This window comes from Pantoea sp. CFCC18179, assembly GCF_059412405.1.
The window spans coordinates 862053-918218 of record NZ_JBNBPM010000001.1; the positions used below are offsets into that span (position 1 = coordinate 862053).

Annotated in this window: 57 protein-coding genes and 8 tRNA genes (2 of these 65 running past the window's edge); 29 read left to right on the top strand and 36 right to left on the bottom strand. The window is 53.0% G+C overall.

What is annotated here, in order from left to right; translation table 11 throughout:
- From fadJ to ACPUC7_RS04015, 3 genes are all read right to left on the bottom strand, one after another.
- Positions 1–1668, bottom strand: partial view of a fatty acid oxidation complex subunit alpha FadJ gene (gene fadJ / locus ACPUC7_RS04005; protein WP_494921947.1) — the 5' portion only. It extends 462 nt beyond the left edge of the window; 1668 of the gene's 2130 nt are visible here — the first part of the coding sequence; it begins with the start codon at positions 1666–1668; its stop codon lies off the left edge, out of view.
- Positions 1668–2978: an acetyl-CoA C-acyltransferase FadI gene (fadI, locus tag ACPUC7_RS04010; protein ID WP_494921844.1), complete on the bottom strand. Its 1311-nt coding sequence runs from the start codon at positions 2976–2978 to the stop codon at positions 1668–1670. Before fadI ends, fadJ begins: the two co-directional genes overlap by 1 nt.
- A gap of 169 nt (positions 2979–3147) precedes the next feature.
- Positions 3148–3444 (bottom strand): YfcZ/YiiS family protein, encoded by a 297-nt coding sequence (locus tag ACPUC7_RS04015; RefSeq protein WP_494921845.1) that lies wholly within the window; start codon positions 3442–3444, stop codon positions 3148–3150.
- Positions 3445–3801: 357 nt separating this feature from the next.
- Here ACPUC7_RS04015 and fadL point away from each other — a divergent pair, with 357 nt between their 5' ends.
- The gene (fadL, locus tag ACPUC7_RS04020; RefSeq protein ID WP_494921846.1) at positions 3802–5085 is read left to right on the top strand and encodes a long-chain fatty acid transporter FadL; all 1284 of its coding nucleotides are present in this window, start codon (positions 3802–3804) and stop codon (positions 5083–5085) included.
- A 57-nt stretch (positions 5086–5142) separates the two neighbouring features.
- Here the strand turns inward: fadL and ACPUC7_RS04025 are convergent, their stop codons facing one another.
- The 12 genes from ACPUC7_RS04025 to ccmA form a co-directional block, all read right to left on the bottom strand.
- Positions 5143–6360 carry a mandelate racemase/muconate lactonizing enzyme family protein gene (locus tag ACPUC7_RS04025; protein WP_494921847.1) on the bottom strand — a complete coding sequence of 406 codons (1218 nt, stop codon included), beginning with the start codon at positions 6358–6360 and terminating at the stop codon, positions 5143–5145.
- 9 nt (positions 6361–6369) lie between these two features.
- Positions 6370–7671: an MFS transporter gene (locus tag ACPUC7_RS04030; protein WP_494921848.1), complete on the bottom strand. Its 1302-nt coding sequence runs from the start codon at positions 7669–7671 to the stop codon at positions 6370–6372.
- Positions 7672–8034: 363 nt separating this feature from the next.
- Positions 8035–8802: a phospholipid-binding lipoprotein MlaA gene (mlaA, locus tag ACPUC7_RS04035; protein WP_494921849.1), complete on the bottom strand. Its 768-nt coding sequence runs from the start codon at positions 8800–8802 to the stop codon at positions 8035–8037.
- 35 nt (positions 8803–8837) lie between these two features.
- Positions 8838–10049 (bottom strand): c-type cytochrome biogenesis protein CcmI, encoded by a 1212-nt coding sequence (gene ccmI, locus ACPUC7_RS04040; protein ID WP_494921850.1) that lies wholly within the window; start codon positions 10047–10049, stop codon positions 8838–8840.
- Positions 10049–10504: a cytochrome c-type biogenesis protein gene (locus ACPUC7_RS04045; protein ID WP_494921851.1), complete on the bottom strand. Its 456-nt coding sequence runs from the start codon at positions 10502–10504 to the stop codon at positions 10049–10051. Before ACPUC7_RS04045 ends, ccmI begins: the two co-directional genes overlap by 1 nt.
- Complete coding sequence (locus ACPUC7_RS04050; protein WP_494921852.1) at positions 10501–11058, bottom strand: DsbE family thiol:disulfide interchange protein; 558 nt, start codon at positions 11056–11058, stop codon at positions 10501–10503. Before ACPUC7_RS04050 ends, ACPUC7_RS04045 begins: the two co-directional genes overlap by 4 nt.
- A complete protein-coding gene (locus tag ACPUC7_RS04055; RefSeq protein WP_494921853.1) occupies positions 11055–13013 on the bottom strand; it encodes a heme lyase CcmF/NrfE family subunit in 1959 nt (652 codons plus the stop codon). The genes ACPUC7_RS04050 and ACPUC7_RS04055 overlap by 4 nt, the downstream gene beginning before the upstream one ends.
- Entirely contained in the window at positions 13010–13495 is a 486-nt protein-coding gene (gene ccmE, locus ACPUC7_RS04060) for a cytochrome c maturation protein CcmE (RefSeq protein ID WP_494921854.1), read from the bottom strand. The genes ACPUC7_RS04055 and ccmE overlap by 4 nt, the downstream gene beginning before the upstream one ends.
- Positions 13492–13725: a heme exporter protein CcmD gene (gene ccmD / locus ACPUC7_RS04065; RefSeq protein WP_494921855.1), complete on the bottom strand. Its 234-nt coding sequence runs from the start codon at positions 13723–13725 to the stop codon at positions 13492–13494. Before ccmD ends, ccmE begins: the two co-directional genes overlap by 4 nt.
- Complete coding sequence (locus ACPUC7_RS04070; RefSeq protein WP_494921856.1) at positions 13722–14462, bottom strand: heme ABC transporter permease; 741 nt, start codon at positions 14460–14462, stop codon at positions 13722–13724. Before ACPUC7_RS04070 ends, ccmD begins: the two co-directional genes overlap by 4 nt.
- A 57-nt stretch (positions 14463–14519) precedes the next feature.
- On the bottom strand, positions 14520–15179 hold the full coding sequence (gene ccmB, locus ACPUC7_RS04075; protein ID WP_343553335.1) for a heme exporter protein CcmB: 660 nt from the start codon (positions 15177–15179) through the stop codon (positions 14520–14522).
- Complete coding sequence (gene ccmA / locus ACPUC7_RS04080) at positions 15179–15793, bottom strand: cytochrome c biogenesis heme-transporting ATPase CcmA (protein WP_494921857.1); 615 nt, start codon at positions 15791–15793, stop codon at positions 15179–15181. Before ccmA ends, ccmB begins: the two co-directional genes overlap by 1 nt.
- A 243-nt stretch (positions 15794–16036) precedes the next feature.
- Here ccmA and ACPUC7_RS04085 point away from each other — a divergent pair, with 243 nt between their 5' ends.
- Both ACPUC7_RS04085 and ACPUC7_RS04090 read left to right on the top strand, forming a co-directional pair.
- Entirely contained in the window at positions 16037–16948 is a 912-nt protein-coding gene (locus ACPUC7_RS04085) for a formate/nitrite transporter family protein (protein WP_494921858.1), read from the top strand.
- A gap of 84 nt (positions 16949–17032) precedes the next feature.
- Positions 17033–17107: transfer RNA gene (locus ACPUC7_RS04090), tRNA-Arg, on the top strand.
- 16 nt (positions 17108–17123) lie between these two features.
- Here the strand turns inward: ACPUC7_RS04090 and ACPUC7_RS04095 are convergent.
- The 4 genes from ACPUC7_RS04095 to ACPUC7_RS04110 all read right to left on the bottom strand — a co-directional run bounded on the left by ACPUC7_RS04095 (position 17124) and on the right by ACPUC7_RS04110 (position 18962).
- Positions 17124–17417, bottom strand: coding sequence for a hypothetical protein (locus ACPUC7_RS04095; protein ID WP_494921859.1), 294 nt, complete (start codon positions 17415–17417; stop codon positions 17124–17126).
- 24 nt (positions 17418–17441) lie between these two features.
- Positions 17442–17672, bottom strand: a complete 231-nt coding sequence (locus tag ACPUC7_RS04100; protein ID WP_494921860.1) for a hypothetical protein — start codon at positions 17670–17672, stop codon at positions 17442–17444.
- 24 nt (positions 17673–17696) lie between these two features.
- A complete protein-coding gene (locus ACPUC7_RS04105; RefSeq protein ID WP_494921861.1) occupies positions 17697–17894 on the bottom strand; it encodes a hypothetical protein in 198 nt (65 codons plus the stop codon).
- A gap of 198 nt (positions 17895–18092) precedes the next feature.
- Positions 18093–18962: an AraC family transcriptional regulator gene (locus ACPUC7_RS04110; protein WP_494921862.1), complete on the bottom strand. Its 870-nt coding sequence runs from the start codon at positions 18960–18962 to the stop codon at positions 18093–18095.
- A 181-nt stretch (positions 18963–19143) separates the two neighbouring features.
- Here ACPUC7_RS04110 and ACPUC7_RS04115 point away from each other — a divergent pair, with 181 nt between their 5' ends.
- Positions 19144–20043, top strand: coding sequence for a DMT family transporter (locus ACPUC7_RS04115; RefSeq protein ID WP_494921863.1), 900 nt, complete (start codon positions 19144–19146; stop codon positions 20041–20043).
- A 38-nt stretch (positions 20044–20081) separates the two neighbouring features.
- Here the strand turns inward: ACPUC7_RS04115 and ACPUC7_RS04120 are convergent, their stop codons facing one another.
- A complete protein-coding gene (locus ACPUC7_RS04120) occupies positions 20082–20321 on the bottom strand; it encodes a hypothetical protein (protein WP_343553342.1) in 240 nt (79 codons plus the stop codon).
- Positions 20322–20589: 268 nt separating this feature from the next.
- Between ACPUC7_RS04120 and ACPUC7_RS04125 the strand changes: the two genes are divergently transcribed.
- Both ACPUC7_RS04125 and ACPUC7_RS04130 read left to right on the top strand, forming a co-directional pair.
- Complete coding sequence (locus tag ACPUC7_RS04125) at positions 20590–21807, top strand: L-lactate MFS transporter (RefSeq protein WP_494921864.1); 1218 nt, start codon at positions 20590–20592, stop codon at positions 21805–21807.
- Positions 21808–22091: 284 nt separating this feature from the next.
- Positions 22092–22247 (top strand): hypothetical protein, encoded by a 156-nt coding sequence (locus tag ACPUC7_RS04130; RefSeq protein WP_494921865.1) that lies wholly within the window; start codon positions 22092–22094, stop codon positions 22245–22247.
- Between the two features lie 78 nt (positions 22248–22325).
- Here ACPUC7_RS04130 and ACPUC7_RS04135 read toward each other — a convergent pair whose 3' ends face one another.
- The 4 genes from ACPUC7_RS04135 to ACPUC7_RS04150 all read right to left on the bottom strand — a co-directional run bounded on the left by ACPUC7_RS04135 (position 22326) and on the right by ACPUC7_RS04150 (position 24917).
- Positions 22326–22604 (bottom strand): membrane lipoprotein lipid attachment site-containing protein, encoded by a 279-nt coding sequence (locus tag ACPUC7_RS04135; RefSeq protein WP_494921866.1) that lies wholly within the window; start codon positions 22602–22604, stop codon positions 22326–22328.
- 254 nt (positions 22605–22858) lie between these two features.
- Positions 22859–23662: a hypothetical protein gene (locus ACPUC7_RS04140; RefSeq protein ID WP_494921867.1), complete on the bottom strand. Its 804-nt coding sequence runs from the start codon at positions 23660–23662 to the stop codon at positions 22859–22861.
- A 9-nt stretch (positions 23663–23671) separates the two neighbouring features.
- The gene (locus ACPUC7_RS04145; RefSeq protein ID WP_494921868.1) at positions 23672–24124 is read right to left on the bottom strand and encodes a universal stress protein; all 453 of its coding nucleotides are present in this window, start codon (positions 24122–24124) and stop codon (positions 23672–23674) included.
- Positions 24125–24131: 7 nt separating this feature from the next.
- A complete protein-coding gene (locus ACPUC7_RS04150) occupies positions 24132–24917 on the bottom strand; it encodes an IclR family transcriptional regulator (RefSeq protein ID WP_343553348.1) in 786 nt (261 codons plus the stop codon).
- Positions 24918–25067: 150 nt separating this feature from the next.
- On the opposite strand from ACPUC7_RS04150, the gene ACPUC7_RS04155 reads away from it, so the two are divergent.
- The 3 genes from ACPUC7_RS04155 to ypdK all read left to right on the top strand — a co-directional run bounded on the left by ACPUC7_RS04155 (position 25068) and on the right by ypdK (position 27978).
- Positions 25068–26669 (top strand): MFS transporter, encoded by a 1602-nt coding sequence (locus tag ACPUC7_RS04155; RefSeq protein ID WP_494921869.1) that lies wholly within the window; start codon positions 25068–25070, stop codon positions 26667–26669.
- A 5-nt stretch (positions 26670–26674) separates the two neighbouring features.
- Positions 26675–27703, top strand: coding sequence for an HlyD family secretion protein (locus tag ACPUC7_RS04160; protein WP_494921870.1), 1029 nt, complete (start codon positions 26675–26677; stop codon positions 27701–27703).
- A 203-nt stretch (positions 27704–27906) separates the two neighbouring features.
- Positions 27907–27978, top strand: coding sequence for a membrane protein YpdK (gene ypdK, locus ACPUC7_RS04165; protein WP_099686956.1), 72 nt, complete (start codon positions 27907–27909; stop codon positions 27976–27978).
- Between the two features lie 39 nt (positions 27979–28017).
- Here the strand turns inward: ypdK and alaC are convergent, their stop codons facing one another.
- Positions 28018–29256 (bottom strand): alanine transaminase, encoded by a 1239-nt coding sequence (gene alaC / locus ACPUC7_RS04170; protein ID WP_343553351.1) that lies wholly within the window; start codon positions 29254–29256, stop codon positions 28018–28020.
- Positions 29257–29374: 118 nt separating this feature from the next.
- Positions 29375–29899 (bottom strand): GNAT family N-acetyltransferase, encoded by a 525-nt coding sequence (locus ACPUC7_RS04175; protein ID WP_494921871.1) that lies wholly within the window; start codon positions 29897–29899, stop codon positions 29375–29377.
- Between the two features lie 381 nt (positions 29900–30280).
- Here ACPUC7_RS04175 and ACPUC7_RS04180 point away from each other — a divergent pair, with 381 nt between their 5' ends.
- Together ACPUC7_RS04180 and ACPUC7_RS04185 are read left to right on the top strand one after the other, a co-directional pair.
- The gene (locus tag ACPUC7_RS04180) at positions 30281–31972 is read left to right on the top strand and encodes a LytS/YhcK type 5TM receptor domain-containing protein (protein WP_494921948.1); all 1692 of its coding nucleotides are present in this window, start codon (positions 30281–30283) and stop codon (positions 31970–31972) included.
- Complete coding sequence (locus tag ACPUC7_RS04185) at positions 31969–32691, top strand: LytR/AlgR family response regulator transcription factor (RefSeq protein WP_494921872.1); 723 nt, start codon at positions 31969–31971, stop codon at positions 32689–32691. Before ACPUC7_RS04180 ends, ACPUC7_RS04185 begins: the two co-directional genes overlap by 4 nt.
- Before the next feature lie 32 nt (positions 32692–32723).
- Here ACPUC7_RS04185 and glk read toward each other — a convergent pair whose 3' ends face one another.
- Positions 32724–33689: a glucokinase gene (glk, locus tag ACPUC7_RS04190; RefSeq protein ID WP_343553354.1), complete on the bottom strand. Its 966-nt coding sequence runs from the start codon at positions 33687–33689 to the stop codon at positions 32724–32726.
- Between the two features lie 159 nt (positions 33690–33848).
- Positions 33849–35501, bottom strand: coding sequence for an alpha-keto acid decarboxylase family protein (locus ACPUC7_RS04195; protein WP_494921873.1), 1653 nt, complete (start codon positions 35499–35501; stop codon positions 33849–33851).
- A 214-nt stretch (positions 35502–35715) separates the two neighbouring features.
- Between ACPUC7_RS04195 and mgrA the strand changes: the two genes are divergently transcribed.
- Entirely contained in the window at positions 35716–36705 is a 990-nt protein-coding gene (mgrA, locus tag ACPUC7_RS04200; protein WP_494921874.1) for an L-glyceraldehyde 3-phosphate reductase, read from the top strand.
- A gap of 159 nt (positions 36706–36864) precedes the next feature.
- The gene (locus ACPUC7_RS04205; RefSeq protein ID WP_343553357.1) at positions 36865–37212 is read left to right on the top strand and encodes a DUF2502 domain-containing protein; all 348 of its coding nucleotides are present in this window, start codon (positions 36865–36867) and stop codon (positions 37210–37212) included.
- Positions 37213–37258: 46 nt separating this feature from the next.
- Here the strand turns inward: ACPUC7_RS04205 and ACPUC7_RS04210 are convergent, their stop codons facing one another.
- Positions 37259–38500 carry an Nramp family divalent metal transporter gene (locus ACPUC7_RS04210; RefSeq protein ID WP_343553358.1) on the bottom strand — a complete coding sequence of 414 codons (1242 nt, stop codon included), beginning with the start codon at positions 38498–38500 and terminating at the stop codon, positions 37259–37261.
- A gap of 369 nt (positions 38501–38869) precedes the next feature.
- On the opposite strand from ACPUC7_RS04210, the gene ACPUC7_RS04215 reads away from it, so the two are divergent.
- From ACPUC7_RS04215 to ACPUC7_RS04230, 4 genes are all read left to right on the top strand, one after another.
- Positions 38870–40060, top strand: coding sequence for a NupC/NupG family nucleoside CNT transporter (locus ACPUC7_RS04215; RefSeq protein WP_343553359.1), 1191 nt, complete (start codon positions 38870–38872; stop codon positions 40058–40060).
- A 192-nt stretch (positions 40061–40252) separates the two neighbouring features.
- Positions 40253–41341, top strand: a complete 1089-nt coding sequence (locus tag ACPUC7_RS04220) for an LLM class flavin-dependent oxidoreductase (RefSeq protein ID WP_494921875.1) — start codon at positions 40253–40255, stop codon at positions 41339–41341.
- Positions 41342–41345: 4 nt separating this feature from the next.
- Positions 41346–41936 carry a cysteine dioxygenase family protein gene (locus tag ACPUC7_RS04225; RefSeq protein ID WP_494921876.1) on the top strand — a complete coding sequence of 197 codons (591 nt, stop codon included), beginning with the start codon at positions 41346–41348 and terminating at the stop codon, positions 41934–41936.
- Complete coding sequence (locus tag ACPUC7_RS04230) at positions 41929–43539, top strand: rhodanese homology domain-containing protein (RefSeq protein WP_494921877.1); 1611 nt, start codon at positions 41929–41931, stop codon at positions 43537–43539. The genes ACPUC7_RS04225 and ACPUC7_RS04230 overlap by 8 nt, the downstream gene beginning before the upstream one ends.
- Positions 43540–43651: 112 nt before the next feature.
- Here the strand turns inward: ACPUC7_RS04230 and ACPUC7_RS04235 are convergent.
- Both ACPUC7_RS04235 and ACPUC7_RS04240 read right to left on the bottom strand, forming a co-directional pair.
- Positions 43652–43727 (bottom strand) — tRNA-Ala (locus ACPUC7_RS04235).
- 47 nt (positions 43728–43774) lie between these two features.
- Positions 43775–43850: transfer RNA gene (locus ACPUC7_RS04240), tRNA-Ala, on the bottom strand.
- A 352-nt stretch (positions 43851–44202) separates the two neighbouring features.
- Between ACPUC7_RS04240 and ACPUC7_RS04245 the strand changes: the two genes are divergently transcribed.
- On the top strand, positions 44203–44991 hold the full coding sequence (locus ACPUC7_RS04245) for a formate/nitrite transporter family protein (protein WP_494921878.1): 789 nt from the start codon (positions 44203–44205) through the stop codon (positions 44989–44991).
- 111 nt (positions 44992–45102) lie between these two features.
- Positions 45103–45456 (top strand): YfeC-like transcriptional regulator, encoded by a 354-nt coding sequence (locus ACPUC7_RS04250; RefSeq protein WP_494921879.1) that lies wholly within the window; start codon positions 45103–45105, stop codon positions 45454–45456.
- 54 nt (positions 45457–45510) lie between these two features.
- On the opposite strand, the gene gltX is transcribed toward ACPUC7_RS04250, so the two are convergent.
- A complete protein-coding gene (gltX, locus tag ACPUC7_RS04255; protein ID WP_494921880.1) occupies positions 45511–46932 on the bottom strand; it encodes a glutamate--tRNA ligase in 1422 nt (473 codons plus the stop codon).
- A gap of 273 nt (positions 46933–47205) precedes the next feature.
- Here gltX and ACPUC7_RS04260 point away from each other — a divergent pair.
- The 6 genes from ACPUC7_RS04260 (at position 47206) to ACPUC7_RS04285 (ending at position 48219) form a co-directional block, all read left to right on the top strand.
- Positions 47206–47281 (top strand) — tRNA-Val (locus tag ACPUC7_RS04260).
- Positions 47282–47330: 49 nt separating this feature from the next.
- Positions 47331–47406: transfer RNA gene (locus tag ACPUC7_RS04265), tRNA-Val, on the top strand.
- 49 nt (positions 47407–47455) lie between these two features.
- Positions 47456–47531: transfer RNA gene (locus tag ACPUC7_RS04270), tRNA-Val, on the top strand.
- Between the two features lie 41 nt (positions 47532–47572).
- A tRNA-Val gene (locus ACPUC7_RS04275) sits at positions 47573–47648 on the top strand.
- Positions 47649–47652: 4 nt separating this feature from the next.
- Positions 47653–47728 (top strand) — tRNA-Lys (locus ACPUC7_RS04280).
- 161 nt (positions 47729–47889) lie between these two features.
- Positions 47890–48219, top strand: coding sequence for a FlxA-like family protein (locus ACPUC7_RS04285; RefSeq protein WP_494921881.1), 330 nt, complete (start codon positions 47890–47892; stop codon positions 48217–48219).
- On the opposite strand, the gene ACPUC7_RS04290 is transcribed toward ACPUC7_RS04285, so the two are convergent.
- Positions 48216–49136 (bottom strand): LysR family transcriptional regulator, encoded by a 921-nt coding sequence (locus ACPUC7_RS04290; protein WP_494921882.1) that lies wholly within the window; start codon positions 49134–49136, stop codon positions 48216–48218. The genes ACPUC7_RS04285 and ACPUC7_RS04290 overlap by 4 nt on opposite strands.
- Before the next feature lie 100 nt (positions 49137–49236).
- Here ACPUC7_RS04290 and ACPUC7_RS04295 point away from each other — a divergent pair, with 100 nt between their 5' ends.
- Positions 49237–50238 carry a bile acid:sodium symporter family protein gene (locus tag ACPUC7_RS04295; protein ID WP_494921883.1) on the top strand — a complete coding sequence of 334 codons (1002 nt, stop codon included), beginning with the start codon at positions 49237–49239 and terminating at the stop codon, positions 50236–50238.
- 30 nt (positions 50239–50268) lie between these two features.
- Here the strand turns inward: ACPUC7_RS04295 and ACPUC7_RS04300 are convergent, their stop codons facing one another.
- From ACPUC7_RS04300 to zipA, 3 genes are all read right to left on the bottom strand, one after another.
- On the bottom strand, positions 50269–50487 hold the full coding sequence (locus tag ACPUC7_RS04300) for a DUF3820 family protein (protein WP_494921884.1): 219 nt from the start codon (positions 50485–50487) through the stop codon (positions 50269–50271).
- A gap of 1 nt (position 50488) precedes the next feature.
- A complete protein-coding gene (gene ligA, locus ACPUC7_RS04305; protein ID WP_494921885.1) occupies positions 50489–52507 on the bottom strand; it encodes an NAD-dependent DNA ligase LigA in 2019 nt (672 codons plus the stop codon).
- Between the two features lie 68 nt (positions 52508–52575).
- Positions 52576–53550 (bottom strand): cell division protein ZipA, encoded by a 975-nt coding sequence (gene zipA, locus ACPUC7_RS04310; RefSeq protein ID WP_494921886.1) that lies wholly within the window; start codon positions 53548–53550, stop codon positions 52576–52578.
- Between the two features lie 217 nt (positions 53551–53767).
- On the opposite strand from zipA, the gene cysZ reads away from it, so the two are divergent.
- The 3 genes from cysZ to ptsH all read left to right on the top strand — a co-directional run.
- A complete protein-coding gene (gene cysZ / locus ACPUC7_RS04315) occupies positions 53768–54526 on the top strand; it encodes a sulfate transporter CysZ (RefSeq protein ID WP_494921887.1) in 759 nt (252 codons plus the stop codon).
- Positions 54527–54666: 140 nt separating this feature from the next.
- Positions 54667–55638, top strand: coding sequence for a cysteine synthase A (cysK, locus tag ACPUC7_RS04320; RefSeq protein WP_345828818.1), 972 nt, complete (start codon positions 54667–54669; stop codon positions 55636–55638).
- Positions 55639–56025: 387 nt separating this feature from the next.
- A protein-coding gene (gene ptsH, locus ACPUC7_RS04325; protein WP_007889063.1) for a phosphocarrier protein Hpr crosses the window boundary here: on the top strand, positions 56026–56166 show its 5' portion. The gene runs 117 nt beyond the window's last position; 141 of the gene's 258 nt are visible here — the first part of the coding sequence; its start codon is at positions 56026–56028; the stop codon falls past the right edge of the window.

The following is a 56166-nucleotide window of genomic DNA, read 5'->3' on the forward strand; positions in this document are numbered from 1 at the left end:
CGTACCGTAGGCCTGTTCGAGAATCGGACTGATTTTGCTGCCCACATCAATACCGACTTCATCGAGCAGTTGCAGCGGCCCGACCGGGAAACCGAACTTTACTAGGGCGCGATCGATGTGTTCAATCGGCTCACCTTCCAGCAAGCAGTGCATCGCTTCATTTATATAGGGTGCAAGAATACGGTTGACGTAAAAGCCGGGACGATCGGCCACCACTACCGCGGTTTTTCCCTGCTTGCGCGCTAAATCAACTGTGGTTGCCAGCGTTTGTGCCGATGTGTTGGCATGCGGAATCACTTCCACCAGCGGCATTTTGTCTACCGGACTGAAGAAGTGCAGGCCAATAACATTTTCTGGCCGCTGCGCTTGCGCCGCGATATCGCCGATCGGCAATGACGAGGTGTTCGAGGCAAAAATGGTGTGCGGTTGGCAATGGCTTTCGATTTCGCTGACCATCTGTTGCTTCAGCGCCAGATCTTCAAACACCGCTTCAATCACCAAATCGCGCTGGCTAAAGCCCTGATAATCGATGCCGCCGCTGATACGTGCCATTTGTTGCTGGCGCTCTGCCGCCTTCAGCTGACGACGTTTAACCTTGTTACTCAGCAAATCCCAGCTGTACTGCAAGGCGTGATTCACACCAGCAAGATTGATGTCTTTGATGCGCACCGGCAAACCGGCTTTCAGCGCCGTGACGCTGGCAATGCCGCCGCCCATCAAACCGCCGCCGAGGATGCCAATCTGTTGCAAGGCGCGCGGTTCAGCTTCTGCCATGGCCTCTTTTTTCAATGCGGTTGAGGCAAAGAACAAACTGCGCAGCGCGGCCGATTCCGGCGTCATCGCCAATTGACCAAAGGCGCGTGCTTCCGCTTCATGTCCAGCGCTACTGCCCTGCTCCAGTCCAATGCGTACCACGTCAATAATGCGTTCGGCCGCGGGATAGTTGCCTTGGGTTTTACTGTGAGTTTGACGTTGCGCCATGGAGAACAAAATCTGCCGCGCAATCGGTCCTTGCAGCAATCGGTCGCGACGAGATAACTCGCGATGCGGGCGCTTTCCTTTATGTACGCGCGCAATTGCCGTCTCCAGCAAGATTGATTGCGGCACCGCATCATCAACAATGCCGAGTTTGAGCGCCTGTTTAGCGCGCAGTTGCTTGCCGGTGAGGATCAACGGTAGCGCCTGCTGCACGCCAATCAGACGTGGCAAACGCTGCGTGCCACCGGAACCTGGCAGCAAACCAAGTTGCACTTCCGGCAAGCCAAGGCGAGTTTTGTCATCCAGCGAGCAAATTCGTGCATCGCACGCCAGCGCCAATTCCAGACCGCCACCGAGGCAAGCACCATGAATCGCCGCCACCACCGGAAACGGCAGCGCGGCAATCATCGCCATAATCTCCTGACCTTGCTTTGCCAGCGCTTCGGCTTCATCTGCCGTTTTACAGTTGGCGATCATGCTGATATCGGCACCGGCGACAAAATTATCCGGCTTGCCAGAAATCAACACTAATCCCGCCAGCTGTGCATGACGGCGCGCTTCGTCCAGCACCGCTTTGATCTGCGGCACAAACTCCGCTTTCAGGGTGTTCATCTTCTCGCCTGGCACATCGATGGTGATCACACCGACATGATCAAGACGCATATGCAAATGAAAGGCGGATGCGTTCATCATTCAGCCTCCAAAACCATGGCCGTCCCCAAACCACCCGCCGCACAAGCGGTGACCAATCCTAATCCGCCGCCGCGCCGCCGTAATTCCTGCAAGGTTTGCGTGATCATGCGCGCGCCAGTGGCCGCAAACGGATGGCCGTAAGCAATCGATCCACCCAGCACATTAAAGCGTTCTTCATTAACCTCGCCCAACGCATGCGTGCGGTTCAACTTTTCGCGCGCAAAACGTTCGTCGCGGAACATGTTTAAATTCGCCAGCGTCTGCGCAGCAAAGGCTTCATGCATATCAATCAGCGTCAAATCGTTGAGCGTGATACCGGCACGTTCCAGTGCCAGCGGCGACGCGTAAGCTGGGCCCAGCAACATGTCCTGCCAGACATCGATGGCGGTGAAAGCATAGCTGCGCAGATAGCCCAGCGGTTGGATGCCCAATTCACGCGCGCGCCCTTCGCGCATCAGAATCACCGCCGCTGCGCCATCGGTGAGCGGCGTGCTGTTGGCGGCGGTCACCGAACCGTGGCGGCGATCAAATGCCGGGCGCAGTTTGGCGTAATCTGCCGCACTGGCATTGAAACGAATATTGTTGTCCTGCTCAATGGGTGCTTTCCACGGTGGCACAAAGGCGGGCATCACTTCCTGCGCCAATACGCCAGATTGCCAGGCGCGCGCCGCATGTTGATGCGATCGCAGTGCTAATGCATCCTGTTGTTCACGGGTAATGCCATGACTTTTCGCCATTTGTTCAGCGGTATCGCCCATGCGCAATCCGGTGGAATACTCCGCGACTGCTGGCGGCACCGGCAATAGATCGCGTGGACGTAAACGGCGCAAGATACTGAGCTTTTGGCTAAAGCTGCGCGCTTTGTTGAGATCAACCAGCGCCCGCGCCAGCGTTTTACTCACGCCGATCGGCAATACCGATGAAGAATCTGCGCCGCCAGCAATACCCGCATTGATGGTGCCGGCCATCAGGCTTTCTGCGACGTTGGCAACCGCCTGAAAACTGGTGGCGCACGCCCGGCTGACGCTATACGCATCGGTGTGCACGCTTAATCCGCTGCTCAAGACAATTTCACGCGCGATATTCGGCGCTTCCGGCATCTGCACTACTTGGCCAAACACCAGCTGATCGATCACTTCGACCGGCAACTCGCTTCGCGCCAGCAGTTCGCTGACCACCATGCGGCCTAATTCGAGTGCGGGAATGCCATGGAAATCTGTCGCCTGGCGAGCAAAAGGTGTGCGTAGTCCATGAGTAATGGCGATACGTTCGCCTTGACGCGTCAGCAGCGGCTGCGCTTTGTTCATTGCAATCACCTGTAATTTTCGACCGCAGCATCATTGCCAACAGGTCTGACCTGATCATCAGTGTTAACTAAGTGTTGCTAAGTCGCCAATAACCAGAGGAAAAAATTGCGAGGGAATACACGAAAATAGCCAAAGGCTGCCGAAGGGGGATTTCGGCAGCGGAGAGAGATTAGCGTAAGCCGAGCTGGAAAATCATGGTTTCGGCCTGGCAGGAAAAGGTGAAATCGATGTTCAAACGCACCGCATCACCTTCTGGCTTGATTTCACTGCGAATGTCGCACGGTTCGGACTCAACCTGACGCGCTCTTTCTGTAAGGTGCGCCAGCATCGCATCAGCCGCGTGACGATCAACCAGCACGCCAGACCAATTTGCGGTGCAATCGCTGTTATCGATCACGCTACCTACATCGACACAGCAGCAAGCTGCCGTTTCGTTCGCACTACATTTATTAATGGCATCAGTCATGGTTTTCTCCTGACGATAATTAAACACATTCGGATCATTTTCTGCCGCAAAGTGTACGCGTGGCGCGATTTCACATCTATCTTCTTGCTGCTAAGTGACGAATATCACAATAAAAATTGATCCAGAACAAAATTGACCGCTATGCTGATGTCGAACCGTCTGGTTTTTGTTAAGCAGATCTGATTTTATCGATCAAATCAGAAATATTTAAAAAACAATATTGCAACAAATACACAGGTCGGACCTATACTCGTCGCACTGGTCTGATATGTGGTTTTGCCGTCAGTCCCTACAATTCGCCGCTCTTTGTTACGCGACGTAACAAGTTAAATAATAAATCTAGATGAGGTTGTGGTCATGAACCATAAAAACCTGTTTGCAAAGTCAGCTGTGGCAGCTGCAGTAACGCTCGTCTGTTCCCACGTTTACGCCGCCGGCTTTCAACTTAATGAATTCTCAGCAATTGGTTTAGGTCGTGCTTATTCCGGGGAAGGCGCAATGGGCGATACCGCCGCTTCCGCCAGCCGTAACCCTGCAACCATGGCGTTGATGGATCGTCCTTCCTTCTCCATCGGCGCGGTTTATATTGATCCCGACGTGAATATCAGCGGCCAAAGTCAGTCTGGCCGCAGCCTCGATGCAAAAAACATTGCGCCAAACCAATGGATTCCGAATATCCATTACGTGCAGCCCATCAATGACCAATGGTGGGTTGGCGCTTCCGTCACCTCAAATTATGGTTTGGCGACTGAATTTAACAACGGCTACACCGCGGGCGGTTACGGCGGCAAAACCGACCTGATGACGGGTAATTTTAACATCAGCACTGCTTATCGACTGAACGAGAACTTCAGCTTCGGTATCGGTTTTGATGCGGTTTACGCCAAAGCAAAAATTGAGCGCTATGCCGGTGAATCTGGCGCAGCGCTGGGCATTCCAGCGGATACCCAAATCGCTCACCTAAAAGGTGATAAATGGGGCTACGGCTGGAACGCGGGCATCTTGTATGAAGTGGATAAAAATAACCGCTTCGGCTTCACCTATCGTTCTGAAGTGAAAGTCGACTTTGATGGCGATTACAAAAGCAATCTGCCTACTTACGTGAACTCGCTGCCGCAGGCGCAGATGATGGGCTTGCCTTACGGCACCAGCGGTTCGACCATTCCAGGCTCTCTGACGCTGAATCTGCCGGAGATGTGGGAACTGTCTGGTTACCACAAAGTCGCGCCACAATGGGCGGTGCACTACAGCCTGGCGTACACCAGCTGGAGCCAATTCCAGGAGTTGAAAGCTACTGGCAGCAACGGTCAAACGCTATTCTATAAAGACGAAGGCTATCACGACGCCTATCGTATCGCGTTGGGTACCTCTTACTTCTACGATGACAATTGGACCTTCCGTACCGGTATCGCCTTTGATGACAGCCCGGTTCCGGCTGACAAGCGCTCTATCTCCATCCCGGATCAGGATCGTCTGTGGTTGAGCGCCGGTGCTTCCTACGCGTTTAACGAAGATGCGTCGGTGGACTTAGGTGTTTCTTATATGCACGGCCAGAAAGTTACCGTGAAAGAAGGCCCGTATACCTTTAACTCTGAAGGTAAAGCCTGGCTGTACGGCGCGAACTTTAACTACAAGTTCTGATGGCTTGATAGCAATGAAAACGGCGACAGTGATGTCGCCGTTTTTTATTGCCTGCGATTAACCGCGCGCGGGAGCGAGGTCTTTCACATCCGCGGGCTGTTCGCCCATCTGCAAATGCAGGCGCTTTCCTTTATAAGGCGTATGACGTTCGACCACTTCCATATTCAATTCAACGCCCAATCCCGGCTCATTAGATGGAATGATGTAGCCATCTTCCCATTGAATCGGACGCTTAAGAATTTCGGCGTGGAAACCATCCCAACAGCCAATGCTCTCCTGAATCAGGAAGTTTGGCGTGCACGCCGCCAACTGAATGCTGGCCGCCGCGCCAATTGGCCCGTTATACAGATGCGGCGCGATTTGCGCGTAATGCACTTCCGCCAGCGCAGCGATTTTCCTGGATTCCAGCAAACCACCGACCCGCGCCACATTCATTTGCAGAATGCTGGCGGCTCCGGCTTGCAGCAATTGATGGAATTCGTATTTGGTGGTCAGACGTTCACCTGCCGCAATCGGAATCGACGTGCTGCGCGCCACCTGCCCCATCGCTTCCGGTTGGCCAGGCGGCACCGGTTCTTCAAACCAAAGCGGATCGTACTTCTCCAGCCGCTTCGCCAGGCGAATGGCGGATGACGGCACCATTTGTCCGTGGGTGCCAAACAACAGATCGGCTTTGCTGCCCACCGCTTCCCGGATGCGTTTGCAGAACAGCTCGCAGCGATCCAATACTTCAACAGAGAGTTGATGCCCGGAGTACGCAGTGTAAGGACCCGCGGGATCAAATTTCACCGCCGTGAAGCCTTTGCGCACGTTTTCTGCCGCACATTCCGCCGCCAGATCCGCATCGTCATAATCGTATTCACCACGGCGATTAACCGGATAAAGATAGGTATAAGAGCGCAGACGCGGCTGCACTAAACCGCCCAACAATTGATAAACCGGCTGATTCGCCGCTTTACCGACAATATCCCAACAGGCCATTTCTAACCCGCTCACCACGCCCATCATGGTGAGATCGGGGCGCTGAGTGAAGCCGCTGGAGTAGCACTGGCGGAACAGACGTTCGGTGTGATGCGGGTCCTGATTCAGTAAGTAGCGCTCAAACACATCGTTGATGATTGGCACCATCGCATCAGGATGAAAAGTGGCAGCGTAAATTTCGCCCACGCCTTCAATACCATCGTCGGTCTTCAATTTGACGAACAACCAGTACATGCCACCCAGATGCGGAGGCGGGACAGCAACGACATGCGTTTCCAGTGAGATAACTTTCATTGGGCTTCCTTATTTACGATTAAAACGAACATGCAAACGCCAGGCACCAAAGGCACCGCACAAAGTAATCATTACGATATAGCTGAAGAACAGCCGATAGCCGGTGGCGCCAGGGAAATGTTGGGTGAGATAGCCGCTGAGCAATGGCAAATAGATATCCGGCGAATAACCAATGACCGAAACCAAGCCAATCGCTAAACCGGTGCAATGCGGCGGGATGTCGCAGCGATCAAGCAGCGCCCAGTACAGGCCGCGCACCGCATAGGCGAACATCCCCACTAAAAGCACAAACGCAATCAAGGCGATGTGCGGAATGCCGTTGGGCAGTAGGATCAAGCCGCTGACACCCAGCGCGCCGCACACCAATACGCCGCACAGCACGCCAGCGCGGGAAAACTTATCCGCCAGCCAGCCGCCGCCGATGCCGCCAATTGGTCGCATCCACATTTTGCCGGCAGTAATAAACGCCGCCAGCGCTGCCGGTACACCGTATTCGGAGGTGCGTAAGTAAGCGGAGAAATTGTAGGTTGACCAGAAGAGTTGATATCCACAAAACACCACGCTGGCCAATAGCCACAGGTTGGGCTTACTGGCGAGGGTTTTCAAATCCAGCCATAAATTACTGTTACGCGCGGCCACACGATCCTGATTTTGTGCGCTGGCGGGATCGCGAATAAACGCCAGAATCACCGACAGGGTCACGCACAACGTGGCGTACATCAGGATGACGTGACGAAAACCTTTCAGTTCCAGATCCTGCGCGGCGTACCAACCAAACAAAGCCACCGCCACCGTTGCCAGCGACGCTTCCACCATGCCGCGGCCGCCATCCAGAATCCCGAAGAAGCGACCTCGTTCATTGGATTGCGCAATGCTGCCGACGCGTTTGATCACTGCCGACCAGAAGGTTAATCCGGTGGATAATCCCCAACAGCCAAATATCACCAACAGCCAATGAAACGCAGGCTGACTGGCATAGAAGAAGCCCAACAAACCGGTGGTGAACAGTGAAAAACAGATCAGAATGCGCGGTGCCACGCGGTCGGCTAGCCAGCCGCTTGGTAGATAACACAGCACAAACACCGTGCCGAGCGTTGAGTAAAGTTGACCCAGTTGCAGATCGTTGATGCCGAAATACGCCACCATGGTCGGTTGGTAATACTGGCGTAAATAGAGCAGCGGATAGATAGTGCCCGCCGCTAAAACTACTAGCGCCAACTGGTACCAACGTTGGCGCGTGCTGAGAGTACTAACCGGTGTTTCAACTGCAGATATGGCCGAATTTGGTGCGGATGAAGTGCTGTCTGTCATGGTTTTTCCTTGCTCACAGAAGAAGTAAACCGCTGTTTTATTTCTTCTAAACTTAACCAGATGACAAATGCACAGCTAGCGACAATGTTAATTTTGTTAAGGATTTGTGAGATTAAACAGTTCTAAGCCTAACAATGAGATTAGGGCCAAAAATTACCGTGAGGGGGTTCTAAATCTCGGATTGGAAATTTAACTTAAGTATTAAGGGAGGGGAAAACGAGGAAATGTCTGACAGCCGCAGATATTCGGTCACCATAAATCGCACGGCACGATTCTGTCGTAGGGTCGCCATTTATGGCGACCACGAATAATGGGCAAAAAAATGGCGGCCTTATGGGCCGCCATCTTGCTGATCAATATTGTTTACTGTGAATCGATATCTTTGAGATCGTCCTGAATCGCGCTGGCATTCGGGTTCTCTTCCGGCTTCAACTTACCGCCGCTGGCGATAAAGTCATGACGCTGGAAGTACGCATTGCGAATGAAGGCATAGGGATCTTGTTGCTGACGCAAAATGGCATCGGAATCCAGCAATTGCGCGCGGGTTTCCACACCTTCCAGCGTCCACTTACCGATCGACATTGGCCAGGTCAGCCAGCTTAACACCGGATAAAGCGTATCGACGAAGTCACCGCCATCTTCACGAATGGTGAAGCTGCCATAACCCGGTAATTCCAGATACGGGCCGTAACCCACGCCGTAACGTCCCAACGTGCTGCCAAAGTGGTGCGGCACTTCACGCGCCAATTCAGGATTGGCTTTACCGGCCACATCAATAAATCCACCCAGCCCTAACACTGTGTTTAGGAAGAAGCGCGTAAAGTGGACACCAGCACGACGAGGTTCACCCACCAAAATGGCGTTGACCATGCTGGCCGGCTCATCAAGGTTACTGAGGAAATTACTGGTTCCGCTGCGCACCGGCACTGGCACGTAATCGCGCCAGGCCACCGCTACCGGACGAACCACATAAGGATCCAGCACGTTGTAGTTGAAGTTAAACATCGTGCGGTTAAAGCCTTCCAACGGATCGCTACGCTGAGCAGGTTCCGTGGTATCAGCCGGTTTTGAGCTCGCGCAGCCCACCAGCAGTAAACTGGCTAAGGCTAAACCGGTTAGGCGGTTATTCATTATTCTCTCCCTGTGCGGATCAGTAATGTATCGCTTCAGGGCTGCTGTTGATTAATTTCCACAGCCAGTTGCGGATGACCATCCCAGGGAGTGATGACGCTCAAACCAAACCAGTCGCCAGACTGGGGATTGGCACTGCCATCGCGCGAAATGCGCACCCTGACTTGCACCTGATGCTGCGCCGAAAGCAGGCGATCGGGCATCATGGCATTGCTGTCATCCAGCGTAAGCGATAACGGGAAGTGACTGAGCGGTAAACGCTTCACAGCCACAGGCACCGGTGAAACACCGTCAGACACAGAAATATACATGACTCCGCCTTGCGGTAACATTTTTTCTGCCTGCGGAGCCAGGCTCACGGTCAGTGCCAGGTTGCTATTTTGCTGTCCCGCGTCGGTTTTCGCTTGTTCAATGCTGCGTTCGATCATAGTAATACGACGATCGCCCGCCGGTAACAATTTCAACATCACCTGCCAGGCACCAATCGCTTCATTATATTGCTGCTGCTCGAAGGCGTTAAACGCTAACAAACTCAGCGTACGCACATCGCTGTGATCGCGCTTCAACAACTCTTTCAACATCACATTGGCTTGGCGATTATCTTGCGGATCGCTGGAGCGCGTCAGCACTTCTGCATAATCCTGCTGCAATTCCAGATTATCCGGCGCCAGTTGCAGCGCATGTTCAAACGCCTGGCTGGCATCGGTGGCGTTGTTCAGCACCATACCGAGACGCCCTAACATCGCCCAATCATTGAGATTGGCTGAGTCATGCTGCAACGAACTGCGCAGGCCTAACTGCAAACGCGCCAGCTCTTCCATGGTCAGCGGCTGGGCTTTAGGATCCATTACGCGCGCGCGCAGAATAGGATACTCCTGCTGCACGCTAATAAAGGCAGTTTGCTGCGCCAGACCGCCAGTTTTCAGATACATGCCAAGCGAAACCACCAGCAGAATGATCACGCCCGGCAGCAACACCCAGCGGCTGCTGTGATGAATGCTGGCAGCGTCCTGCTTGGGGACGTCAGTTAACAGCGTTTGTTGCAGTTCGCGCACCATTTCTGGTCGTTCAGCAACCACGCCCTCTTCTTCATCACGCTCCAGTTCGCGTAAACGCTGCTGGTAAAAATCAGTGTTGAGACGATCGCGATCGCCGGTTGTCGCTTCACGTTGACGCCAGCCGGCGCGCAGAAACAGCGCAATCGCCGCCAGCAATAAAACAATTAAGGTAATCCAGAATCCAGTCATTACGGCTTCCCGTCACGCTTGAGTAACGCCGCAAGGCGCTGTTGTTCATCGTCGTCCAATCCGCTGCGGGTTTTGCCACGGCGATTACGCAGGATAATAATCAGCGCCCCCAGCACTACAAACAGCGCCGGACCAACCCACAGAATCAAGGTAGATGGCGTCACGGGCGGTTCATAAGTGACGAAGTTACCGTAACGCGCCACCATGTAGTCGATGATCTGCTGGCGATTTTCGCCCTGCTTCATTAGCTCATAGACTTTGAGGCGCATATCCGCGGCGATCATCGCGTTGGAATCCGCAATGCTGTTGTTTTGGCATTTCGGGCAGCGTAAGGAACCGGTGAGTTCACGGTATTGTTCTTCCTGCTGCACCGAGTCGAATTGATAAGTATCGATCGCCGCCCACAGGCTGGTACTAAGCAGAATGCCGGCTAACAGTAGAAGCAGCTGTTTCACGCGCCCGCCTCCTTGTTGTACTTATCCCACAGCGGTTTAACTTCTTCGAGCCAGACGCGGTCATTCATGTCGCCCGCGTGGCGATAGCGAATAATGCCTTTACCATCGATCAGGAAGGTTTCAGGTGCGCCGTAAACGCCCAGATCCAAACCGAGCATGCCGTCGCCGTCATACAGACTCAGCGCGTAAGGATTGCCAAGCGTGTTCAGCCAGGTCACCGCTTTGGTGCGATCGTCTTTGTAATTCAGCCCAACCACGCGAATGCCTTTTTCCGCCAGCGTGTTGAGATATTGATGCTCAGCGCGACAGGTCGGACACCAGGTAGCCCACACGTTCAGCAGGATCGGTTTGCCATCGGTCAAAACCTGCTGATCGTAGACTTTGCCCGGTTGATCCAGCGATTCGAGTTTAAACACCGGCACCGACTTGCCGATCAAGGCTGATTCAAGCCGCGTAGGATCATCACCATTAGCGTTACGCGACAGCTGCCACAACAGCGCCGCCGCCAGCAGCAGGAACAGAACTAACGGGATAAACAGGATTTTTTTGTTCATGCCAGCTCCTCGCGCTCAGCTTTTTTACGCGAGCGATAGCGCGGATCGAACAGGCAGAACAGGCCGCCCACCGCCATAAACACGCCGCCGTACCAGATCCAACGTACAAACGGTTTGTAGTAGATGCGCACAGCCCACGAACCGTCTTCCAACTCTTCGCCCAGCGCCGCATACAGATCACGCGTAAAGCCACCGCTGATCGCCGCTTCGGTCATCATGGTGCGCGCTGCTGAGTAGAAGCGTTTTTCCGCCTGCATCACCGCTTCCGGTTTGCCGTTGCGTGTTACTTCGATAATCGCTTCGCCACCGCTGTAGTTCGGGCCTTGCAGATTACGCACGCCGTGGAAGGTGAAGTGATAATTGTGGATGTCAACGGTATCGCCGGCTTTCATGCGCACATCACGTTCAACGCTATATTGGGTGCTAAACGCGATACCCACCACCGTAACCGCTACACCAAGATGACCTAAAACCATGCCCCAATGGCTACGCGACAAATGGCGCAAACCTTTCAAGAACGAGTGGCGATGGGTTGCACGTTCGTGCAGTTCCATCAGCGTCAACATGATCACCCAGATTGACATCAGTAGGCCGATCACCGTCATCGCTTCAATGCGATCCTGCAATAACCACGGCAAGGCAATCGACAGAATCAGTGTCACCAATAGAGCCACGCCCAAACGCTTCCACAGTTTCTGCGGCTCATCACGACGCCAGCGTACCAGCGGACCAATGCCGAGCATCAGGGCAAACGGCGCCATCAGCCAGGTGAACATAGTATTAAAGAACGGTTCGCCGACCGAGATACTGCCTAAGCCCAGCTGTTTGTGCACCAGCGGCAGCAAGGTACCGAGCAATACCACCAGCATTGCGGCAATCAACAACACGTTGTTGCCGAGCAGGAATGATTCGCGCGACCAGGCTTCGCTCTGCACGCGGCTGCGCACCTGGCCGCCTTTTAACGCATACAGCAGCAACGAACTACCAATCACGATCACCAGGAAGGCAAGGATGAACATGCCGCGCGCCGGATCGGAAGCGAATGAGTGCACCGAGACCAGCACGCCGGAGCGCACCAAAAATGTGCCCAGCAAGCTGAGCGAGAACGCAGTAATCGCCAGCAACACGGTCCACGACTTGAAGCTGCCGCGTTTTTCAGTGACCGCCAGCGAGTGCATTAACGCGGTGCCCGCCAGCCACGGCATAAAGGAGGCGTTCTCGACCGGATCCCAGAACCACCAGCCGCCCCAGCCGAGTTCGTAGTAGGCCCACGCTGAACCAAGCACGATGCCGATAGTCAGGAACACCCAGGCTGCGGTGGTCCACGGACGTGACCAGCGTGCCCACGCGGTATCGAGGCGACCCGCCATCAGCGAAGCAATAGCAAAGGCAAACGCCACCGAGAAACCCACATAACCCATGTACAACAACGGCGGATGGAAGATCAGCCCGATATCTTGCAGCATCGGATTAAGATCGCGACCATCAATCGGGAAGTTCGGCAAGGTGCGGGTAAACGGGTTCGAAGTGAGGATGATAAACAGCAGGAAGCCGAGGTTAATCATGCCCATCACCGCCAGCACGCGTGCTAACGCATCCTGCGGCATACCGCGACTGAAGATCGCTACCGCTAACGTCCAGGTGCTGAGCAACAGAACCCATAACAGTAGCGAACCTTCGTGCGCGCCCCACGTAGCCGCAACGCGATAGTACACTGGCAGCAGCGTATTGGAGTTGGTGGCGACGTAGCCGACGGTGAAATCGTTAACGACAAAGGCATACACTAAAATCAGGAAAGAGGCCGCGACGCAGAAGAACATGCCCCACGTCAACGGACGTGCCAGCGCCATCAAACGGGCATCCTGACGCGCCGCGCCCCACAGTGGATAAACACTCAACAGCAGCGCCAGTGCCAGCGCCAGACAAAGTAAGAAACTGCCAATTTCCGGCATCATGATTGCGCACCTGCCTGCTGATAGGCCGCCGCAGGTCCGGTGTGATTCTTCTTCATGGCATCTTCGATTTCAGGCGGCGTGTATTTCTCGTCATGCTTCGCCAGCACTTCTTTGGCATTCACCAGGTTGCCATCTTCCAGCACACCTTGCGCGACGACACCCTGCCCTTCACGGAACAGGTCCGGCAGAATGCCTTCATAGCTAACGCTGACCACGCCATTGGCGTCATACAGTTTGAAGGACACGGCGAGCGTTTTCGGATCGCGTTTCACGCTGCCCGGCATCACCATACCGCCAATACGCAAGCGTTGGCCCGGCTCCGGCTTCTGGTGATCTTCACCTTTGCCATACAGAATTTCACTTGGCGTATAAAACAGGTCGATGTTGGAACGCAGCGCGTACATCACCAGCGAGGTTGCCAGGCCAAGCCCAATCAACACCGCTACCGCGACATACAGGCGGTTACGACGACGGATATTCACACGGATTCTCCTGCTGCTTCATCGGCAGCTTTTTTCGATTTAGCCGCGCGAATGCGGCGCTCCCTGGATTGTCGCTGGCGAATCTCGGCCAGCAAACGGCGGCGGAACAGCACGGTGTGCAGCACCAGCCCGAATAACGGAATCATGGTGAGGATGACAGCCAGCCAAACGTAAAAGGCATAGCCGCCCATGGCGAAGAAGTCGCTCCACGAAGCAAAAGCGGGTGTCATGATTTGCGTCCTCCCTGCGCGACATCAATCGCCCACGGACGATGGCGCTCGCTAAACAGAATCAGGTTACGCAGGCGCATTAGGGTCAACGCACCAAACACCAGCAAATAACCAAGAATCGACCAACGCAGCGGCGTGCGCATGCTCGGATCGATGGCCTGTTGCAGAATGCCCGACGATCCCTGATGCAGCGTGTTCCACCACTGTACCGAGAAGTGAATGATTGGCAGATTGACTACGCCCACCAGAATCAGAATCCCAGCGGCACGGCCAGCGGTGCGACGATCTTCAAACGAGTGATACAGCGCGATGACGCCCATATAGAGAAACAGCAGCACCAGTTCAGAGGTTAAGCGCGCATCCCAAATCCACCAGGTTCCCCACATCGGTTTACCCCAGGCGGAACCAGTAACCAGCGCGATAAAGGTGAACACCGCGCCAATTGGTGCCATCGCCGCCGAGACCAGGTCGGCCATTTTCATCTGCCACACCAGGCCGATAAATGCCGCGATCGCCATTGAGGCATAAACGCCCATTGACCACATCGCCGCTGGCACGTGAATGTACATGATTCGGAAGCTGTTGCCCTGTTGGTAATCTGCCGGTGCAAAGCCGAAGCCCCACACCCAACCGAGTAACAACGTGCCAACACCTAACACCGCGAACCAGGGGATCAAGCGACCGCATAGCTGGTAAAGCCGCTCAGGCTTCGCCCACTGGTGTAACCATTTCCACATTTGCTTAGCTCACAATAAAAAAGAATTCAGGATTCGGTCGCTCTGAGGCGACACGAATTAATGCAGACTGATACGTAAAGCCGCTGCGGTGGCAAACGGCGACAGCGTGGCGCTGACAACCAACATCGCGCCGAGAATCGCCAGATAACCACCGATCGGCAATCCCATCCCCGCAGCATCAATCGCTGCGCTGGCAAAAATGAGCACCGGTATCGACAACGGCAATACCAGCAAACTTAATAACACGCCGCCGCGCCGCAATCCGACGGTTAAGCCGGTGCCAATCGCGCCGAGAAAACTCAAGGTTGGCGTGCCGAGTAATAAGGTCAGCGCCATGGCGCGCCAGCCAGCAAAATCCAGTGACAGTAATAACGCTGCCAGCGGAGAGAGCAAAATCAGCGGCAAACCGGTAATCAGCCAGTGAGCAATCACTTTGCCCAACACGGTGACAGGCAGCGGCGTTGGCAACAAAAGTAGTTGCTCAAGCGAACCATCCAGAAAATCGTCACGAAATAGTCGTTCCAGCGCCAATAATGACGCCAATAACGCGGCAACCCACGCCACGCCCGGCGCAATGCGCGCCAACTGCTGTGGCTCTGGCCCGATACCTAATGGAAACAGCGTGATAACAATCAGGAAAAACCACAGCGGATTGATCACTTCCGCGCCGCTGCGAAAGGCAATTTTTAATTCGCGCTGAATAACCCGGCCTAGCATCAAGCCCACTCCGAAGTAAGACGAATTTTACGCACACGCGCCGTGTTATCGGGCAGGTCCTGATGCGTGGTGAGAATCACTGATCCACCGTTATCGGCATGCGCAGCGAATCGCGCCATTAATTTTTCAACGCCACCTTTATCAATCGCGGTTAACGGCTCGTCGAGGATCCACACTGACGACGGGCTGAGCCACAGTCGCGCCAGTGCAACACGTCGCTGTTGTCCTGCTGAGAGTTGCGCGACGGGCACTTCTTCAAATCCCAGCAAATCAACTTGCTCAAGTGCATTAAAAATGGCGTCTTCATTGCGGTCGCCGTGCCAGAAATGCAAATTCTCTAACGGTGAGAGTACCGATTTCACGCCCGGATGATGGCCAAGATAAAGCAGGTTTTGTTGCCATATTTCGCGCTGCTGGCGAATCGGTTGCGTTTGCCACAGCACCTCGCCCTCTTCTGCGCGGCTTAAACCCGCTAGCAAGCGCAGTAGCGAGGTCTTTCCAGCACCGTTTGGCCCTTCAAATTGAACGATGTCACCCGGTTGCACCCGGAAGCTCAATCCATGAAACAGAATTCGCTCATCACGAACGCATGAGAGATTAATGACTTCGAGCATAGAAGGGAGAATCACCGCAATGAATGAGGCGGGGATAATACCACATTGAATCTGTGGGCCGAAGTCTGTGAACTGGCTCCCACTTACCCCAAATGGGGTAATCATGCGCATCAGATCAAAGAATTGCTCAAAAAAACACCTTGGTTAAAATTTCGTTACTCTTAATTTGAATCCTGGTAACAAATTGCCCTTGCTAAAACCAGCTACGCTTATTACGCATTGGCATTATCACCCGAGGAAAACATGAAACAATCGCCATCGATTTCAAACAGTGACAACGATGTAGAGAGTGATGAAAAGGAACAAGGTAAGGAGATCGAAGTGGATGAAGATGCCCTGCCCTCGCGTGCTGCCGCCATTCATGAAGAGATTCGCCAGGACGGTGAAAAAGAGTTAGAACGCGACGGCATGGCGCTGTTGTGGTCTGCGGTTGCCGCCGGATTATCGATGGGCGCATCGCTGATGGCGAAAGGCATTTTTCAGGTCCATTTGGAGGGTGTGCCCGGCGCATTTTTACTTGAGAATCTCGGCTATACCTTTGGCTTTGTTATCGTGATTATGGCGCGCCAGCAGTTGTTTACCGAAAATACCGTCACGGCTGTATTGCCGGTGATGCACAAACCGACTGGCAGCAATTTTATGCTGCTGCTGCGTTTATGGAGTGTGGTGCTTGCCGGTAACTTAATTGGTACTGCGCTTGGCGCGTTAGCCTTTAATTACATGCCGATTTTCGATGATGCAACACGACAGGCTTTTACCGCTATCAGCGAAAAAGTGATGGTGAACACACCGAGCGAAATGTTTGCTAATGCGGTGATATCTGGCTGGATTATCGCCACTATGGTGTGGATGTTTCCTTATGCTGGGGCCGCCAAAATCGTGGTGATTGTGATGATGACCTGGCTGGTGGCACTGGGCGATCTGGCCCATATCGTGGTGGGTTCCGTGGAAGTGCTGTATCTGGTGTTTGCAGGTACCTTGCCGTGGTATGAATTTTTCTGGCCGTTCGCGCTGCCAACGTTACTGGGCAATATCACCGGCGGAACATTGATTTTCGCCCTGATTAGCCATGCACAGATTCGCAACGATATGAGCGAAGCGGCGAAAGCCAAAGCACGTGCGGAACAGAAACGCAAAGAGAAGCAGATGAAATGATGGCGCTATATTGCTGATAGATTGAGCAAACAACCTGTGCATAGTTAAAATCAGCTCGGTGATGCGCTATACTGCGCGCCCGGCGTCTCCTTAGTTAAATGGATATAACGAGCCCCTCCTAAGGGCTAGTTGCAGGTTCGATTCCTGCAGGGGACACCATTCGTAGCGCCCTCCCTCAAAACAACCAGCTTGCCAAAGCCAGAGTTATCCCCGCAGTACTCATCATTCCGCCGACAATCCATTTTGTTTGCTTGCCCAACTCGTGATGAATTTTGCAGATATCCTGATGGATTTTACCGATTTCCTGATAAAGATCGCTCTTGGTCACGTAGTTTGTTTTGATGATTGCCACATCGGTTTTCAAAAGAGCGACATCCGTTGTTAACGTCCCCACATCTGTTTTCAGCAATGATATGTCGCCTTTCATCACATCCATTACCGCTTCCAATTTAGAAACGCGTGTTTCCATTTTCTCTCCTTGAAACGTTGTTATTTAGAACAGCCAGCGCGCCAAAGCCAATGTTAAACCGGCGGTACTCATCATCCCGACCACGATCCATTTGGTTTGCTTGCCCAACTCTTGATGGATTTTGCCAAACTCAAGGTGAAGATCGCTTTTAGTCACATAGTTAGACTTGATGAGCGCCACATCAATTTTTAACAGCGCGATATCCGTTTTCATTTCATCAATGTCGGCTTCAACCTTCGACAGACGTAATTCCATTTATCTTTCCTCTGCGATTCATCATTAAAACAGCCAACGCGCAAAAGCTAACGTCAACCCAGCCGTACTCATCAGGCCAGCAACAATCCATTTAGTTTGCTGGTGAATTGCCTGATGCAAGTCGCCCTTAGTGACATAATTTGACTTAATGATCGCTACATCGGTTTTCAACAGGGCGATATCCGTCTTCATTTCATCAATGTCGGTTTCGACCTTTGACATACGTATTTCCATGTTACGCACTCCAGTAAGTTTCCATTGTAATCAATGTAATAGATTTATTTTTCTTGCTGGCATCATACCGAACGCGGGATAAAAATCTCGCGATTAATCCATTGGGGGAAGAGAAATGAGAAACGTGTTCAGAAAAATATCGAGGAGTTTGCAGCGGATTACATGAATTTTGGTGGCAGCGTGCAATTAACCTTGTGCTTGTCGCCAGGCCGATGGCGTGGCGCCATGCATTTGACGGAAGCGATTACTGAAATGGCTTGAAGAGTGGAAACCACAGCGCAGCGCGATTTCTGTCAGTGGTAATTGGCTAAATTTAAGCAGCTGCAACGCCGCATCCATCCGACGGCGCATAACATATTGGTGCGGCGCTTCGCCCACGCTACTACGGAACATGCGCGCAAAGTGGTATTCACTTAACGCAGCTTCGGCGGCTAATTGCGCCAGCGTTAAAGGTTGATCTAACTGCGCATCGATATAAGCCATCACCCGCCGCAATACCACTGGCGCAAGACCGCCGCGCACCTGTGGCGCTTGCCATTGCACCTCGCTGTAACGCTGCAATAAATGGGTCATCAACAAGGTGGAAGCACTGCTCAACATCAGCTGGTTGGCGGGTTGCTGCCAATCGGTACTTAACAGGAAATGGCGGTAAAGCTGGGTGATGCGATCGTCATCGGCAAAGATCTTTTCATGCAGATTGAGCTGCGAGGGGCTGCGATCCCAGATTTGTTCGCCCAAATGACGCAGATGTTCATCGGTGCAATACAGATGCACAAACGACAAATCGGAACGGATATCCCAAACCGATTCCACGCCGCCCGGCATCAAGCAGAAGCGATCCGGTCCACCGCCATTACGCCAGCCATGTTGGGTTTTATGCCAGGTTTCATAGCCGTCGGCGGTGTACAAACTCAACGTGTGATGATTACTAAGATTGGTAACGCGATCGCCGCTGTTGAACCACGATGCCAGCTTAATGCCGCTCGACAGTTGAACACTGTCGCGCAATTGCGCCTTGTGGCGCTGAAGCATATTAAACGTCTGGTAATCGGTCATGGTTCGCTATCACTCACAGTTCATAAGCGCACAGTGTACGGATCTCAGCGGACAGAAAACAGGCCATAAGCAGCCACAAGAATAAAAAGCGCAAGATTTTGCAATTGCCGCGCAAAAAGGTGCAAGCCGCTCTTCCTGTTTCACGCCACACTGCGAGCCAGTTATTGCCGGAGAGCGCGCTATGAATATGATGTTGTACCTTGCCGTGGTTGTGATTTGGGGCACCACGTGGATTGCCATCTTTTTACAACAGGAAGCGGCCGACACGCCGGTTTTGGTGGCGGTGTTTTGGCGCTTTTTACTGGCGTCGTTGGTGATGCTGGTGATTCTGAAGCTGTTGCGCCGTCTGCGAACGCTGGATAAGCGCGATCACCTGTTTTGCATGCTGCAAGGTTGCTGTGTTTTCGGCTTCAACTTTGTCTGCTTCTATCATGCGGCGGCGTGGATCAGCAGCGGATTGGAGTCGGTGATCTTTTCGATGGCAGTACTATATAACGCGCTAAATAGCTGGATTTTCTTCCGTCAACGCCCTTCCTTCCGCTTGCTGCCCGCTGCGGTGCTGGGCCTCGGAGGCATTGTCGCGCTGTTCTGGCATGACATTATGGCAGCCGATCCCGCACCACAATTGTTGTGGGGCATGGGGCTGAGCGCGCTCGGTACGTTGGGCTTCTCCTTCGGCAACATGATTTCCATGCGCCATCAACGTCGCCAACGCGATGTGTTGACCACCAACAGCTACGCCATGTTTTATGGCGCAATGGTGATGGCAGCATTAGCGCTGATCAATGGCGATTCGTTGGCACCCGCGCTGAATTTCCAATGGATGGGCGCAATGAGTTATCTGGCGATTTTTGGTTCAGTGCTGGGATTTGGTGCCTATTTCACGCTGGTGGGCCGTATTGGTGCCAGTCAGGCGGCATACAGCACCTTGCTATTCCCGCTGGTGGCGCTGACGCTCTCGACCTTGTATGAAGGCTATCACTGGCACAGCAATGCGATTGTCGGGTTGGTGATGATTCTGGCAGGCAACATGGTGATGTTTGTGCGCTGGCCGGCGATGGGACGTTTGCGTCCGGCCTAAATAACGAGAGCGGGCATTGCGCCCGCTCTTATGTTCCTCTAGCGCCAGCCCTGAACGCCGATATTGAGCTGGTGAGGTTTAGTTATGGCTTTTCTGGCAATCCAGTAAAGCAGGACGCGTTCATCATCTTTGTCGCGGTCGGCCATTGCCAGTAATTTCAGCGACAACGTGGATTTGTTCACTGGTTGATGCTCATCGCTTAACTCGATCACCGCCTGACCGATAATGCAGCAAACCTCATCCTCGCTTGACGCGGATTCATATGCTCGGTCTATCATATTTCCTCCTCTTGAATGAACTCTAAGCCTGGCAAACTTCCCCAGCTTTGCAGGCAATATCCGCCGATCGATACAACTGGTTACACATGCTTACCCACTGCAACCGCTACGGTTAAAATGACATTAGCCTTGTCATCGTTATGTCATTCATACCCGTATCGCTGCATTTCATTCCCTCGCTCGGTCCATTCACGCCGTGGTTCAACCCGCGCGCGCGATAGCCACTTATCATCAGCCCAGATTCCGCTTTCTCGAGTGAGAGATAAAAATGAAAACAGCAACCGATGCGAATATCCAACGAACCCGCATGCTTACCCTTATCGGCACCATCATCACCCAGTTTGCGCTGGGTTCCGTCTATACGTGGAGCCTGTTTAACGGCCCATTAGCCCATAAACTGGATGCACCCATCAGCGAAGTGGCCTTCTCGTTTGGTTTACTCAGCCTCGGTTTAGCCATCGCTTCGTCGCTGGCCGGCAAGTTGCAGGAACGCTTTGGCGTGCGCAATGTCACCATCGGCGCGGGTGTTTTGATGGCGGTGGGATTCTGGCTCACCGCGCATGCCGATAATTTAATGATGCTGTATCTCAGCGCCGGTATTTTGGTGGGACTGGCGGATGGCGCGGGCTATCTGATGACGCTATCCAACTGCGTGAAATGGTTCCCGGAACGCAAAGGGTTGATTTCGGCCTGTTCAATTGGCGCTTACGGATTGGGTAGCCTTGGCTTTAAATTTATCTGCGGCGCGCTGCTGACGTCACAAGGTCTGGAAAACACCTTCGTGATTTGGGGCGTGATCGCCATGAGCATGATCATTGTCGGCGCGTTACTGATGCGTGATGCGCCCCTGCAGAAAACCAGCGACAATGCGCAGCGCGGAGCCAAAGATTACACCTTGGCGGAGTCAGTGCGTTTGCCGCAGTATTGGATGCTGGCGCTGATGTTCCTGACTGCCTGCATGAGCGGTTTGTACGTGATTGGTGTGGCGAAAGATATCGGCGAAGGTATGGTGCATCTCAGCACACAAACCGCAGCCAACGCCGTAACCGTGATTGCGATTGCCAACCTCAGCGGACGCCTGATTCTTGGCGTACTGTCGGACAAAATGGCGCGCATCCGAGTGATCACCGTAGCGCAAATTGTTTCGCTGATTGGTATGAGCATTCTGCTGTTCACGCACATGAATGAAACCAGCTTCTTCCTGTCATTGGCCTGCGTGGCATTCAGTTTTGGCGGCACCATCACCGTGTTCCCTTCATTGGTTAGCGACTTCTTCGGACTAAACAATTTGACCAAAAACTACGGGTTGATTTACCTCGGCTTTGGTATCGGTAGCGTACTGGGTTCGTTAGTGGCCTCGGCGTTTGGTGGCTTCACCGTTACCTTCAGCCTGATTATGACCTTGCTGGTGATCTCGCTGTTGCTGTCGCTCAGTATCCGTGTGCCAAATCGCCAATCCGTATCAGAATCTTTGCTGCATAATTAATCTCAATGGATGCCGCTTTTATTGGCGGCATCCGTTTTCTCCATAATTCATCCACAATAAGCGGTTTATTGAGAACCACTATTATTAAGCCTTGCCTTTCGGAGTAATCGCGCTATTATTATCAGGCATTCAGCTTATTCCGATTGGATTATTTACTGCCCCGCCATTTTTAGCATTTAATTGACACATTCCGAAATAGAACCAGAAATAACTCTACATTTCCTGCATCTTCACTCCACTTTTCCGCTGTAATCTGGCTCCATTGGAAAAGAGGAGGACTCTCCATGAAAAAGTTAATTAAGGTTGCATCGGTGGTTGCCATCATGACGATGTTGAGCGGCTGTATTATCGACCACGATCACGGTCGCGGCCCAGGTTGGGGACATCATGGCGGTGGCGGCTGGCATCACGGGTACGGCGGCCATGGTAGACACTGGTAATTGGGCAAAGAATATACACAGCATATAACAAGAAAATAATGAAAATAAAAAGGGCGGGAATTTATCCCGCCCTATTTTTTAACTTTTTACTGCGTAATTACATTGATACCAGGCTTTCTTTAAACCAGGCAAATTACTGTTTTGCGCTGGCAGTGATTCCACCTTATCAAATCCACGTTGACTGCAATAATTCGCTAGGTCGATTTCCAGCGCATCTTTATTCAAGGTGTGCGGATCATAACGATACTGCACGGTATTTGAGCTGGTATCTTCATCTACTCGTTCAAATCCTGGTTTGCTGACGCTACAACCCGCCAACATAAAAAGCGCTAGCGCGCTAATAAGCATTTTTTTCATTAGGGTGTCCTCTCAAGCGTCGCAGTCTAAAATGCAACGCCGCGCCTATCTATAGGAATAAAGCGCGAAATGTCTGCTTAAAGCAAAGTTTTTGCCAATCAAATCGATAAAACCAAACGGCTATACTTATCACTTGGGCAATGCGATTCTGTGTACAGACAAAACGAAGTCTGCACCACACCAGGTGATACTGATAATAAAGAGATACTGATAGTGACCTTCATGCCCGCGCTGAGCGGGCTTTTTTTTGCCCGCTAACCGGTAAGGCTGACCATCTTACGTAAAAGATTGGCCGCTTGTTTGGCAGGCAATGCGAGAATACCGCTGTAGAGATCAATCGACATCGCGCACATCGCACCGCGATCAACCGCCGTGTCGGCGGGCATATTCAATTGCTGAAGCTTATCGCCCCACTTGCCATACAAGGTTTCCACTACATGTTGCAGATCACGCTGCGCAGCGGCCTGATCTAGCGGTTGCTCATTACCGGTGCTCTGTTGTAGCAAGGTTTCGAGCGCTTGCGCATCGCGCTGATTCATTTCTGGTGACAGCACCTGTTGCAAATTGACGCCTCCGTTGACCTGCGGATAAAGGAAACGGAAACAGCGCTGTGGTTCCTGCTGTTGCAGCGCCTGCATCTCATCTACCGACACCCGAATGTAATTGAGGATCGCCTCATCAGAGGCGCGTGCTAGGCGTTGATTCACCAAATCCATCAGCCAACCGCGCATATCACCCAGCGCCTGATCGGCTGGTACACCCGCAAGCCGCTTATGCAGCAGTTCACGATTGAGCAACTGCCACAGCGCGGGTTCCTGAATTTTCAATAAACGATAACCGGGCGCGAGGCTGAGCTGGGTTGAGACTTCACTCGCCAGCGCTTGCCGTTCCTGGCGCGGATGCAGCCAGCTGAACCACAACAGATTCGCCAGCAGCAGCGGTAACAGGAATAGCAGCACACCTTGCCACCCGCGCAGCGAGGTAGAACGCACCAGCAAAATAATGATGATCGCCAGCAGCGCAAACGCCGCTAGCGTAATAGGAAAAAGCGAGAGCATCGAACGGGGTTAATCCTTACGTACGTCAATCAAAACCGGGCAATTGGCGCGCTCAATCACTGCGGCGCTGACAGAACCTTTCAACAAGCGATTAAATGGCGACAAATGACGGCGTCCCATGATGATCATCGTAGCGTTCAGCAGGTTCGACTGCGCCACAATGGTTTCCGCCGCTTCACCCGCCAGAATCAACCCTTTCGCCGCAATGCCTGCTCGCAGCAGCGGTGCCAGCGCATGTCGCACCACCATTTCGGCGGTGTTTTGCTCATCTTTGGCGGCAACAAAATCATCCGGATCTTCACCGGCATCAATCTCAATCGGTTGATTGCACGAGGAGTACGCCGGATCAACGCAGCATAACACCGTAACTTGCGCCTGATGCGCCAGCGCTTGTTCAATGGTCAGCGCAATCACTTTTTCCGCCACCGGAGAATTATCGATGGCCATCAGTAAGGTTTTCATCAGTTGGTTATCCTTCCACAGCGGTCATTTTGCCAATTTCACCAATCAAGGCGTCTTTGCACTTCAAAATTTCGGTGCGATACAGCGCTTCCTGTTTATGAAAACGCGCCGTGGGCACCAATAAAGAGATAGAGAAACGACCAAACAGCGTGTCGATGGCCACCGCCATGGTCGAGATCCCTTCCAGCGTTTCGCCACGATCAATCGCCAAACCGCTGACACGCACTTCTGCGATCAGTTGCAGCAGCTGCGGCAGCGTTTTCACCGTCATTTCGGTCAGCTCTTTGTAAGCCTCGCCGACCATCACGCGTACATCTTCATCGCTTTCCAGCGCCAGTAACGCGCGACCGCCAGACGTGCTGTAGAGCGGCAGATTCAACCCGATACGCGGCACCACACGCAGTTCGCGCGACGCCACCACGTAATGCACGATTGCCAACTGCGTGCCGTGCGCACGCGCTAGCGATACAGTTTCATTGATATCTGCGGAGAGTTGTTCGAGGAACGGACGCACGATTTCCACCACATCGCTGTGTACGCTGGAAATCAGCTTGAGCAGCGCTGGACCGAGACGTAAACCGCCCGCGCCACTGCTGCGCACCAGTTGCGCGCTATCCAACGCAGCGATGATGCGCTGCACCGTAGATCTCGGCAGATCAACCACTTGCGCAATTTCACCCAAACTCATGCCGCCGGGATGTTCACCCAGCGCATTCAGAATTTTTGCCGCACGCGCGATGACTTGAATGCCACCCGCCTTTTCATCCTCACGGCTTGAGGGGAGTTCAACCATGATGCGTTCCTTTTTGGCCTGCCCTACTTTAACGCGAATAATCGCACTTTTACACCCTGTATCACATTGCAATACATCATACCGATAGGTAAGATGCCACCTGTATCACATCGCAATACACTGCACCAACATAACAATGAGACACCTGCTATGAATGCCCAGCCGATTGCTGCTCCGGCGCCCCATCCTTTTACTCTGCGCCTGGCGCTGGGATTGGTGGGTGTGTTGATTGCCGCGCTCTCTTCTGGATTAAACGATCGCGTTACCGATATCGCGCTGGCCGATATCCGTGCGGCGATCGGCATCAGTTACGATCAGGGCAGTTGGATCATTTCCGCTTATCAGGCCGCAGAAGTCGCGGCGATGATGATCGCGCCGTGGTTTGCCGTGACGTTTTCACTGCGCCGTTTTGCGCTATTGGTTTCCGCTGGTTTTATGCTGAGCGGCCTGCTGCTGCCGTTGATGCCCAACGCGCCGTTATTTATCGCCTTGCGCGTGGTGCAAGGTTTATTTGGTGGCGCATTACCGCCGCTGCTGATGACCGTTGCGCTGCGCTTCTTGCCGCCGCCAATCAAATTGTACGGTTTGGCAGGCTATGCGCTCACCGCCACTTTCGGCCCCAACATGGCTGCCTCGCTGGCAGCATTCTGGACCGATGAGGTCAGTTGGCTGTTCGTGTTCTGGCAAGTGGTTCCCGCCATGCTGATTGCCATGCTGCTGATTGGTTGGGGCTTGCCGCAAGATCCGCTGCGCCTCGAACGCTTTAAGCAAATCGACCTGTTCGGCATGCTCACCGGTTGCAGCGGCATGGCATTGCTGATTCTGGCGCTAACGCAGGGCGAGCGGCTCGATTGGCTCGAATCCTCATTATTCAGCGGCCTATTATTCAGCGCTCTGGCATTGCTGACTGTGTTCTTTATTAATGAATGGTTTCATCCGCTGCCACTGTTCAAGTTGCAGATGTTGGCACGACGCAATCTTTCGCATGGTTTATTGGTGCTGGCGGGCGTGTTGATTTTGTCGCTGTCAGGTTCGGCGCTGCCTTCCGCCTATCTGGCGCAAGTACAAGGTTTCCGCACCTTACAATTCGCGCCGCTGGCGTTAACCATCGGTTTGCCGCAGTTGCTGATTGCGCCATTTATTGCTGCATTACTGAATATTCGCTGGGTCGATTGTCGCTGGATGTTGACGGCGGGCGTGACGCTATTGGTGACATCCTGCTTGATGGGCATGCACATCACCACCGATTGGGCGCGGCAGAATTTTTGGCTAATTCAGATCTTGCAAGCGTTTGGTCAGCCAATGGTGATTTTGCCGGTGTTGATGAGCGCCACCAGCGTGGTCGCGCCGCCAGAAGGCCCGTTTGCTTCCGCGATGTTCAACACCGTGCGCGGCTTCTCCAGCATCGCCGCCAGCACCTTAGTCGCCTGGTTTATCAGCCATCGTGAGCAGTTTCATTCGAACATATTGATTGATCATGCCGCCAACCGCGCTTGGTTGATGACTGCACCCAACAGCGCGCAATCCAGCAGTAGCTTGCCTTTGCTGCCTGATGGCAGCGCCAGCAGTGCGGAAAACCTCAGCGGCTTTGCCACCTTGCTGAAACACCAGGCGATGGTGCTGAGCTTAAGTGATTGTTATCAAATGCTGATTGCCTTTGCTGCCCTGCTTTTACTGTTAACCGCCTGGCTGCCGAAACGCGTGTGGCCGCCACAGACCCTGATTCAACCTGCAACGACGACGTCGAGATAATTGATATGCAAGCTTTTGCAATGAAAAGAACGGTGCTGTTAAGTGCCTTATTACTGGTGTTATTAGCGATGGCATTTTTTGTCTGGTTATCAATGACCGGCAACGATCACCGCACCACCGATGCTTACGTTAATGCCGATTACACCTTGGTGGCACCGAAAGTGTCTGGTTATATCGCCAGTGTAAATGTGCGAGATAACCAGCGTGTTAAGGCCGGTGAACTGCTGGCGATGCTCGACGATCGCGATTATCGCGTGGCGCTGGAAACTGCGCAGGCTAATTTGCAGGTCAGTGAAGCTAAGCAATTGAGCAGCCAGGCGCAGCTGGAACAGCAGCAATCCACCATTGATGAAGCGAAAGCCACCTTAGCGGCGAGCCAGGCATCGGCGCAATATGCTGGACAAAGTGCGGCACGTTACAACCAGTTGTATAAAAGCGGCACCATCGCTGCTGACGATCAGCAGAAAGCCAACTCGACCCAGCGTTCAGCCTCAGCGGCGGTACGTCAGAGCGAAGCGGCGCTGGCTGCCGCTGTGAAGCAAGTTGGCGTGCTACACGCCGCGGTGCGTCAGGCCGCGGCCGATGTGACGGCGGCAAAAGCCAGCGTCGATCAGGCGCAGCTTAATCTTTCTTACACGCGCATCGTCGCGCCGGTGGATGGCATGGTTGGGCAGCGTTCTGTCCGCCTTGGCGCGTATGTCAGTGCCGGAACCCGTTTGCTGGCAGTGGTGCCGTTACAGCAAACCTATATCACCGCCAATTATCTGGAAACACAGTTGGCTGATGTGCAGCAAGGCCAAAAGGTGCTGGTGAAAGTGGATGCGTTACCGGGCAAGTCGTTTACCGGTCGCGTGGACAGTATCGCACCGGCAACCGGCGCGACCTTTTCCGCTATTTCACCGGATAACGCCACCGGCAATTACACCAAGGTGGTACAGCGTTTACCGGTGAAAATTGTGTTGGATATCAATCAACCGGATCTGGCAAAACTACGGGTTGGCATGTCGGCAATTCCAGAGATTGATGTCCGCTGAAAATGTGAGCAATATCTCAGAAACGGCCTATTTATTTTTGGGACGAATCCGCGTAGATTATCGCTCGATCCTGTTCTGGGCTTGCCTGGAGCGACCTGAGAAGAAAGCGTGTAGCGCTGATGAACTCCACCTTTCTCTTATTCTGTTCGGGTTACGCGAGTTTGGGATCGCTCGCCGGGTAACCGCTCAGAGGAGTTGCTGTTGTGAGATACGCTTTGATGGGAATTTCTTTTTTCCTGTTACTTTGGGTCGGTACTTTTGTACTGATGCTGTAGAGCCGCCAGACGGGGCGACGCCAGTCGCCCCATTCAGTTTTACTCTTCCTCTTCTTCCAGCGCTTTCACCGTTCCCGGCAAAATGCCATCAGCACGGAACATGGCTTTAATCCCGCGTACCGCCTGACGAATACGATCGCTGTTCTCAATCAGCGCAAAACGCACGTGTGTATCACCGTAATCACCAAAACCGATGCCCGGCGACACGCATACCTTCGCTTCCTGCAACAGCAATTTGGCGAATTCCAGCGAACCGAGATGCGCGTAGTGATCAGGAATTTTGGCCCACACATACATTGATGCCTTCGGCAGATCAACCATCCAACCCGCTTCGTGCAGGCCTTTCACCAGCACATCACGGCGACGTTTGTACTGCTCGGCAATATCGCGCACGCATTGTTGATCGCCTTCCAGCGCAGCAATCGCAGCCACCTGCAACGGCGTGAACGTACCGTAATCGTGATAACTTTTGATGCGCGCCAGCGCCGCGACCAACTCTTTGTTACCGACCATAAAGCCGATACGCCAGCCCGCCATGTTGTAGCTTTTCGACAGGGTAAAGAACTCAACCGCCACATCGCGCGCGCCGGGCACCTGCATGATTGATGGCGCTTTCCAGCCATCATAGGTGATATCCGCATACGCCAGATCGTGAATCACCAGCACGTTGTACTGCTTCGCCAGCGCAATCACGCGCTCGAAGAAATCCAGTTCAACGCATTGCGAAGTGGGGTTCGACGGAAAACCGAGAATCATCATTTTCGGCTTCGGATAACTTTCGCGAATCGCGCGTTCCAGCTCGTTGAAGAAGTCAACGCCCGCCACCAGCGGTACTGAACGCACCTGCGCACCGGCAATCACCGCGCCATAGATGTGAATCGGATAGCTGGGATTGGGCACTAACACCGTGTCGCCGTGATCGAGCGTTGCCAGCATCAAATGCGCCAGCCCTTCTTTGGAACCGATGGTGACAATCGCTTCTGATTCCGGATCGATCTCGACCTGATAACGGTCTGCGTACCAGCGCGAAATTGCGCGACGCAAACGAGGAATACCTTTCGAGGTTGAGTAACCGTGCGTGTCTTCGCGCTGCGCCACCTGACAGAGTTTTTCGACGATGTGCGGCGGCGTGGGGCCGTCCGGATTGCCCATCGAAAAATCGATGATGTCTTCGCCGCGCCGACGCGCAGCCATCTTCAATTCGGCAGTAATGTTAAATACATAAGGCGGAAGGCGTTCAATACGCGAGAAACGACGGGGTGTGCTGTTATCAGCCATGAGATCCTCTGGATTACGTAAGCGCCCGGACCGTCCGAGCGACGTGGGTCACTGTGGTGACCGCCTCAAGAACATAACGTGCTGATAACCAGATTGTCGAGAGCAGAATAAAAAAATTCTAATTCTCAGGATTCAGGCGACCTAACACCCAATCGCTCACCCATTGGCCGTTTAACAGATAATTATCCCGCAGCGTGCCCTCAAGTTCGAAACCATTCTTCTCCAAAATACGTCGTGACGGCCAATTCCCCTCAATCACCATCGCTTTCAGCTTATGAAATTCTGCTTGTAGCAAAAAGGTGCAGAGCGCATCAAGCGCTTCGCTGCCGTAACCTTGTGCGGTATACGCATGCAGCAGCATGTAACCCACTTCTGCCTGACGATAAGGATGCCATTCCGCGCTACAGCCAAACAAACCAATCGGCTCGCCCGTTGCGCGGATTCTGGCGACCAGGCACAGCATGTGAAAACTGCTGGCTTGCCACGGCGCCAGCCGCTCGGTGAAGCGCTGGCGAATGTCGTTTTCATCTGGGATTTCACTGACCCACGTCATGGTGGCGGTGTCCTGATGCACCGCTTTGAAAATCTGCCAATCTTCCGCCTGCAGTCGGCTTAGGGACAAACGTGGGGTGAGTAATTGCATTGCCGGGCTCCGCGATTTTGTATACGGCAACATAGCAAACTGGATCTACGACAACCAGCGATCGGCGCACGGTTTGGCTAATCCTCTTTTTAGCGCTCAGGATTTCCTCTTTTCTGTTTAATTCGCCAGGTCACCATGAATGGCGACCCTACAAAAACAGAGCGGTGCGCGCCGTAGGGTCGCCATTTATGGTGACCGCGAACCCAGAACGATACGCGCCCGTAGAGTCACCATTCATGGTGTCCCCAATAAGCCTAAAATTGATCCAAGCTATAAGAAGCGTCTGCAGCTTGCCGTGGCGCTGGCGGATCTTGATCACATTTTTTATCATAGCCGCATTCTTGCCTTGTCCGAGAGCTGCCTTTGCCTTCCCACTTCGACATGCTGCTGGCGGTATTTGACCGCGCAGCGCTGATGCTGATCTGCCTGTTCTTCCTCACGCGCACGCGAGTGTTTCGTCAACTGCTGCAAAAAGACGAACATTCGGTGCGTGAAAAAGTGGTGGTGACGGCAATCTTCTCGCTATTTGCGCTGTTCAGCACCTGGTCTGGCATTAATGTCGACGGTTCGCTGCTGAATGTGCGCGTGATTGCGGTGATGTCCGGCGGCATATTGTTTGGCCCGTGGGTCGGGATTGCGACCGGCATCATCGCCGGTTTACATCGCTATCTGATTGATATGGATGGCGTTACAGCGGTGCCGTGTTTGATCACCAGCATTATCGCCGGCATTGCCTCTGGCGTGATTAATCGCCGCATTAGCAAAGAGCAGCGTTGGCGCGCCGGGATTCTCGGCGGCATGCTGTGCGAGAGCCTGACCATGCTGCTGATTGTGCTGTGGGCCAAGCCGATGACGCTGGGATTAGCGATTGTTGCCGAGATTGCGCTGCCGATGATTCTCGGCGCATCCAGCATCGGTTTGATCGTGCTGCTGGTGCAGAGCGTGGAGGGGGAAAAAGAGGCGATTGCCGCACGCCAGGCCAAGCTGGCGCTGGAAATCGCCAACAAAACCCTGCCGCTGTTTCGTCAGGTGGACAGCCAATCGTTGCATAAAGTGTGCGATATCATTCGCACCGACATTCACGCCGATGCGGTTGCCATCACCAATACCAAACAGATTCTGGCCTACGTCGGCTACGGCGAGCAGAACTATCACAATGGCGATGACGCCATTAGCCCAACCACCGCGCAATCAATCTCCAGCGGAAAAATCATCATCAAGAACAACGATGAAGCGCATCGCACCAAAGATATTCACTCAATGTTAGTTATTCCCCTTTGGGAAAAAGGGGAAGTCACTGGCACGCTGAAAATATATTATCGCCGCGCACATCGCATCACCGGTTCTTTAAAAGAGATGGCGATTGGCCTGTCGCAGATTATCTCGACCCAGTTGGAAGTGTCGCGTGCAGAGCAACTGCGTGAGATGGCGAACAAAGCGGAATTGCGCGCGCTGCAAAGCAAAATAAACCCGCATTTCCTGTTCAACGCGCTGAATGCCATCTCCTCTTCGATCCGGCTTAATCCAGATACCGCCCGCCAATTGGTGATCAACCTGTCGCGCTATCTACGCTACAACCTCGAACTCAACGACGACGAACTTATCGATATCAAGAAAGAGCTGTGGCAGGTGAAAGATTACATTGCGATTGAGCAGGCGCGCTTTGGCGATAAGCTATCGATGATTTATGACGTCGATGAAGATCTGCATTTCACCTTGCCCAGTTTGCTGATTCAGCCGCTGGTAGAAAACGCCATTGTGCACGGTATTCAACCTTGTCGCGGCAAAGGCGTGGTGACTTTGAGCGTGAAAGATTTGGGCGATCGGGTGCGCGTGGCGGTGCGTGATACCGGCGACGGCATCAGCGACGATGTGATGAATCGCGTGGCGCGCAATGAGATGCCCGGCAACAAGATTGGCCTGTTAAATGTGCATCATCGGGTGAAACTGCTCTCCGGCCACGGATTAACGATTACGCGTCATCATCCCGGCACTGAAATTGCCTTTACTCTCAGTAAGAATGGTCAACCACTGCCCGCGCCGCTGCGCCCCACCACGGAAACCTCTGCGTGAAAGCCATTATCGTTGAAGACGAATTTCTTGCGCAGCAAGAGTTGAGTTGGATGATTCAGCAGCACAGCCAAATTGAAGTAGAAGCCTGCTTTGATGACGGGCTGGAAGTGCTGAAGTATCTGCAAACCCATCGCGTTGATGTGATATTCCTCGACATCAACATTCCTTCGCTGGATGGCATGCTGCTGGCGCAAAACATCAATCAATTCGCCCATAAGCCGTTGATTGTGTTCATCACCGCGTGGAAAGAGCATGCGGTAGATGCGTTTGAGCTGGATGCGTTTGACTACATTCTCAAGCCGTATCACGAATCACGCATTGTCACCATGCTGCGCAAACTGGAAGCCAGCGTGCAGCAACAGTCACAAACGCACGCAACAATTAGCGCACCGCAAACCGTTAATCTGGTAAAAGATGAACGCATTATCGTTACCGATATCAACGAGATTTATTACGTGGAAGCGCATGAAAAGCTGACGTTTGTCTACACGCGGCGCGAAGCTTATGTGATGTCGATGGTGATCAGTGAGTTTTGTAGTCGTTTACCGGAACAACAGTTTTTCCGCTGTCACCGTTCTTATTGCGTCAACTTAAGCAAGATCCGCGAAATCGAACCCTGGTTTAACAATACCTATTTGTTGAAGCTGCGTGATTTGGATGCGCAAGTGCCGGTGAGCAGAAGCAAGGTGAAAGCCTTTCGGCTATTGATGAGATTGTAAGGCGAACGGCGGACGCCGCTCGCCAGACAGTATTACAGTTCGCGGCCCAGCACCTGACGCAAATGCGCGCCCGCGCCGAGTAATCCCGGTTGATCGTGAGTGATCATATACACCGGAATATCCACCAGATAATCGCGGAAGCGGCCTTTGTCTTCAAACGCCGCGCGGAAGCCTGACGCTTTAAAGAAATCGAGGAAGCGCGGCACGATACCGCCCGCAATATAAACGCCGCCAAAGGTACCGAGATTCAGCGCCAGGTTGCCGCCAAAACGGCCCATAATGACGCAGAACAGCGACAACGCACGACGGCAATCGATGCAGCTGTCTTTCAGCGCGCGCTCGGTGACATCTTTCGGCTTGAGGTTTTCCGGCTCACGATCGTCGGATTTGACGATAGCGCGGTACAGATTGACTAAGCCGGAACCGGATAACACACGTTCCGCAGAAACGTGGCCCAGCTCAGCACGCAGCACTTCAAGAATTTCGCCCTCTTCTTCACTGTTCGGTGCGAAATCCACGTGACCGCCTTCACCTGGCAGGCTGATCCAACGTTTATCGACGTGTACCAAATGGCTAACGCCCAAACCGGTGCCAGCGCCATAAATCGCAATCGGCTTGCCTTCAATCGGCGATTTACCACCAAACTGAATCACTTCCTTTTCGCTCAGCATCGGAATAGCCATCGATACCGCGGTGAAATCGTTGATGATTTCCAGGCTTTCCAGCGCCAGATTTTCCTTCATCGCTTTGGTCGAAAACGCCCAATCGTGATTGGTCATCTCCACCCAATCGCCGGTGATCGGACAAGCAATGGCGATGCAGCCATGTTTGATGTCCTGTTTTTGCTCGTCGAGATAATGACGAATCACCGCTTCGAGATTGTCGTAGTCTGATGTTGAGAATGTTTCGGCCTGAGAGATAGCGCCAGTTTCCACCTCACACAATGCGAGACGGGCATTGGTACCGCCCACATCGCCGACCAGGGCGTATGTTGTCATTCTTCTGCTGCTCCGCTTGGGTCATAAACAATTGCAGGACACTATAAAAGCCTGCCAATAAAACAACAACGCCCACCTGACATGATGGGCGCGTCCATTCAAAGATGCTGCACAGCCTACGGATCGCCCGGCGGGCTGCACAGCGGCAACTTTCCGAATTTAACCGCTGTTACGTTGATGCAAAGCGGCGGTAACCTTACGTAGCAGCGGCGGCAAGTCCTGTTTGTCCATCACCACTTCCACCAGCGACAAACGACGATTACGCATTAATTGCGCCATCACCGCATCAAGTTGCACCGTTTCACTCACGCGCCAGCTTTGCGCCGCGCAATCTACGCTCATCGCCTGCGGCAGCGCGGTCCAATTCCACTGCGCGATGTCGTTATAACGCTGCTCTGCGCCGTGAATCGCCCGTTCAACCGTGTAGCCATCATTATTCAGTAAGAAGATGATGGGCTGCTGACCATCGCGCTGCATCGAGCCCAACTCTTGAATGGTGAGCTGCGCCGAGCCATCACCAATAATAAGGATTACACGACGATCTGGCTGTGCGGTTTGCGCCCCGAAGGTGGCGGGTAAAGTATAGCCAATCGATCCCCACAGCGGTTGCACCAACAATTGCGCCTCCTGCGGCAAACGCAGTGACGCGGCACCAAATGCCGCGGTGCCTTGATCGGCAAGGATAATATCACCCGGCTGCAAGAAGCGCTGCATCGCTTGCCAGAATGCCTGCTGACTGATTATTGCCGCATCAATGTGCTTATTTTCTTCGCATTCTGGCGCCTCAGCCAATTGCCAGTGGGCGCAGTGACGCTGATAAATCGGCAATAAGGCTTCCAATGCGTGCTGCATGCTGAGCGGTGCAAACACTTCGCCCGCGACCGTGGCCTGAAACGGTTGCAGATCGATTACGCGCGGTTCGGGTAAATGTTGAGTGAATCCGGCGGTTAAGGTATCGGTGAAGCGCACACCGACACACAACGTGACATCGGTATTTTCAATCGCCTGGCGCACCGCCTCGCTGCTGCCTTCCGCTGCGTAAGTGCCGACAAAGCCAGGTTGCTGCTCATTGAGCACACCTTTGCCCATTAATAAGGTGGCGGCAGGAATGGCACGAAGTTGACGCAGGGCGGCAAGCTGTGATTGCAGTTGCCAACGCGAGGCAAGAAAATCGGCCAGCAGCGATACGCGTTGTGCCGGTGCTAATAAACGCTCGGCGGCATCAGCAAAGGCTGCCGCCACCGCACGTTGGTTTTCTGGCTGTGGCTCGATATGACTTGGCATGATTACTTCTGCCGCCGCCACGTCCACCGCCATTAATAAGTATCCGGGGCGATGTTGTTTGAGCGCTTCGGCGATCACGCGATCAATCTCGGCCACCGCATTTTCCGGTGTCAGTACGGCAGAAGCCACGCTGACTTCCTGTGCCATTCGCAGAAAATGGCCGAAATCGCCATCGCCTAATGAATGATGTACGCAATCGCCATTGGCCTGCGCCTGACTGGCGGGCGCGCCCACGATGTGAATCACCGGCACATATTCGGCGTAGCTACCGGCAATGCCGTTTATCGCGCTCAATTCGCCTACGCCGAAAGTGGTTAACAGCGCGGCGGCACCGTTGCAACGGCCGTAACCATCAGCGGCATAGGCGGCATTCAGTTCATTGGCGCAGCCAACCCAGGCGATATCGGGATGCGCTATCACACTGTCGAGAAATTGCAGATTGTAATCACCCGGCACGCCGAACAAATGATAGATGCCAGCTTGTTGCAAACGGTGAAGTAAATAGTCGCCAACATTAAGGGTTTTCATCGACAGCTCCTTCTCAAGTGGATGTTGAGAAGTATCAGTGATGTGGCTGAATTGGCGAGATTTTCAGCATCGTGGCGCTGCGATTTGTGGCAAGCAATCGTTACGACGACAGATAATTCTGTAAGTTGCGATCTTCGGCTCATTTCACCTTAGTGTAAACGCATACACTGCTATGCTGATGTCACTTTCTCCCCTCTTGAGACAGGAACGCTGCATGACTGCTTTTCCCCATCCTGAACGTTATCAACAGATGCAATATCGTCGCAGTGGCCGAAGCGGCCTCAAATTACCGGCTATTTCGCTGGGTTTGTGGCACAACTTTGGCGACAGCACGCGCGTTGATAATAGTCGTGAATTGTTGCGCCACGCTTTTGATCGCGGCATCACGCATTTCGACCTGGCGAATAATTATGGTCCGCCGCCGGGTTCAGCCGAATCCAATTTTGGGCGCATCTTGCGCGAGGATTTCCACGGTCTGCGCGATGAACTGGTGATCTCCACCAAAGCCGGTTACACCATGTGGGACGGACCTTACGGCGATTGGGGTTCGCGCAAGTATCTGATTTCTAGCCTTGATCAAAGTTTGAAGCGTATGGGATTGGAGTACGTCGATATCTTCTATCATCATCGTCCCGATCCGGAAACACCGCTGGAAGAGACCATGCGCGCGCTCGATCAGGTAGTACGTCAGGGCAAAGCGTTATACGCGGCGATCTCAAATTATCCGGCGGATAAAGCGGCTGAAGCGATTGCGATTCTGCGCGATCTCGGCACGCCATGCCTGATTCATCAGCCGCGTTATTCGATGTTTGAGCGCACGCCAGAGCAAGGCTTGCTGGATGTGCTGGGCGATAACGGCGTTGGTTGTATCGCTTTCTCCCCGCTGGCGGGCGGCGTGTTGACCGATCGCTATTTGCAGGGCATTCCCGAAGATTCCCGTATCGCCAGTGGCAGCAAGTTCCTCAATGAGAGCCAGCTGACGCAAGAGAAAATGGAAAAAGTGCGCCAGCTACAACAGATTGCGCAGCAGCGCGGCCAGAAACTGGCGCAGATGGCGTTGAGCTGGGTGCTGCGCGATGCGCGTGTCACATCGGTGCTGATTGGCGCCAGTAAAACCGCGCAAATTGATGATGCAGTTGAGATGTTGAGTCAGCCAACGCTGAGTCAGGACGAGATTAACGCCATCCATAATATTTTAGTGTAAACGCTTACCCGCCCGGCCTTTGCCGGGCTTTTTCCGCAGCAGATAATTCTCATTTCAGAATAACCTCAACCTTTTAAGAGTTTTTCTCAAGGCGCGCCTGGTTCGATATGGCACACTAGCGCAACGGTAGCAGGTATAAGCTACTGAAAAGGAGAAACTATGAAACGTGCCATTTTGTTTGCCGCCTTGCTGGCAACATTATCCCCGTTGGCTATCAGCACAGCACAAGCCGACAGCGCCACCATCAACTTGGGTCCAGGCGTTACGCTGCATCTCGGCGATCGCGATCGTCATGGTAATTACTGGGATGGCGGCCGCTGGCGTGAACCACGCTGGTGGAACGATCGTTATCGCTACGATGACCATCGCTGGTGGCGTCATGAAGAGTGGAAACGTCATCGCGCCTATGAACGTGAGCGCGAACGCCGCTGGCATGAACGTGAACGACGTGACCATTGGCGTCACGATCATCGCCATGATGATCGCCACGATCACCATCATCATTAAACAAAAAATCCCGGTTAATACCGGGATTTTTCTTTCTGTCGCACCGTTACCAGCCGAGCGCTTCACCGACCAGTAAGTAAAGATTCAACGCAATCACCAACACCACAATCAATCGCCCGGCATTCTGCATCAGCCGCGAGTTAACCATCTCATCGCCCATCAATTCACGATTGCCGGTAAACGACAAAAGCGGGATCAACGCCAGCGCAATACCAAAACTCAGCAGCACCTGGCTCATCACCAAAATGCGTGTCGGATCCCAGCCGGCCCAAATCACAATAAAGGAAGGCAACATAGTGATGGTGCGGCGGAACCACAGCGGAATGTGGAAGCGAATAAAGCCCTGCATTACCACCTGCCCCGCCAAGGTCCCGACCACGGTGGAAGAGAGACCGGCTGCCACCAAACTTAAGCCGAAGACAATCGCGGCGGCGTGACCGAGCAGCGGTTGCAGCGTCAAATACGCCTGGTCGAGATCGACAATGCTGGAATGGCCGCTGAAGTGAAATGCCGCGGCGGCGGTGGCCATCATCGCCAGATTAACAAAGCCGGCGATGGTCATGGCGATGGAAACATCCAGCTTGGTCGAGGAGTAACGCTCCGCTTTGCTGCCGACATTGCCATGCTGCGTCAGCGCCGAGTGCAGATAAATCACGTGCGGCATGATGGTTGCGCCTAGCACACCAGCGGCCAGAAATACCGCGTCAGAAGTGGGCAACGATGGCAACGCCATGCCGATCACCAATTCGCTTACTTTTGGCTGCGAGAAAAAAAGCTCAACAATATAGGCTGCGGCAACAAACAGCAGCAGGCCGCCAATCACCAGTTCCAGCGGTTTCTGGCCACGGCTTTGCAGCATCAAAATCAGATAAGTGGCGATGCCGGTTAACACCGCGCCTTGCAACAGTGAAATGCCGAGCAGCAATTTAAAGCCGAGCGCCGCGCCAATGAATTCGGCCAAATCGGTAGCCATAGCGATGATTTCCGCCTGCACCCAATAGAACCACACCGCCGGACGTGGGAAGCGATCGCGAATGTGTTCCGCAAGATTTTTGCCGGTGGCAATGCCCAGCTTGGCCGACATTAACTGGATCAACATCGCCATGACGTTTGCCCACACCACCACCCATAGCAGCTTATAGCCGTAGGCAGCGCCGGCCTGAATGTTAGTCGCAAAGTTGCCGGGATCGATGTAGCCAATCGCCGCAATAAAAGCGGGCCCCAGCAGCGCGAGTTTGATCTTTCTGGCTCCGCGAGCAGCGCGCTCGGCGGTGCGGCTTTCTAACATAGTTGTACCCTGTCTTAATGCTTGTTGACCCGAGCAGCTTAAGGGGTAAGCAAGGCAAGTGAAATGTGGTTATAGTTATTGTATTAATAGATGGTGCTATGAAGTATAGCCATTGCTATACATTTGGGTAAAGTGCGTTCTCACCAAACGTATTGGCAATGGAATTGACTCTACTCTTGGCTCATTTTATAGACAATGTTTTTGTGGATATTTCTTGTGAAGAATTTGTAATCGGGTTGTGATGGGTGAGACTTATCTGAGAAATAAGGCGATATCGAATACTTATAATGTGGTTTTGATCTCGTTTTTAAGTAACGCGTTACATAGAATACGCAGCAAAATACAACCCTCCTCAAATTTGGAGCCGATATGTCCCATGTTTTGCAATTTATTTTAGCACTGGTGGTAGTTGCTGCACTGGCCTTGCTGGTCAGCAACGATCGTAAAAGCATTCGCATTCGTTATATCGTTCAACTTCTGGTCATTGAGTTGCTGCTGGCATGGTTCTTCCTGAACTCATCCATCGGTCTCGGCTTTGTGCAGGGCTTTGCAGGTTTCTTTGATCATCTGCTCAAATATGCCGCCGAAGGTACCAACTTCGTGTTTGGCAATATGAGCGAAAAAGGCCTGGCGTTCTTCTTCCTCAACGTACTTTGCCCAATCATCTTCATCTCTGCGTTGATCGGTATTTTGCAGCATTTCCGCATTCTGCCGTGGGTAATCCGCGGTATCGGTACGGTGCTGTCAAAAATTAATGGCATGGGCAAACTGGAATCCTTTAACGCGGTCAGCTCTCTGATTTTGGGACAGTCAGAAAACTTCATCGCCTATAAAGATATCCTTGGCAAAATGTCACAGCGCCGCATGTACACCATGGCAGCGACCGCGATGTCGACGGTTTCAATGTCGATTGTGGGTGCTTACATGACCATGTTGCAGCCAAAATACGTGGTAGCAGCGCTGGTACTGAACATGTTCAGCACCTTTATTGTGCTGTCGCTGATCAACCCATATCGCGTTGATAGCGAAGAAGATCTGCAATTGCAGGATCTGCATAAAGGTCAAAGCTTCTTTGAAATGCTGGGTGAATACATCCTTGCCGGTTTCAAAGTGGCGATGATTGTTGCCGCGATGCTGATTGGTTTCATCGCGTTGATTACCGGTCTGAACGCGCTGTTCGACATGATTTTCGGCATCAGCTTCCAGGGCGTGTTGGGTTACGTGTTCTATCCATTTGCCTGGGTGATGGGCGTGCCGGCGCACGAAGCGCTGCAAGTGGGTAGCATCATGGCAACCAAACTGGTTTCTAACGAATTTGTCGCCATGATGGATTTGCAGAAAATCGCGGGTCAACTGACGCCAACTTCGGAAGGCATTCTTTCAGTGTTCCTGGTCTCCTTTGCTAACTTCTCCTCTATCGGAATCGTGGCAGGTGCGATTAAAGGTCTGCACGAAGAACAAGGCAACGTGGTTTCACGTTTCGGCTTGAAACTGCTGTACGGCTCAACATTGGTGAGCGTACTTTCAGCCGCCATCGCCGGTCTGGTGTTGGCCTTCTGATCGACAGGGCGAGCTGCGGCTCGCCCTTCTCTTCTTAATTATTTCTATCCGTTCTATCCTGGTTTTATCCTCTCTTCTTCCCGCCATTCACCGCTTCACCGTTAATCGCAAAACCTTTGCACAATATTGAATTTCCGTTCATAGCGCCTACGCCCGTAGTTTTTCTCCATGACATCACATCAGGAGAACCGCATGAGCATTCAATTCCTTGGCATGATTGGCCACCGCCTCGCCTCAGAAATCATCCCGGCCAGCGGCCCGCTGTTCGATAAAGATTACATCGCACGTTTTGCCCGCGCGCATGAAGCCGCCGGTTTTGATCGTATTTTGGTTGGCTATTGGTCGGATCAACCGGATGGCTTTTTAGTCACCGCGCATGCCGCTGCGCAAACTTCTACGCTGAAGTTTTTGTTGGCGCATCGTCCGGGTTTTGTCTCGCCAACGCTGGCGGCACGCAAATTGGCCTCGCTGGATCACCTTACCGACGGGCGTTTAGCGGTGCACATCATCAGCGGCGGCAGCGATGCCGAGCAGCGTCGTGATGGCGATTTCCTCAATAAAGCCGAACGTTATGCGCGCAGCGATGAATTCCTGACGGTGTTAAAGCAGAGTCTGGAGTCGTCGCAGCCATATGATCATCAAGGCCAGTTTTATCAGGCCGAGCAAGCGTTCTCGGCGATTAAACCGCTGCAGAAAAAATTGCCGGTCTACTTTGGCGGATCGTCACAAGAAGCGATTGATGTCGCGGCACGCCACGCCGACGTGTTTGCGCTATGGGGAGAACCGTTGAAAGGCGCAGCAGAGACGGTACGCACCGTACGCGCGGCCGCCGCGCAACATGGTCGTGAGATTAACTTCAACATCTCATTCCGCCCGATTCTCGGCAAAACCGAAAAAGAAGCGTGGGAACGCGCCGAACATATTCGCGCCAACGCTGAGAAACAACTCAATGAAAGCGGTTTTGCCTTTGGCAAAGCCAAGCCACAAAGCGTTGGCGCACAACGTTTGCTGGCAGCAGCCAATGAAGGCGATCGCCTCGACAAAGTACTGTGGACCGGCGTCGCAAAACTGGTGCAAGGCGGCTACAACTCCACAGCGCTGGTTGGCACGCCTGAACAGGTTTCGGATGCACTGCTGGAATATTATCGCCTCGGCATTCACAGCGTGCTGATTCGTGGCTTCGATCCACTCAACGATGCGGTGGAGTATGGCCGCGAGCTGATTCCGCTGACACGAGAAAAAGTGGCGGCGTTGTCCGATGCTGAAAAACGGAGCGCCTGAAATCATGAGCCAATATCAGCATCAACGCCTGCGTGATTTCGTCGCCAATTTGGCCGGTTTGCTTGATACGAAGCCGGACGAAGCCACGATTTTGCAACATGGCAGTGAATGGCTTGGCGAGTTGATCCGCCATGACGATTGGCTGGATGAAGCCTTTACTCAACCGCATGCCGAGCATTACCAGCAATATCTGCTGCACGCCGATGCGCAACAGCGCTTTTCGGTGGTGAGTTTCGTTTGGGGGCCAGGCCAGCAAACGCCGATCCATGATCATCGCGTGTGGGGATTGATTGGCATGCTGCGTGGCGCAGAAATTTCGCAATCGTGGCAACCGGGCCCCAATGGCTTACAGCCGCAAGGCGCGCCCGTGCGGCTCGATCCCGGCAGTGTAGAAGCGGTATCGCCCACGGTGGGCGATATCCATCGCGTTAGCAATGCATTCGACGACCGCGCTTCCATCAGCATTCACGTGTATGGCGCCAACATTGGTGCAGTTAAACGCGCGGTGTACCGCGAAGACGGCAGCGAAAAAGTCTTTATCTCCGGTTACAGCAACCGTTACTTACCGAATATTTGGGATCTTTCACATGACTAAACCGGTTTTCCCTTTGCGCCAGGCGGCGGACATTATCGCGGCTCTACGCCAGCAGCAGGAAGTGGCAATTGTCGATGTGCGCGATGAAGCGCTATTTGCCACCGCGCATCCGCTGTTCGCGGTGAATATTCCGCTATCAAAACTAGAACTTGAGTTGCTGGATCGCATTCCACAACGCGCGACTGCAATCACGTTGTACGACAACGGTGAAGGTCTGGCGCAAACCGCGGCTGAACGCATCGCCGCGCTGGGATACAGCAATGTCGCACTGTTGGCCGATGATTTGGCCGGATGGCAAGCGGCAGGCGGCGAGTTGTTTATTGACGTTAACTCACCGAGTAAAGCGTTCGGCGAACTGGTGGAGCACCACAATCGCACGCCGTCGCTGTCCGCCGATGAAGTACATCAGTTGATCAACAGCGATGCCAATGTGGTGGTGCTGGATGCGCGTCGCTTCGACGAATATCAAACCATGAGCATTCCCGGTGCCACCAGTGTGCCCGGTGGCGAGTTGGTGCTGCGCGTGCGCGATCTTGCCCCTTCGCCCGAAACCACGGTGATTGTTAACTGCGCAGGACGTACTCGCAGCATTATTGGTACGCAATCGCTGGTTAATGCCGGGATCCGTAATCCAGTATTCGCACTGCGCAACGGCACCATTGGCTGGACGTTGGCGGGACATGCGCTGGATAAAGGTCAGCAACGCCGTTATGGCGCAAGCAGCGAAACCGCGCAGCGTCAGGCCGCCAACAATGCGCGCAACATTGCCGATCGCGCAGGTGTGGAGCGCATTCCGCTGGCAACGTTAAAACGCTGGCAGCAAGAAAATCGCACCACCTATCTGTTTGATGTGCGTGATACTGAAGAGTATGCAGCGGGACATTTGCCGGGCAGCCGCCATGTGCCAGGCGGCCAATTGGTGCAGGAAACCGATCATTACGCCAGCGTGCGCGGCGCGCGCATTGTGCTGATTGATAATGACGGCGTACGCGCCAATATGACCGCATCCTGGCTGGCGCAATTAGGTTGGCAGGTTGCGGTTTTAGACGAGTTGCAGAGCAGTGATTTCAGCACAACCGGTAACTGGAAAGCGCAGGTGCCGCCGGTTGCAGCCCCTGAATTGGTGTCACCGCAGCAGTTGGCAACATGGCTGGACGAAGGCCAAACCCAGGTGCTGGATTTCACCACGCGCGCCAATCACCTTAACAGCCACATTCCCGGCGCGGCCTGGCTGCTGCGCTCTACGCTGCAACAGCAAGGTAACGCGCTGCTGCCAGCAGCACGTCGCTATGTGCTGACTTGCGGCAGTAGCTTGCTGGCCGGTTATGCGGTGGAGCAAGTCGCAGCGTTAACCGGCAAACCGGTATTTGTACTGGAAGGCGGTAATGCCGCATGGCGTGCAGCCGGATTGCCAACCGAGCAAGGCGAGCAGCATTTATTGTCACCGCCGATTGATCGCTATCGCCGTCCGTATGAAGGCACCGATATCGAACCAGGCGTGATGCAGGCTTATCTTGATTGGGAATACGGTTTGGTGGCACAGCTGGATCGCGATGGCACGCACGGTTTCCGCGTGTTGCAGTTGCAGGCGGTAAATGCCTGACCATAGAACGGGGTCGTCAGCAATGGCGGCCATAGCAACGAAAAAGCGCTAAATGCACTGCATGAGTTTGTGGTGTTTTATTGATTTTGAGTGTTCGGAACGAACAAAGATTTGGTGGAGATAAGCGGGATCGAACCGCTGACCTCTTGCATGCCATGCAAGCGCTCTCCCAGCTGAGCTATACCCCCACATCTGGAAATCATTTTTCGGTCAAACCCTTGGGAAGGGGTTTGTTTGGTGGAGATAAGCGGGATCGAACCGCTGACCTCTTGCATGCCATGCAAGCGCTCTCCCAGCTGAGCTATACCCCCGAACCGAAAAACTGCCGAGTAAACTCGACGGACGGCATAATATGAAACCGCCTCTTGAGTGTCAACGTCAAATTCTCGTTCTGTGTTCGATCGCTGAAAAAGGCGGCAACCCCGTACCAGCATGGCTTTTTTTTCAGCGACTCCCTTGCGGCTAAAGCCATTTAACGGCGATTTGTTACTCGCTTACCACTAAACCAACGTTAACTACTGGTTAAAGATGTTAGGAATAGTCTTGTTTTCGTTAATGGTGCGTGTAAAACTTAGCGCGCTAATTAACCGGTCCACCTTCCAGGGTTTTATCTCTTAGACCGGCCAGCAAATACCTCCTTGTTTAATAAAAGAAAAGTGAACTATGTCGCTGCATACACCTAAAGAGATCGCTCAACTGGCGATTCAAGCTGGCGTGGCTAAAAGCCGTCTGCCTGTTTCCACCTTATTAATTCTTGGCTTTATGGCGGGTGCATTTATTGCCACCGGCTTCCTGCTCGATCTGCATGTCATCAACCAATTGCCGCCAGAATGGGGTTCATTCGGCGTGCTGCTCGGCGCTGCGGTGTTCCCGGTCGGTTTGATCATGACGGTGCTGGCCGGCGGTGAGCTGCTGACCGGCAACATGATGACTATGCCAATTGCCTGGTTCGCGCGTCGTATTAGCGGCTTCAGCGTGTTGCGTAACTGGTTTTGGGTCACCATCGCCAACTTTATTGGCAGCGTTGCTGTTGCCTGGTTCTTTGGCCACATGCTGGGCATGACCGAAGGCGATTACTTAAAGAAAACCGTGGCGATTGCCCATGCCAAAGTGAATGCCGATTTCCTGCATGCCTTTATTTCTGGCATCGGGTGTAACTGGCTGGTGTGTTTAGCGGTGTGGCTGGCGTTTGCCAGTAAAGATGTAGTGGGGAAAATCTTTGGCATGTGGTTCCCGGTGATGGCGTTTGTCGCGATCGGTTTCCAGCACGTCATCGCTAACATGTTTATCGTTCCAGCCGCCATTTTTGCCGGGCAGATGGCCTGGGCTGATTTTGCGCCAAACGTGGTTGCCGTGTTCCTCGGTAACGGCGTGGGTGGAGCCATTTTTGTTGGTCTCACCTATTTCATCGCCTTCCGTCCAGAAAAATCCACAGTTAGCGAAGCGCAATAACGAAATTTTGCCTTTTGTTTCACAGCAAAAGGCATTTTCTGTTCAGGTTACTTCTCCCCGTTACGTTTTGTTGTAATATGTACAGCTAATGTATTTAACAGGGACAGCATCGTGAAAAAGGAATGGCTAACCCCCGAGGAGCTCGCGCTGGAAACGGGCTACAGTCGGCAAACGGTGAATAAGTGGATTAAGCGTGAAAACTGGACAACCACGCCAAAACCCGGCGTTCAGGGCGGTAAAGCGCGATTGATCCACATCGATGAACGCGTAAAAAGCTTTGTTCAATCCACCCGCCACGCGAACGAACCGGCGGCTAATTACGGTGCACAACAAAATACGTTACCTGCGTTATTAATAAATTCTGTCCAGCAAATGACAACGGCGGAGCAAGATCAATTTGCCGCGTTGTTATTGCGTGAGGGAATTCGCGGCGTATTGGAACGTCTGGGGATTCAGGAAGAATAAAAAAAAGCCGGAAGCATGTGCTTCCGGCTTTTTTATCGAACTAAGTTCATCACATTATGCGTTGGCTTCGCGCTCGGCAATAAAGGCTAGCGCTTTCTCGATACGCGCCACGCTGCGACTGCGGCCAATCGCTTCAACCGTCACGTCCAATGCTGGCGATTGACCCGCACCGGTTACCGCTACACGCAATGGCATACCGACTTTGCCCATCCCCAGTTCCAGCTCATCGGCTGCGGCCTGAATGGCGTTATGCACATTCTCCGCGTTCCAGTCGCTATCACTGATTGCTGCCAGTTTGTCGCGCACCACTTCCAGCGGTTGACGCGCAACTGGACGCAGATGCTTCTTGGCTGCATCGGCATCAAAGGCTTCAAACTCTTCATAGAAGTAACGGCAAGAAGCGGCGATTTCGACCAGCGTTTTGCAACGCTCGCCCAACAGCGTCACCAACTTGGCCAGTTCTGGACCGGTGCGGGTGTCGATCTTCTGCTGTTCAATGTGCCATTGCAGCTGCGTCGCGACATATTCCGGTGGCAGCGTATTAATGTAGTGATGGTTCAACCACTGCAACTTTTCAGTGTTGAATGCGCTGGCAGATTTGCTGACCGCATCCAGGGTAAATAGCTCGGCCATCTCTGGCACGCTGAAAATTTCCTGATCGCCGTGAGACCAACCCAGACGCACCAAATAGTTCAGCAATGCTTCCGGCAGATAACCGTCATCACGGTATTGCATCACGCCGACTGCACCATGACGTTTAGACAGTTTTTTGCTGTCATCGCCAAGGATCATAGAAACGTGCGCGTAAGTCGGCACTTCAGCACCGATAGCTTTCAGGATGTTGATCTGGCGCGGCGTGTTGTTGATATGGTCTTCGCCACGAATGACGTGGGTGATGCCCATATCCCAATCGTCGACCACCACACAGAAGTTGTAGGTTGGCGAACCGTCGGTACGGCGAATGATCAGGTCATCCAGTTCCAGGTTGCTGAATTCAATCGGACCACGAATCTGGTCGTCAAAAATCACCGAACCTTCTTGTGGGTTGCGGAAACGCACCACGCACGGCTCATCAGCCGCATGATGTTCATGGCTGTCGCGGCAACGTCCGTCGTAACGCGGCTTCTCGCCCTTCTCCATCTGCTCTTCACGCAGCGCATCTAAACGCTCTTTGCTGCAATAGCATTTATAGGCTGTGCCCGCTTCCAGCATCTCGTCGATGACCGCGTTATAGCGTTCGAAACGTTTGGTCTGGTAATAAGGGCCTTCATCCCAGTTCAGGCTCAACCAGTTCATACCATCCATAATGGCTTCGATAGCTTCCGGGGTGGAACGCTCCAGATCGGTATCTTCAATGCGCAGTACAAATTCGCCCTTGTTGTGACGAGCATAAAGCCACGAGTAAAGAGCAGTACGAGCACCGCCCACGTGCAGGTAGCCCGTTGGGCTGGGTGCGAAGCGAGTTTTGATTTTCATTCAGCATTGCCTTAAATGCGCAGATTTCATTGTCTGGATGACAAAAAAATGGGTTAACGCGAAAAAACAGTGCGCATATTCTAGCAGGTGAGGATGATTCCTCAATGATTGTCGCGACGGCTACGCTGTTTGTGGTGTGCTTTTCTGCTAATAAAACCAGCACATTGGCTAAAACCGCCCCACGATGATTATTTTTAAAGCGAACGCACATTTAAGTTTTAAAAACCGTTGACTCACTTTGAAGGATCCCTATAATGCGACTCCACACAGCGGGGGTGATTAGCTCAGTTGGTAGAGCATCTCCCTTACAAGGAGGGGGTCGGCGGTTCGAGCCCGTCATCACCCACCACTCTTTAGAAGGTTTAAAGATGGCCCGCAGTGAACAAGAGATAAGATATGGGTGATTAGCTCAGTTGGTAGAGCATCTCCCTTACAAGGAGGGGGTCGGCGGTTCGAGCCCGTCATCACCCACCACTCTTTAGAAGGGTTAGAGGTGGCCCGCAGTGAACAAGAGATAAGATATGGGTGATTAGCTCAGTTGGTAGAGCATCTCCCTTACAAGGAGGGGGTCGGCGGTTCGAGCCCGTCATCACCCACCATATCTCAGTCAGATGACACTCTTGTTAAGCAGTACCGAAGTGGGTGATTAGCTCAGTTGGTAGAGCATCTCCCTTACAAGGAGGGGGTCGGCGGTTCGAGCCCGTCATCACCCACCACTTCGGGTCGTTAGCTCAGTTGGTAGAGCAGTTGACTTTTAATCAATTGGTCGCAGGTTCGAATCCTGCACGACCCACCAATGTAGAAAGGCGCCCTAAAGGCGCCTTTTTGCTATGCGTAAAATGCTGACCTCACTCGCTAAATCCCAACACAACCTTTTCGCAAGCTTAACACTCCGTGCCCTCAAGACGTTTTCGCCCCTTGCCGATAACGATAATGGTCTATTGCAAGGAGAAAACCATGTCTATATCAGGTGTCAGTAGCATCAGTACCGCCAGCAGTGGCGGCGGTTCTACTTCAGAAATTGCCAGTCTCAATAAACAGATTCAAAGCATCACCAAGCAGCTGAAAGATCTTTCTAGCGACGATACGCTGACAGATGAACAAAAATCTGAACAGGAGCAGTTGCTGGAATCGCAGATTCAGATGATTGAAGCGCAAATCGCGCAGATTGAGCAGCAGCAAGCTGAAAAAGCGCAGCAGAAGCAGGAAACACAGCAACCTGCCGCCACCAAAGCCGACGGCATTAATCGGCCGACGGACACCAATCAGATCAACGTTTACGTTTAAAACGCAGGTTTCAACATGCGTTGTTGCGTCAGCAGGGCTGCCTGCTGGCGCACTTCTTGCCAGATGGCTTCGGCTGCCGGTGTCAGCGAGCGGTTTTTGCGTTTAATCAGCATCAGGCTGCGATTGATTTCCGGATATAAACGTCGCACGGTGAGTTTGCGTCCTGACGGCAACGGCAAGGCCAACGCGGGTAAAATACTGATGCCAATCCCCGCTTCCACCATCGGATACAGCGTTGCCGGGTGACCGATTTCCTGCACCACATTGACGCTTAATGACAACTGTTGCAGCGCGGCATCGACCAGCAAGCGGCTGCCGGACGCATAATCTTGCAGCACCAAATTGCGCCCCGCCAGCATCGACCATTGCGCCTCATCAACTTGCGCTAACGCATCATCCTCATGGCACAACAACAAGAACGGCTCTTGCAGAATCTCCTCGCTGTCGAAATCGGTGTCATTAAGCGGGCCAATCACGATGCCAAAATCCACCTCGGCATTACGCACGCTTTGCAGCACCCATTGCTGAACGCGATCATGCAAGATGACACGAATATCGGGATAGCGCTGTTGGCTACTCGCCAGGCATTGCGGCATTAAATGCGCCGACGGCGTTTGGCTAGCCGCGACTCGCACCGTGCCACTGCGCTGTTCGCCATAGCTGCGCACATCCAAAACCGTGTTATTGAGTTCTTCCAATAAGCGTTTTAACTGCGTTGCCAGCTGTTGCCCCGCTTCGGTCAACATCACTTCACGCGTGGTGCGATCCAGCAAACGCACGCCGATTTCCGCTTCCAATTCTTTGATACTGTGGCTGACCGCTGACTGGCTGAGGCCAATTGCTTGCCCTGCTAAACTGAAACTACCGTGATGGGCGACCGCCACGAAGGTGCGTAACTGACGTAAAGTGTAATTCATCGATATTACTCATAGATTGATGCAATAAATCAATTTTATTTCTAAACCAAGCTGGCGCACAATCAGCACCATCTTTTTTACATTTAACCGGATTGTAACAATGGGATTTTTACGCCTCGATCCGATGATGGTTAAACTCATCATCACCGTGCTGTTAGCCAGTTTCTTACCGGCCAAAGGCGGCTTCGTCGATTTCTTCGAGTACCTCACCACGGCGGCCATCGCCCTGCTGTTCTTCATGCATGGCGCGAAATTGTCACGTGAGAAGATCATCGCCGGTAGCAGCCACTGGCGTTTGCACTTGTGGATTATGTGCAGCACCTTCGTGGTGTTCCCGATTCTTGGCCTGCTGCTCGTGTGGTGGCATCCGGTGAATGTCGGCCCAGAAATTTATACCGGCTTCATTTATCTGTGCATCCTGCCTGCTACCGTGCAATCCGCGATTGCCTTTACCTCAATGGCCGGCGGCAACGTCGCTGCCGCAGTGTGCGCAGCTTCAGCCTCAAGCCTGCTGGGTGTATTTATCTCGCCATTGCTGGTGAATCTGGTGATGAACGTGCACAGCGAAATGCCGGGCAATGGCCTGGAGCAGATTGGCAAAATCATGCTGCAACTGCTGGTGCCGTTTGTAGTGGGCCATATGTCTCGTCGCTGGATTGGCGGTTGGGTGGAGAAAAATCGCAGCCTGATTGGTAAAACCGACCAAACGTCAATCCTGTTAGTGGTTTACTCCGCCTTTAGTGAAGCGGTGGTGAATGGTATCTGGCATCGCGTAGGTCTGGATACTTTGCTGTGGATTCTGGCGGGCAGCTTAGTGATTCTGTTTGTCGCACTGGCGATCAACCTTGGTGCCTCGCGCTTGTTTGGCTTCAGCCGCGCCGATGAAATCACCGTGTTGTTCTGTGGTTCGAAGAAGAGTCTGGCGAATGGCGTGCCAATGGCTAACATCCTGTTCCCGGCCGCCTCGGTGGGGATTATTGTGTTGCCGCTGATGATCTTCCATCAGGTGCAATTGATGGTGTGCTCATTCATCGCCCAGCGCTACAAAGCGGGTAATGAGAAAAAGCTCGCACAGCAGCAAGTCGAAACACAAAAGTCTTAAGCAAAAGGCCCGCAAATGCGGGCCTTTTTACTATTCGCTGCGCTTCAGCGGTTTGACTAAACTTTCCAGCCCTTCAATCTTAATTGCTAATGTCAGTTGCATCAGCTCGCCTAACTTACCGGCGGGAAACTCATCTTTGCGCGCAAACCACAGCAAATACTCTTCCGGCAAGTCGATGATGACGCGCCCTTTGTACTTGCCAAACGGCATAACGGTATTGGCGATTTCAACCAACTGCTGTTTATCCATCTTAAGCCCCCAGCAGACGAATCATTTCCGCTTCGTCAATCACCGGAATACCTAATTCCTGCGCTTTCGCCAGCTTAGAGCCTGCCGCTTCACCCGCAATCAGCAAATCGGTTTTCTTCGAAACGCTGCCGCTGACTTTAGCGCCCAGCGCCACTAAACGTTCTTTGGCATCATCACGATTCATCTGTGACAGCGAGCCAGTTAAGACCACGGTTTTACCGGCAAACGGACTGTCAATCTCTGCGGCATTAACCACTTCAACCTGCGGCCAGTGCACGCCAATTTCATCGGTGAGCTCGCGGATCACCGCTCGGTTGCTCTCTTCATCCATAAAATTGCGCACGTGAGTAGCGACGACTTTGCCCACATCCTGCACTTCAATCAGCGCATCGAGATCGGCATTCATTACTTTTTCCAACTCGCCGAAATGATTGGCGAGGTTTGCTGCGGTGGCTTCACCCACTTCGCGAATGCCCAGCGCATACAGGAAGCGTGGCAAGGTGGTGAGCTTGGCTTTTTCCAGCGCATCAACCACGTTTTGCGCCGATTTCGGCCCCATGCGATCTAAACCGGTGAGCTTGCCGGCAGTCAGACGGAATAGATCGGCGGGGGTTAAGACGTACTCTTTTTCCACCAGTTGGTCGATGATTTTGTCGCCCATGCCATCCACGTCCATCGCACGGCGCGAGACGAAATGTTTGAGCGCTTCTTTGCGCTGTGCGCCGCAAATCAACCCGCCGGTGCAGCGCGTCACCACCTCACCTTCGACACGTTCAACGTCAGAACCACATACTGGACAATGGCTCGGGAACACAATTTCACGCGTGTCTTCGGGACGTTCTGACTCCACCACGTTGACGACCTGCGGAATAACATCGCCCGCACGGCGAATCACCACTTTATCGCCGATACGTAAACCCAGGCGTGCGATTTCATCAGCGTTATGCAACGTCGCATTACTGACAACCACGCCCGCAACCTGCACCGGCTCCAGTCGCGCAACCGGCGTAATTGCGCCAGTGCGGCCCACCTGGAATTCAACATCGCGCACAAACGTCATCTGCTCCTGCGCCGGAAATTTAAAAGCAACCGCCCAACGTGGTGCTCGCGCCACAAAGCCGAGCTGCTCTTGCAGCGCCTGCGAATCGACTTTAATCACCACGCCGTCTATATCAAAGCCGAGCGACGGGCGTTCTTGCTCAACCTGGCGATAAAACGCCAACACTTCTTCTGCGCTATGCGCCAAACGAATCCGATCGGTGACCGGCAATCCCCACGCCTTAAACTGTTGCAGACGTTGCCAATGGCTGGCAGGCATTTCACCGCCTTCTAACAGGCCAAAACCGTAGCAGAAGAAGGTTAATGGGCGCTTGGCGGTAATGCGCGGATCAAGCTGTCGCAGTGAACCCGCCGCCGCATTACGTGGATTGGCAAAGACTTTCGCGCCAGTGCGACGCGCTTCTTCATTTAGCTTTTCAAAGCCGCTTTCGGTGATAAACACTTCGCCACGCACTTCTACGCGCGCGGGAATGTTGTCGCCATGCAGGCGCAGCGGGATTGCGTGGATAGTGCGCACGTTCGCCGTGATGTTCTCGCCGGTGGTGCCATCACCGCGCGTTGCAGCGCGCACCAACAAGCCATCTTCATACAGCAAGCTTACCGCCAAACCATCCAGCTTCAGTTCACAGCAATAAGTCAGTTCGTCAGTGCTTTTAAGGCGATCCTGCACGCGTTTATTGAAGGCGAGAAAACCGGCTTCATCAAAGGTGTTATCCAGCGACAGCATCGGGACTTCATGGCGCACCTGCTCAAATGCGGCCAGCGGTGCTGCGCCAACACGTTGTGTAGGAGAATCGGGCGTAATTAAGTCTGGATGCGTAGCTTCCAACTCGCGCAGTTGTCCCATCAATCGGTCATATTCTGCGTCCGGAATTTCAGGCGTATCCATCACGTGATAGAGATATTCGTGGTGACGTAACGTGGTGCGCAGCGCGGTGATCTGCTCCTGAACCGATTTCATAGTCTCTTATCCGATAAAAAACCCCCGACATGCGGGGGTTGAATTTGGGTTGATTCAATTACCGGCGATTAACCGATAACTTCGCGAATGCGCGATTTGTAGGTTTCCAGCTTCTGCGGCGTCATCATGCGACGCTCATCATCCAGCACCACGCCGCCAACATCATCGGCGATGCGCTGTGCGGATTGCAGCATCAGCTTAAAGTTCTGGTTCGCATCACCATACGACGGCACCATCATGAAGATGGAGATGCCCGGCGTGGAGAAATTGCCCATTTCGTCAGGATCGAAAGAACCCGGCTTCACCATATTCGCCAGGCTGAACAACACTGGACCGCTGCCTGCTGGGCTCAAATGGCGATGGAAAATGTTCATTTCGCCGAACTGGAAGCCAGCCTGCAAAATGCCTTGTAACAAGGCTTCGCCATTCAACTCGCCGCCAGCATGAGCCGCGACGTGCAGCACTAATACCGCTTCTTTCTTACTGCCTGGCGCAGCAGCAGGTTGTGGCGCTTCAGGTTCTTGCTGCAGCGGCGCGTCGTGATGATATTCCGGCTCGTCTTCTTCCGCCTGGAATTCTGGCGCAGGCTGCGTAGCCGAAAGCGGTTCGTTATCGAGCAGTGGATCAGCTTGAACCGGCTGCGGCGCGGGAGCGGGTTTCGCTACTGGCGCTTGCGGTGCCACAGGTTTGCGCACTTCCGGCTCATCATCCAGCAACGGATCGCCCAGCAATGGGTCGGCATGACGCGACGCAGGTTGACGCATTGGTTCTGGCGCACGCGGCGGCTGAACCGGACGCGCAGCAATTTCTAATTCTTCATCAGCGTCACGATTACGACGTACGCGAACTTCGCCAACGCCATCATCATCTTCGTCGCTCAGCAGATCTTCATCAGCTTCTTCGCGTTGTTTCAGACGTTTGTGCGGGCGATCGCGAAACACGGAGGAGCGCTCTTTACGGCTGGTCCACAGTCCATGAAGTAGCAGCGCTATTATGGCGATCGCGCCAACAACGATTAATATCAGACGCAAATCCTGCATCATTGTATTCTCTGTTGTTCCAATACCTTGCCACCACGGCAAACTTTATCCTCTAACTGTATTTGCCCAGCTAAACAAGTGCAAGTCTGTGCAGTATTTTCTGACAAATTAGATAGCTGCCCCACGCTTTTTTGCTGTTTTTTCGCGCAAAGCAGGCCTGTAGCCGACAAAAAGACAGGTTATGATGTTCGCGCCGCTATATTAAGGAGAAAGGCCCGCTATGTCTGGAATGAATTCAGTCTCAACATTTAATGGTATTCATTACTTCGCGGAAGGATGGAAACTGGTGCGTCAGCCTGGAATTCGTCGCTATGTCATCATGCCGCTGCTGATTAACATTGTGCTGCTGGGCGGCGCTTTTTATTGGCTGTTCCAGCGTTTGGGCGAGTGGATTCCGGCGATGATGGCGCACATTCCAGATTGGCTACAATGGCTGAGTTATCTGCTGTGGCCGCTGTCGGTGATTACCATCGTTCTGGTGTTCAGTTATTTCTTCTCAACACTTGCCAACCTGATTGCGGCACCCTTCTGTGGCTTGCTTGCCGAACAGTTGGAAGGACGGTTAACCGGCACGCCGCTACCGGACAGCGGCTGGATGGCGATGATTAAAGATGTGCCGCGCATCATGAAACGTGAATTGCAGAAGCTCGGCTACTATTTGCCACGCGCTATCGGCTTACTGCTGCTGCATTTCATCCCAGGATTTGGACAAACGGTGGCGCCAGTCCTATGGTTTTTATTCAGTGCGTGGATGCTTTCAGTGCAATATTGCGATTATCCGTTCGATAACCACAAGGTGAGTTTTCAGCAGATGCGTCAGGCATTGCGCCAGCACAAAACGGCCAATATGCAGTTTGGTGCGTTAGTCAGCCTATTCACTATGATTCCGATTGTTAACCTAGCGATTTTGCCGGTGGCGGTCTGCGGTGCAACCGCGATGTGGGTTGATCGTTATCGCCCACAACTTGCGCGCCATTAAAGCGTTAAAATGCCTTATGCATTTTTGCGTAAGGCTTATGGTTGTGCGCTATATAGATATGCGATTTCTTTCCTTCCGCCTGCAAGAAGAAAAGGTATGCTCTGAGGGTTCCCAATATTTCATACAGTTAAGGACGAGCTATGAGTAAGATCTATGAAGACAACTCTCTGACAATTGGTCATACGCCGCTGGTTCGACTGAACCGCATCGGTAACGGCCGCATTCTGGCTAAGGTCGAGTCGCGTAACCCGAGCTTCAGCATTAAATGCCGTATCGGTGCCAATATGATTTGGGACGCGGAGAAACGCGGAATCTTGAAGCCTGGCGTGGAACTGGTTGAACCGACCAGCGGCAACACCGGTATTGCTTTAGCTTACGTCGCCGCGGCGCGTGGCTACAAACTGACGCTGACCATGCCAGAAACCATGTCGATTGAGCGCCGTAAGCTGCTGAAAGCGTTGGGTGCCAATCTGGTGCTGACTGAAGGCCCGAAAGGCATGAAAGGTGCCATCGCCAAGGCGGAAGAGATTGTCGCCAGCGATCCAGATAAATATGTGCTGTTGCAGCAGTTCAGCAATCCAGCAAACCCGGAAATCCACGAAAAAACCACCGGCCCAGAAATCTGGGAAGATACCGACGGTGAAGTGGACGTGTTCATCGCCGGTGTCGGCACCGGTGGTACGCTGACTGGCGTAAGCCGCTACATCAAGAACACTAAAGGCAAGAAAGACCTGATTACCGTAGCGGTTGAACCGACTGATTCCCCGGTTATCGCACAAGCGCTGGCTGGCGAAGAGATCAAACCAGGCCCGCATAAAATTCAGGGCATCGGTGCCGGTTTCATTCCTGGCAACCTTGATTTGAAACTGATTGACCGCGTGGTCGCCATCACTAATGAAGAAGCGATCAGCACCGCACGTCAATTGATGGAAGAAGAAGGCATTCTGGCCGGGATTTCATCGGGTGCTGCAGTAGCCGCTGCATTGAAGTTGCAGGAAGATGAAGCTTTCGCTAACAAGAATATCGTGGTGATTCTGCCCTCTTCCGGCGAGCGCTATTTGAGTACCGCGCTATTTGCCGATCTGTTCACAGAGAAAGAATTACAGCAGTGATGACTAAAGTCTGAAACTGCCGAAAAAAGCACCCGAATGGGTGCTTTTTTGTGGTGTAGATCTCACTTTTATCACCAGACAGATTGCTTTCAGTGATAAGGCTCTGGTATTTAACCTTCCAATTATTTCGGTGCCTGAAATTAATCTGCCTTTGAAGTGGATCAAGCTGAATCGATTTACTGATTTGGCGAAACGGCGAATCACGGCATAATGAGAAGAGTGACGAATAAGTACGGTTTTTGATCTGTCACTAATAGACGTACTCATTCAAGCGCATTTTTTTGGTCAGCTTAATGCCACACCAGCGCACCTACACAGGCTAAAGTTACGGCTCCAGGCTAGACTTTAGATCCATAACACCAAACCTGATAAAGTTGGGGAAATAGAATGTTCCAGCAAGAAGTTACCATTACCGCACCTAACGGCCTTCATACCCGTCCTGCAGCTCAGTTCGTGAAAGAAGCCAAGGCTTTCCAGTCAGAAATCACTGTGACCTCTAATGGCAAATCTGCCAGCGCGAAAAGCCTG

Coding starts and splice junctions, on each gene's coding strand:
- ACPUC7_RS04155 (WP_494921869.1), top strand. CDS start 25,068: ATGAATGCCCAGCCGATTGCTGCTCCGGCGCCCCATCCTTTTACTCTG.
- ACPUC7_RS04025 (WP_494921847.1), bottom strand. CDS start 6,360: ATGAAAGTTATCTCACTGGAAACGCATGTCGTTGCTGTCCCGCCTCCG.
- ccmD (WP_494921855.1), bottom strand. CDS start 13,725: ATGACACCCGCTTTTGCTTCGTGGAGCGACTTCTTCGCCATGGGCGGC.
- ACPUC7_RS04015 (WP_494921845.1), bottom strand. CDS start 3,444: ATGACTGATGCCATTAATAAATGTAGTGCGAACGAAACGGCAGCTTGC.
- ACPUC7_RS04145 (WP_494921868.1), bottom strand. CDS start 24,124: ATGAAAACCTTACTGATGGCCATCGATAATTCTCCGGTGGCGGAAAAA.
- ACPUC7_RS04095 (WP_494921859.1), bottom strand. CDS start 17,417: ATGGAAACACGCGTTTCTAAATTGGAAGCGGTAATGGATGTGATGAAA.
- ACPUC7_RS04135 (WP_494921866.1), bottom strand. CDS start 22,604: ATGAAAAAAATGCTTATTAGCGCGCTAGCGCTTTTTATGTTGGCGGGT.
- ACPUC7_RS04140 (WP_494921867.1), bottom strand. CDS start 23,662: ATGCTCTCGCTTTTTCCTATTACGCTAGCGGCGTTTGCGCTGCTGGCG.
- ccmA (WP_494921857.1), bottom strand. CDS start 15,793: ATGCTCGAAGTCATTAATCTCTCATGCGTTCGTGATGAGCGAATTCTG.
- ACPUC7_RS04220 (WP_494921875.1), top strand. CDS start 40,253: ATGAGCATTCAATTCCTTGGCATGATTGGCCACCGCCTCGCCTCAGAA.
- gltX (WP_494921880.1), bottom strand. CDS start 46,932: ATGAAAATCAAAACTCGCTTCGCACCCAGCCCAACGGGCTACCTGCAC.
- cysZ (WP_494921887.1), top strand. CDS start 53,768: ATGTCTGGAATGAATTCAGTCTCAACATTTAATGGTATTCATTACTTC.
- fadL (WP_494921846.1), top strand. CDS start 3,802: ATGAACCATAAAAACCTGTTTGCAAAGTCAGCTGTGGCAGCTGCAGTA.
- ACPUC7_RS04225 (WP_494921876.1), top strand. CDS start 41,346: ATGAGCCAATATCAGCATCAACGCCTGCGTGATTTCGTCGCCAATTTG.
- ccmB (WP_343553335.1), bottom strand. CDS start 15,179: ATGCTAGGCCGGGTTATTCAGCGCGAATTAAAAATTGCCTTTCGCAGC.
- ACPUC7_RS04205 (WP_343553357.1), top strand. CDS start 36,865: ATGAAACGTGCCATTTTGTTTGCCGCCTTGCTGGCAACATTATCCCCG.
- alaC (WP_343553351.1), bottom strand. CDS start 29,256: ATGGCTGATAACAGCACACCCCGTCGTTTCTCGCGTATTGAACGCCTT.
- ACPUC7_RS04085 (WP_494921858.1), top strand. CDS start 16,037: ATGAAACAATCGCCATCGATTTCAAACAGTGACAACGATGTAGAGAGT.
- fadI (WP_494921844.1), bottom strand. CDS start 2,978: ATGAACAAAGCGCAGCCGCTGCTGACGCGTCAAGGCGAACGTATCGCC.
- ACPUC7_RS04070 (WP_494921856.1), bottom strand. CDS start 14,462: ATGTGGAAATGGTTACACCAGTGGGCGAAGCCTGAGCGGCTTTACCAG.
- ACPUC7_RS04050 (WP_494921852.1), bottom strand. CDS start 11,058: ATGAACAAAAAAATCCTGTTTATCCCGTTAGTTCTGTTCCTGCTGCTG.
- ACPUC7_RS04105 (WP_494921861.1), bottom strand. CDS start 17,894: ATGTCAAAGGTCGAAACCGACATTGATGAAATGAAGACGGATATCGCC.
- ACPUC7_RS04180 (WP_494921948.1), top strand. CDS start 30,281: ATGCTGCTGGCGGTATTTGACCGCGCAGCGCTGATGCTGATCTGCCTG.
- mlaA (WP_494921849.1), bottom strand. CDS start 8,802: ATGAATAACCGCCTAACCGGTTTAGCCTTAGCCAGTTTACTGCTGGTG.
- ACPUC7_RS04230 (WP_494921877.1), top strand. CDS start 41,929: ATGACTAAACCGGTTTTCCCTTTGCGCCAGGCGGCGGACATTATCGCG.
- ligA (WP_494921885.1), bottom strand. CDS start 52,507: ATGAAATCGGTTCAGGAGCAGATCACCGCGCTGCGCACCACGTTACGT.
- ACPUC7_RS04195 (WP_494921873.1), bottom strand. CDS start 35,501: ATGAAAACCCTTAATGTTGGCGACTATTTACTTCACCGTTTGCAACAA.
- glk (WP_343553354.1), bottom strand. CDS start 33,689: ATGACAACATACGCCCTGGTCGGCGATGTGGGCGGTACCAATGCCCGT.
- ACPUC7_RS04030 (WP_494921848.1), bottom strand. CDS start 7,671: ATGACAGACAGCACTTCATCCGCACCAAATTCGGCCATATCTGCAGTT.
- ACPUC7_RS04285 (WP_494921881.1), top strand. CDS start 47,890: ATGTCTATATCAGGTGTCAGTAGCATCAGTACCGCCAGCAGTGGCGGC.
- ACPUC7_RS04175 (WP_494921871.1), bottom strand. CDS start 29,899: ATGCAATTACTCACCCCACGTTTGTCCCTAAGCCGACTGCAGGCGGAA.
- ACPUC7_RS04160 (WP_494921870.1), top strand. CDS start 26,675: ATGCAAGCTTTTGCAATGAAAAGAACGGTGCTGTTAAGTGCCTTATTA.
- ACPUC7_RS04295 (WP_494921883.1), top strand. CDS start 49,237: ATGGGATTTTTACGCCTCGATCCGATGATGGTTAAACTCATCATCACC.
- ACPUC7_RS04115 (WP_494921863.1), top strand. CDS start 19,144: ATGAATATGATGTTGTACCTTGCCGTGGTTGTGATTTGGGGCACCACG.
- ACPUC7_RS04215 (WP_343553359.1), top strand. CDS start 38,870: ATGTCCCATGTTTTGCAATTTATTTTAGCACTGGTGGTAGTTGCTGCA.
- ACPUC7_RS04125 (WP_494921864.1), top strand. CDS start 20,590: ATGAAAACAGCAACCGATGCGAATATCCAACGAACCCGCATGCTTACC.
- ACPUC7_RS04100 (WP_494921860.1), bottom strand. CDS start 17,672: ATGGAATTACGTCTGTCGAAGGTTGAAGCCGACATTGATGAAATGAAA.
- ACPUC7_RS04110 (WP_494921862.1), bottom strand. CDS start 18,962: ATGACCGATTACCAGACGTTTAATATGCTTCAGCGCCACAAGGCGCAA.
- ccmI (WP_494921850.1), bottom strand. CDS start 10,049: ATGACTGGATTCTGGATTACCTTAATTGTTTTATTGCTGGCGGCGATT.
- ACPUC7_RS04130 (WP_494921865.1), top strand. CDS start 22,092: ATGAAAAAGTTAATTAAGGTTGCATCGGTGGTTGCCATCATGACGATG.
- mgrA (WP_494921874.1), top strand. CDS start 35,716: ATGACTGCTTTTCCCCATCCTGAACGTTATCAACAGATGCAATATCGT.
- ACPUC7_RS04210 (WP_343553358.1), bottom strand. CDS start 38,500: ATGTTAGAAAGCCGCACCGCCGAGCGCGCTGCTCGCGGAGCCAGAAAG.
- ACPUC7_RS04055 (WP_494921853.1), bottom strand. CDS start 13,013: ATGATGCCGGAAATTGGCAGTTTCTTACTTTGTCTGGCGCTGGCACTG.
- ACPUC7_RS04245 (WP_494921878.1), top strand. CDS start 44,203: ATGTCGCTGCATACACCTAAAGAGATCGCTCAACTGGCGATTCAAGCT.
- ACPUC7_RS04290 (WP_494921882.1), bottom strand. CDS start 49,136: ATGAATTACACTTTACGTCAGTTACGCACCTTCGTGGCGGTCGCCCAT.
- zipA (WP_494921886.1), bottom strand. CDS start 53,550: ATGATGCAGGATTTGCGTCTGATATTAATCGTTGTTGGCGCGATCGCC.
- ACPUC7_RS04120 (WP_343553342.1), bottom strand. CDS start 20,321: ATGATAGACCGAGCATATGAATCCGCGTCAAGCGAGGATGAGGTTTGC.
- cysK (WP_345828818.1), top strand. CDS start 54,667: ATGAGTAAGATCTATGAAGACAACTCTCTGACAATTGGTCATACGCCG.
- ACPUC7_RS04150 (WP_343553348.1), bottom strand. CDS start 24,917: ATGGTTGAACTCCCCTCAAGCCGTGAGGATGAAAAGGCGGGTGGCATT.
- ACPUC7_RS04300 (WP_494921884.1), bottom strand. CDS start 50,487: ATGGATAAACAGCAGTTGGTTGAAATCGCCAATACCGTTATGCCGTTT.